Genomic DNA, 57,671 nt, shown 5'->3' with positions numbered 1-57,671 from the left:
GCCGTAGAGGCAGAGGATTTTGCCCAGGTCGTGAATCAGCCCAGTCAGAATGAACCAGCGCGGATGGCCGTCGCGGCGGATGGCCTCGGCGGTCTGCAGCAGGTGCTCAATTTGCGGCACGTCGGTATCGGGGTCGCTGTCGTCGATCAGCGTATTGAGGAAGTCAATCGCTTCCCAGATGCCCATCTGCCGCTTGCGGAGCGGTAAGTATTCGCCGCGTTTGGCGCGGCCGAAATCGACGGTCTGCTGGGTGTGGTTCAGCCGGTAGAATTCCTTGACGCTCGCCCGGGCTTCCGACTTGTAATCACGGAATTGTGTTTCCTTTTTGTCCGGATCGGTGGCCACGAAATGCCGTGTCGGGGCGTCTTCAGCCGGCTCTGGGTAACGCCGCTTGAGGTCGTCTTCCCATTCATCCAAATTGGCCAAAGGCGCGGCGTCGGCTTGTTTCGTCTGCGACATGAGAAATCCTCATTCGACCGGCGGTAGTCGGGGCGTGAAATGCGCTCGTACTTATGTTAGCTGTTCCGATCCCAGGTACAATATCGACCGCGGCCCAGCGAATTCCTGAGTGGGTGCGTCGCTGTGCGTTTACGGCTCAGAATGGACTGGCGGATCGACGATGGGAGCCACGATGTCGTTCGGGATGCTGTTGATCGCCGTACTCGCGGGAGCACTCCTCTTGGGTGGCGTCGCCGCGATGATCATCGTCGCGGCCGGTTCCAAAAAGCCGCGGGACTAGATTTCCAAGGAGTGCCCATCGTATGTTCGGAATCTCGCCCATCGAATTGCTCATCATCGGCGGCCTTGTGCTCACGCCGATCGTGGCCTTGGTCGTACTTTTCGCGGCGATTTCAACGAACAAGCGGAAGCGCGACTGACTAGCCAGGCCAAGAGAAAAGGCGCACTCGATTCCCGTCCGGGTCGTGTACCAACAGTTCTTGGTAGCCCTCCGAATTGCGGAGAATGCGGGCGCCGGCCGGGGCGACGACTCGCAGGGCTTCGTCGAGATCATCGCACTCGAGCGCCAGGCTCCAGCGGGCCGAAGTTTCATCCGGCGCGTCGCGGCCAATCAACGCCAGGCGCGCGTTGCCGGCTTCCAGCAGGGCGTATTGTTCTTCCGGAATGCGAATCAGCGCCCGCATGCCGAGCCTCTTGCGATACCAGGCAAGCATCTCCTCCCAACGGACGGTTCGCAGCTCGACGGCGTAAAGTTCCGATTTCATCGCGCGATGCTCCTGGCTTGATCTAAGAATTCAATCGTCGTCCGTGTGAAACTGCAACGCTGCGTTCGCGATTGGCGACAAGCACGCTTCCAGCAATTCGCCGCCCTGCGTCAATTCTAACCCGATTTGCACCGCCCAGAGCGGCGCGTCTCCCAGGCGATCGGTCGCCAACTTGACCAGGTCTTTGCGCGTGCAAACCAACCCGGTGAGTTGCTCCTGTCGCACCCATTGCGCCAGACTCTCGACGTCGTCGCGGGCATAGGCGTGATGGTCCGGAAAAGTTCGCCAGGCGGCGAGCTGGCAATCGCAGTCTTCTAGCGTGCGGCGAAATCCTTCCGGGTTGCCGATTCCGCAGAAAGCGCCCCATCGCCCGGTTGTGAGCGCCATGAGGGGAGCGGACTCGCCGAGTGAATTGAGCAACGCGGCCGGACGATGCTTCGCTTCGAGCCAAATGGGTTGCGGAGCATGACGCTGCACCGTCGCGCGGATTTGGTCGCGCGTCGCGGCATCCACTAGATCGGCCCGCGACAGTGCGATAGCCTGAGCGCGGGCAAGTCCGGTGAGCGATTCGCGCAACAACCCGCGCGGCAACACGTGGCCGTAGCCGAACGGTTCTAGGGCGTCGATCAGGACGAGATCGAAGTCGCGGGCCAATCGCCGATGTTGAAAGCCGTCGTCGAGCAGAATGAGTTGGCTCGTGAATTCCTCGATTGCCATCAACGCGCCGGCGACGCGATCCGGCTGCTGCACGTGGGGCACGTCGGGCAGCATTTGCTCGAGTTCAATGCCTTCATCGTTCAAATGACCATGCTGCGCGCCATAGCCGCGGCTGACGATCGCTACGCGGATCGCCCGCTCGCGAAACCAGCGAGCGAGCCAGGCCACCATTGGCGTCTTGCCGGTGCCGCCGGTGGTGATATTGCCGACGCTCACCACGGGAACCGGCACGTGTAGTGTCGGCTTCCAACCGCGATCGAAGGCGGCATTTCGCAATCGCGTTGCCAAAGAGTAAGGCGTCTCGGCCAGCCGCAAGCCCGCGCGCGTCACCGCCGCGCCTACTCCAGCGCGCCGCCCACTGACCAACTCATGAAAATCACGGGCGTCCAAGGGTAGTACAAGAAGGGGGTGCGGTGACTAGATCCGTGGACTCCGTGGCAGGGTGTGAAAGGTGAAAGAGGTCCTTATCCCTGCGCAAACGAATATCCCGGTTCGCCGTCGAAGTTGCAGAGGTGTTCGGTCTTGCAGAAGTCGACGCCGGCATTCGCGGCGCGATCGAGCAGCAACACGATCTGGGCGTGGGCGACGACGCCGCGGTCCGGCGCCAGGTAACGGCAGCACCAGTGGTCGGTGCAAAAGGTTTCGGAAAAGCCTTCTGGCCAGATCTTCACGCCCCGATTGGAAACCATCGTCAGTTCCAGGCCTTCGCCGCTGAGCGACTTCATCTTCGCAGGCAGTTCGGTACGATCGGCGTTCGGCCAATCGATGAAGAGGTCGACGCCCATCAGGTCCTTCTTCGGACCAGTGCTGGGATCGAACTTCGGCGTGGCGACCTGAATCGGTGCGCCGGCCACGTACTGCACAGGGCGAAGTTGCTGCGGCTGCTGACCGAGCCGCTTCACGACTTCCGCGGCGAATTCCTTGGTGCCGACCTTTTGCTTGCTGTATGCCTCGGTGAACACGTCGTAAGTGTGCATGCCGTCTTCCAGCGTGCGGAGCCAGGCGTTGTGAACGCGCTCGGCGATGTCGGTTTGGCCGATATGCACCAACATCATCACCGCGCCCAGCAACAGGCCGGATGGGTTCGCGAGATTCTGCCCGGCGCGGCGCGGGGCGCTGCCATGAATGGCCTCGAACATGGCGACGTGCTCGCCGATGTTGGACGAGCCAGCCAAACCGACTGAGCCGGCGATTTGCGCGGCCACGTCGGAGAGGATGTCGCCATAGAGATTCGGCATCACCACCACGTCGAAGACCTCGGGCGTGTCGGCCAATTTCGCGGCGCCGATATCGACGATCCAGTGTTCATTCTGAATGCTCGGATATTCCTTCGCGACTTCTTCGAACACTTTATGAAACAGTCCGTCGGACAGTTTCATGATGTTATCTTTGCTGAAGCAGGTAACCTTCTTGCGGTTGTTCACCCGGGCGTATTCGAACGCGTAGCGACAGATGCGCTCACAGCCGGGGTGCGAAATCAGCTTCAAGCTTTGCATCACCTGAGCGGTCTGGCGATGCTCGATGCCGCCGTAGGTGTCTTCCTCGTTCTCGCGAACGATCACGACGTCCATCACCGGGTGCTTGGTCTCAACGAACGGAAAGTATGACACGCACGGCCGGACATTTGCGTACAAACCGAGCGACTTGCGCACCGTGACATTGAGACTCTTGAAGCCGCCGCCCTGAGGCGTCGTGATCGGCGCCTTGAGGAATACCTTCGTGCGCCGGAGCGATTCCCAGCTTTCCGGGGCAATTCCGGAGCTGATGCCGCGGTGATAAACCTTCTCGCCAATCTCGATTTCCTCGATCGCCAGCCGGGCGTCCGCCTCACGCAGGATGGTCAGCGTCGCGTCCATAATCTCCGGGCCAATGCCATCGCCACGCGCCACCGTAATCGATTGAGTGCCAGACACTTGCGCAAGCTCCTCGGGAGAGAAAACACCGGCCGCGCCCGGCCAACTGGGACGAGCGAAAGAGACGACTCCGCATTATTGTCCACCCGGTATCGGTGTCAATCGGCGGAACGGGGCAGAGCATCTGGAGCGTGCGGCGCAACGAACGAAAAAAGCCCAGGGAAGGCTGCAATAGTCGTCTGCCGACGGACAGACTTGTGCAGCCTTCCCTGGGCTTAGCGGCGAGATACGACGTTGCGAGATGGCTCCGCGCGCTTTAGCCGCCGAAGATGCCGAGGATGGCGTCGGCCATGGCGCTGTTCACGCCCATCTCGCTGTTCCAGGCCCACATGTTGCGGGTGATGTCGATCATCATCATGCCGCACAAGCAGAGGAACAACACGCAGAACGACAGGCTGACGATCTGCAGCCCGGAGTAACCCGCTTCGCGCATCACAGGGGCCGCGGCTTGCGCCGAGCCAGCGGAGGCCATGCCGAATGACTCGGTCGGCATGGCGCCGACTGGGGTCAAGCCGCCCGAGGTATCTTCTTCGAGCATGCCGCCGTCGGTGAAGTCGGCGGAATCGGAATCGATGACGATCACCTGCGAGCCGCTGGCGTCGTCGTCGTCGCCGCCGTCCGCCGAGGGAGTAAGCAAGAACTCGTCGTCCGCGACGAGCTTCGCGCTGGAACCTTCGTCGAGGGTCAGGTCGTCGCCAGCGAGATCGAAGTCCTTGCCCGAGGAACCGGTCTTCAAATCCAGCGGGCCGTCCAACGACAGCCCGCTATCGGCAGGGCTGGCCAGAGAGATGCCGCTATCGCCCGGGCTGAGCGTGATGTCACTCGCGCCGGGGCCATGCAGAACGAGATCGTCTTCGTCGTCGTCCATGGCGGAAAGATTGATACCCGAGTCCGCGCCTCCCTTCGCAGGCGGCGAGAGATTCAGGGCGCTTCCCAGGTCGAGTCCCAGGTCCGAAGCGCCGCCTAACAGCAAATCGCTGCCTGGTTTCGCGGGCATGGGCTTGGTGAGTTGGAGGTCACTGTCCTGCGCGAAGATCGAGATGTCGCTCCCTTCTTGCGCGGCGCGACCGCCCGCGGGACCGATCACCGTGGCCGAGGTGCCCGGCCCGGATTCGCCGAGTTCCACCTCGCTCAGCAGGACGATGTCGTCGCCGTCGTCGTCCGCGGCCAGGTCGATCGGCAGGTCGGTCAGGTCGCCCGAGTCCTCTGTGTTCCCTTTGGCGGGAAAGAGCTTCGCCTTGGCGCGCTCGATCTCTTCCGGCTTGTATTTGAACGAGGCGCCGTCGCGGAGACCGTTCACCTCATACTTCTGCGTCAGTTGACGGAGGTGCTCGGCGCTGATCCCGAGTTGGGAAGCAGCTTCGTCCATCGACAAGAACTTACCGGCCATGCTCGTTCCTCTCGTGGTGCGATGCCCGAGAGCGAGACGTGGCTGGCGACGATGCCTGCCCCCGGTCTAACGCCCTTGGACTTGAATCCGCACCTCGCGCGCTTTCGGCGCAACGCTGTTGTAGTCCTCTAATTGCAGATCCCACTGCAGGTTCCGCACGCTCATCAGCGTGACTAGCCCACTTTTGAGATCCGTGTGATATACGGCCATCGCCCGCGTGGCGGGATCGACGACCGTGAACATCTGCAGGCCGTCCTGCGGTGGCGAAGCAATGGTCACCAACCCAGGGGAAGCTGACGCCGTAACCGGCGACGTTGCGGCAGTCGGAACGCCTCCGACGGCCGGAACCCCCAAGCATGAACCCGCCAACCACCCCAACACGACCATGGTCGCCACGACAACCACACGCATAAGTCACCTGGAACTTACGAGTTGCGGAAGCACGCGGCCTAAGAACCTTATTCTAAGGCCGGCAACTTCCATTTCAAGAAAAAACGCCTGCGGACCCTGTCCGGCCGGCGGCGCCAGGGAGCGTAGTGAAACTGCCCGCCGGCGGCAATGCGATTTCGCCCTGCGGATCGTGAACCAGCGTCTGCTAACGACTGTCCAGAGCGGCACTTACGCCACGCCCCGCAGTCCGTGGGCCGGTCGGTGGCATTTCCCTTTCCGCCTGCTAGGATGTTCCCCCATGAGCCAACATTGGATCGCCGATCGCACGCAATTGTTCGATAGTTCGGGCATCCGCAAGGTTTTCGACCTGGCGGCCAAGATGACCGACCCGATCAACCTCTCGATCGGGCAGCCCGATTTCGACGTTCCTGAGCCGATCAAATCGGCCGCCAAGCGGTCGATCGACGCCGGCAAGAATGGGTACGCCCCCACGCAGGGGATGGCCCCGCTGCGGGAAAAGCTCCAAGGGCAGGTCGACGCCAAGTACGGCCACGCCGACCGGAAGCTGCTGGTCACCAGCGGCACCAGCGGAGCGCTAACGTTGCTGATGTACGCCGCGGTCAATCCCGGCGACGAGGTGATTCTGTTCGACCCGTACTTCGTCAGCTACGAGCCGCTGGTGAAACTAGTGGGCGGGCGCTGCGTGATCGTCGATTCGCATCCCAATTTCCAGATCGACGTGAACAAGGTTCGCGAGGCGATCACGCCACGGACCAAGTTGATTCTGTTCAACAGCCCCGCGAATCCGACGGGCGTCGTGGCCACGGAACAAGTCACGAGCGACCTCGCCGCATTGGCCGCCGAAAAAAATGTGCTCCTGGTGAGCGACGAGATTTACAGCCGCTTCGCCTTTGACGGCGAGTTCGTCTCGCCTGCCAAGTACAACCCCGCAACGTTGGTGATCGACGGGTTCAGCAAGACCTACGGCATGACCGGCTGGCGGGTCGGCTATGTGCATGGCCCGAGCGCGCTTGTGGATGGCATGACCAAGCTCCAGCAATACACGTTCGTCTGCGCGCCGCAGCCGTTTCAATGGGCCGGAGTCGAGGCCCTGGACTTCGAGATGCAGCCGTACATCGACGCCTATCGCAAAAAGCGCGACTACGTCGTCGAGCAACTTTCCCGCGACTACGAACTGGCCACGCCCGGCGGGGCGTTTTATGCTTACCCCAAAGCCCCGCGCGGCAGCGGGTCGTCGTTCGTCGAGGAAGCGATCGCCAACCAACTGCTGGTGATCCCCGGCAAGATTTTCAGCCAACACGACACGCACTTCCGGCTGTCGTACGCGGCCAGCGACGCTACGATTGAACGCGGGATGGAAGTGCTCAGGAAACTCGCCAAACGAAGTACCTAGCGAAACCACAGTCTCCTTTCGCGGAGCGAAAGGAGACTGTCCTACTTTACTCCCACTCTCCTTTACTCCTCCCAACTCCTCCCTCATGTCCACCAACGGCGCGCTCAACAGAAAACTTCGCATGGCTTTGGTCGGTGGCGGCCAAGGCGCTTTTATTGGTCGGGTGCATTGCACCGCGGCGGTGTTGGATAATCGCGCGGCGCTCGTCGCCGGCGCCTTGTCCAGTAATCCCGAGAAGGCCAAGGCCTCGGCGGCCGATTACGACATCGCGCCTGACCGGGCGTATGGCTCGTATCAGGAACTGCTGGAAAAGGAAAAGGCGCTGCCGGCCGACAAGCGGATTGATTTCGTCTCGGTCGCCACGCCGAATCACACGCACTTCGAGATCGCCAAGGCCGCCGTGCAGGCCGGCTTCAACGTGATGTGCGACAAGCCGATGACGTTCGACCTCGCGCAGGCCGAGGAGTTGGCCAAGATCGTCGACGGTTCCGGCGTGGTGTTCGCCGTGACGCACAACTACACCGGCAATCCGCTGGTGCGGCAGGCCCGCGACATGATCCTCAACGGCGAGTTGGGGGAGATCAATGCCTTTCGTTCCAACTACATCCAAGGCTGGCTGCGCACGCGGTTGGAAGCGTCCGACCAGAAGCAGGCGGCCTGGCGGACCGATCCCTCGAAGAGTGGCGCGGCCGGCTGCTTCGGCGATATCGCCACGCACGCCTACAACCTGGCGCGATTCATGACCGGCCTGCTGCCAGGCGACGTGAGCTGCCATTTGAAAACCTTCGAGCAAGGACGCAAGCTCGACGACTACGGCCACGCGGTGATTCGCATGGAAAACGGCGCACTCGGCACGGTGACCGCCTCGCAGATCACGCATGGTCGCGAAAACGACGTCACCATCGAGATCGACGGCACCAAGGGTTCGCTCTTCTGGGCGCAGGAAAATCCGAACCAAATGTTCTTCCGCCGCAACGGCCAGCCACATGCGATTTACACCCGCGACCCCAACGCGCCGTTCATTGCCGACATCACCAAAGCGTCCTGCCGCATCCCGAGCGGGCATCCCGAGGGCTATCTCGAAGCCTTCGGCAACGTTTACCGCGCGGCTTACGACGCGATGGTCGAGCGCGCCAGCGGCAAGCCGTTCGAGAAGACGAACACGCTCTATCCCAACGTGAACGACGGCGTCGAAGGGATGTACTTCATCCAGCAATGCGTCGAGAGCAGCAAGCAAGGCGGGGCTTGGTTGCCGCTGAAACATCCGCGAGCGCGGCGGTAGTGGCGGCCTCCGCGTGAGGAATTGTCGATCTCGCTAAGCCCAGGGAAGGCCACCGAAGTTATCGGGGATAGCTGAATCTCCGAGGGCCTTCCCTGGGCTTGTGCTTGCGAGCGCTCTTGGACTTTCTCGTCGTGTAGCGCTACACGACTCCCAGCATCTGCAGGTTCAAGAACAAGACCAGCGCGCCGAAAGCCACGGCTACCACGCCTCCGAGTAGACAGAGAATGCGCGCGCCTGGAGTACCGATTGCGTCGACCAGATGGCGGGTGACGCGTCCATCTTTCAAGCCGTGCGGATTGAGCATCGACGCGTAGAGGAGGTGCAAACCCGTGACGAGCAGCCCGACAGCTGCGGCGAAACGGCTGCGGCGAAACGGTCGGCGGTTTTCCTGCGGCGGAGTGTATTGGGTAGCAACGTACTCTACTTCCTGATCAACTGGCGAAGTTGCTTCGGGCCCGGTGATTCGGTGTGAACCCAGTTGCGGTGGCCTCGCTGGAAACCTTGGCTGACCAGGAATGTGCGAAGGGGGCGGAGTATGCGCTTGCCCGCCTCCCTGTGCCCCCTCCATTCGCCGGCGACGTTCCTCATCTTCTTTCCGACGTCGCTCGTCGCGCGCCTCGCGGTCCGCCTGCCTGCGCTCTTGGGCCTCCCTTGCCAAGCGTGCGCCGATGCTTTCACCGCTGACAACGCCGGTGTCTCGCGGCCGGTCTTCTGGTTCGTCAGGCCAAGGCGCTTGCAGAGTGATCGTCGAAGGCTGTTCTTTATTGTCCGACGATTCATCCAATGGCTCATCCGGCAAATCGCTGGCCGGCGCTTCAGTTGAGTTGCCTTGCACCGGCGGTGATGTGGAGACCGGTGCAGCCGGCGCGTAAGGCGAGGGCGATGCCGCGACGGGCTGCGCGGCGGCAGGTGGAATTGGCGCCGCTGCTATGACCGGCGCGGCAGGCCGACGATTGACGGCCACGACGACTAAGACCGACAGCAAACCTATCGCGAATAGGGAAAACCCGCCGATCACGACGGCCCATTCGGCACTATCCATCTCGGCATGTTGGCGCGAAGTCGCCATAGTCAGAGGCTCCTCAGCAAGTCGACGAACGCGACAGAAAAGTGAGCGCTATTTACTTCGACGCCTGCAGTTTAGCTAAGCGTTTTTCGCGTGACAATAGATGGCGAATCCGCGAGTCGGTTTGCCAGCGGAGAATGTTTAGATCGCACTCAGCCCAGGAAAATCAACCCAGTCGCTGATGAGGGATTTCGCCTTGGGGGTTTTCACCTATGGGCGTCGACGCATCGCCCATGGCCAGAACGATCCGCGATCAACAAAAACAGCCGGCGTCTTCCTGGCAAGGAGGACGCCGTCTGTGGGAGTTCGTCGGGGGCGCAAAGCGCGGGGGATTTACTAGCAGCCGTGCTTCTCGAGCTTTTCGCGCAAAGTATCGGCCGTAAACGGCTTGACCAGGTAATCGGACACGCCGGCTTCGATGGCTTGCATGACGCGGGCTTTTTCCGCTTCGGTCGTGACCATGATGATCGGCACCTTGGCGTCCATGGCGCGGATCGCCTGGACGACCTCCAGGCCGCTCTTGCCCGGCATATTCCAGTCGGTCAGCACGAGATCGAATTCGCCCGGCTTAAACATGGCGACCGCCTCATTGCCGTCAGCTGCTTCCGTAGCGCCCGGGCAGCCCACGGCGAGCAGCGATCGAATGATGATCTTGCGCATGGTGCTGGAGTCGTCGGCAACCAGTACTCGCATCGGTGCTTCCTATGAAACGGTGTCAGAATCGGACACGGCGAGCTTCGGTCGTCTCGCCCGGAAAGGTTTGTCGGACTGGGGCAACTCTAGGTTCCGCCATCCAGATGTCAAACGGCGACGGCGAGACGTTTCTGGTCGCCTGAGCGGAGTTCTCTAAACACCGGCCTCGGAAGTAGACGATCTGTGCGCCCCGTTACATCTGCGAATCGCCTGGTCCCGGTTTGACCGGTCGTAATTCCAGACCTAAATGTTGCGGTACGTTCGATGCGCGTCACCGAAGTTCGCGTTTGCGAAATCACGGCCTGGACGCGCGGCGGGGCTGACCCGCTCCCAGCAGACCTGTTGGGCCGAACGCCAGCCGGATCGCCGCCCCATCGCCACGGCCAGGGAGAATTAATCGTCGTGACTACCGCAATTCGAGAAACGCCCACGTCCACCTCACGGCGGACCGAGCCGACCGGCAGTATGCAACTGGTCAGCTTCCGGTTGGCGCAAGAGGAATACGGCATCGAGATCACGCGCGTGCAGGAGATCATCCTGATGGGCGAGATCACGCGCGTGCCGCAAACGCCAGCCTACATCAAAGGCTTGATCAACCTACGCAGCACGGTCATTCCGATCGTCGACTTGCGTCTGCGGTTCGCCTTGCCGCAAGAGCCGTTCACGGACGAAACGCGGATCATGGTCGTGAACGTCGGCGGCAAGACGGTGGGCATCATCGTCGACGGCGTCAGCGAAGTGCTGCGGATTTCGCAGGAACAAGTTTCGCCGCCGCCCCCCACGGTCTCCGGGCTCGGCCGCGAATACCTGACCGGTCTGGTCAAGCTGGAAAATCGGCTGCTGATTTTGCTCGATATCGAGAAGCTGCTGTCGCAAGAACAAGCGCCGGAGGACAACGTCGCGCCGGCCAACTAACGCGAGCCGCCGCCCCCGCGCCGCACTCCATTCATTTATTTCGATCACCACGCCGCCCCATGGGCGTCGTTCACCAGCCAGGGAGCACGAAGAGAAATGACCGCGACACAGAATTCGACGCAGACCGTGAATTACGACGATGTCAACAGCTTGCGCTCGGCGCTGTCGGTGAAGTCGGCAATGACCGACAATTCGCCGATCAACACGATTCTGGCGGATCGCGACCTGAAGATCGTGTACATGAACGAGGCCAGTGAGCGGACGCTGAAAACGATCGAGCACCTGTTGCCGGTGCGGGCCAATGCGGTCGTCGGACAGAGCATCGACATCTTCCACAAGAACCCCTCGTACCAGCGCAAACTGCTGGCGAACGACAAGAACCTGCCGCACCGCGCGACGATCGAGTTGGGCGAGGAAAAGCTCGACCTGCTGGTGAGCGCGATCTACGACGAGAAGGGCGAGTACCTCGGTCCGATGGTCACCTGGGAGGTGATTACCGAGAAACTGAAGTTGGAAGCTAGTAACCGCGACTACGCCGGCGTTTCGAACGCCGTGAGCAAGTCGATGGCCATGATCGAGTTCAAGATGGACGGCACGATCATCACCGCGAACGAGAATTTTCTGGCGGCGATGGGCTATTCCCTTGACGAAATCAAGGGGCAGCACCACAGCATGTTCGCCGAGGCCGAACATGCTCGCAGCTCGGAGTACAAGGCGTTCTGGGCGAAGCTGAACCGCGGCGAATTCGACGACGGACAGTATAAGCGGCTAGCCAAGGGAGGCCGCGAGATCTGGATTCAGGCCTCGTACAACCCCATCCTCGACCAGAACGGCAAGCCGGTGAAAGTGGTGAAATACGCCACGGACATCACGGCCGAACGCCTGAAGAATGCCGACACCGCCGGGCAATTGGAAGCCATCAACAAGGTGATGGCGGTGATCGAATTCAAGATGGACGGCACCATCGTTAATGCGAACGAGAACTTCCTGAAGACCCTCGGATACCGCCTGGACGAGATCAAGGGTCAGCACCACAGCATGTTCGCCGAGGCCGAATTCGCCCGCAGCACGGAGTACCGCGGATTCTGGGCGAAGTTGAATCGCGGCGAGTTCGATGAAGGACAATACAAGCGGATCGGCAAGGGAGGCAAGGAAGTCTGGATTCAGGCCTCGTACAACCCGATCATGGACCTCAACGGCAGGCCCTTCAAGGTCGTCAAATACGCGACGGACGTGACGCAACAGGTCACGATGCAGAAGGACCTGCGCCGCCTGGTCGAACAGGTCATCGAGAGCGCCGGCCAATTCACGGAAGGCTCGCGCTTGATCGCCGAGAGCTCGCAGACCCTCGCCCAAGGCGCGCAGACGCAAAGCTCGTCCGTCGAGGAAATGAGCGCCGCGGTCGAACAGCTCGCCCGCAGCATCAACGCCGTGAAGGACAACTCGGGCGAAGCCGACAAGGTTGCCACCGAAACGAGCCAATTGGCTGAAGACGGCGGCGCCGCGGTGCAGAAGTCGGTCCAGGCGATGGAGCTGATCAAGACCAGCAGCGAACAGATCAGCGAGATCATTCAAGTGATCTCGGAAATCGCCAGCCAGACCAACTTGCTGGCCTTGAACGCGGCGATCGAAGCCGCCCGCGCCGGCGAGCACGGCCTGGGCTTCGCGGTCGTCGCCGACGAAGTCCGCAAGCTGGCCGAGCGGTCGAGCGAAGCGGCCAAGGAGATCTCTTCGCTGATCAAGGAATCGACCAAGCGCGTCGAGGAAGGGGCCTCGTTGAGCGCTCAAACGGGCGTTGCTTTGACGAAGATCATCCAAGGGGTCGACAAGACCGCGAAGAAGATCTCCGAGATCGCAACCGCGACCGTCGAGCAAGCGACCAACGCCAAGGAAGTCGCGGCGGCGATCCAGCAGATCGGCCAAGTGACCGAGCAAGTTGCGGCCGGCAGCGAAGAGCTGGCATCGAGCAGCGAAGAGCTTGGCGCCCAGGCCACGAGCCTGCGGGAACTGGTGTCGCAGGTCAAGTTCGACAACTAAGGCAGTTCGTCGGACGGTTTGGGAAAGATCTAGCTGAACCGCCCGGCGGCTCGGCGCATTCACTCGTCCGCGGCGCTCGCTTCGAATTGGAACGCGAGCGCCGCGGGACGTGGCGCAAGTTGAGGAGCAACGCATGCCGCCAGTCGCTGCGGAACAGATCTCGGACGCCGAGATGACGCGCTTTGTCGACCTGATCTACAAGGTCACGGGCATTCGTATTTCGACGCAGAAGAAAACGCTGCTATCGAATCGGATCCGACGCCGCCTCAAGCAGACGGGCGTCGAGACGTTCGAAGCGTACTACCTCAAACTCAAGCGGTTGCCGCCCAGCGATTTGGAGTGGGATCGCTTTCTGGAAGAGGTCACCACGCACGAAACGTTTCTCTTCCGCGATCAAGCGCAATGGGACTGGCTCCAAAGGGAGTTCCTGCCCGGCGTCGCGGCGCGCGAGCGCGATACCAAGGCGCCGAAAACGCTGCGCATCTGGTCGGCGGCGTGCTCGACGGGCGATGAGGCCATGACGGTCGCGACCTGCATCGCTTCGACGTTGCCGAACTTGTCCGAATGGCGCGTGCAAATCGTCGGCACGGATATTGGCGTCGGCGCGCTGGAGCAGGCCAAAAAGGCCGTTTTCAACGAACGGGCGATGCACCTGGTGCCGGAGAATTGCAAGAAGAAGTACTTCACGCGCCAGCCGGACGGAACCTCGTGGCAGGCGAACCCCATCCTCACCGGCATGATCAACTTCCGGCAACATAACCTGCTTGAACCGCTCAATGAAGCGCCGTTCGACCTGGTGTTCTTGAAGAACGTGCTGATTTACTTCGACGACGTCTCAAAAAAGACCGCAGTCGGCCACGTTCGTAAGCTGATTCGGCCCGGCGGATTGCTGGTCGCCGGCGCCGCCGAAGGCGTGTCGGACTTGCTGCGTGAATTGCAGCGATTGCAACCGTGGTTGTATCAGAGCTCGGAAGGAAAAAGCGCTCGATGAGCGAATCCACCGCTGCGGATGCCGACAGCCTGCTGGACAGCATGCTCGCCGACTTTCTCGACGAGTCTTCGCAGCTCCTATTGCGCTTAAACGAAAATCTGCTGCGATTGGACGATTGGGTGCATGCGCTCGCCGACGGGGCGCCGGCGTCGTGCGATGAACAGTTGATGAACGAGCTATTTCGGGCGGCGCACAGCTTGAAGGGCTTGTCGGCGATGCTCGGCCTCGCCGACATTAACGCACTCACCCACAAAATCGAAAACGTCTTCGACGCGGCTCGTCGCGACGAGCTGCGCTTCGAGCCGCACACGGTCGAGCTCGTGTTCCAATCCGTAGACCGGCTATCCGCGATGGTGGAATACTTGAAAGATCCGACGCCAACGCCGCCGGACTACAGCGCCGTCGCGGCCGAAATCCAAGACGTCCTGGAACGCTGCGGACGTTCGCTCGCGGCCGGCGACCAGGCCGACGTCGAGAAACACTTCGCCGCCGAGCTACCGGCCCCGCCGGCACCCGAGAAAGCGCCGCGAGTCGTGGCGCCGCGCGGCGACTTGTTCGCCGATATCCGCGACGAAACCGATGTGCCGGCGAAGTACCTGGGCATCTTCATCGACGAAACGGAGATGTCCCTCGACACGTTCGTCGAGCTGTTGATCCGGGACGACGGCCGGACCGACCGTTCCGGCACTGAATCGCTGATGATCATCAGCCACCGGATCAAGGGATCGGCCGCCAGCATCGGGTTGAACCGCGCCGCGAAACTCTCGCATTGCATGGAAGATCTGTTGCAGGAGCGACTGGAACGAAACGCCGATTTGACGTCGCAAATGTCCGACGTCTTGCTGCGCTGCGGCGACGCGTTGCGTCGATACATCGACGGTCTGAAGATCGGCGCTCCGGACACGGCCCGCTTTAGCGAGGCCTACCAGTCGCTCTTGGCCCTGCAACTCGAAACTCCAGCCCCGACAATCAGCGTGGCCGCTCCTTCGCCCGTCAAGACCGTCCGGATGTCGGAAGACGAACGTGCCGAACTTCGTCGCGCTGGACTAGGCGCCGGCGACGGCGTGATCGGGCGCGTGCGTTTCCAAGCGGACTTCCCGCTGGTCGGATTGAAAGCGCGGCTGGTTTATGAACGACTCGTACAACTGGGCGAGATCTTCTACAGCGAGCCCAGCTCCGAAGCATTGGATTCGCTGGAGCAGATCGAGTACCTGAAATTCGGCGTGGCCACCGCGCAGGATGCGGCGAACGTCGCTGCTCGGCTGAAGATCGTCGGCGTGGCCGAGGTCGAGGCGGAACCGTTAACGGCCGCGCAGCTGCAGGCAGCGCCGGCAGCGCAAGTCGAAACGCCGCGCGAGCGAGCCGCCACGGCCGACGAAGCGAAAACACAAGAGAACCGTCCGGTCGAGACTCTGCGCGTCGATATCGAACGACTTGATCAATTGATGAATCTGGCCGGTCAACTCGTCATCAATAAAGCACGCTTCGCCCGGATCGGAGAAGGCCTCAAACAAACGACCGGCAATAAACGATTGCGCAATCGGTTGGACGAAGTGTTCGGCCAATTGCAGCGGCTCGAGGGAGCTATGGACCGAGACGACGATCGGTCGGCGCCCGTCAATCTGCCGGTGTTGCAGACGCAGGTGCGTTCGATCCAACGCGACCTCGGCGTCTTGCGCGACGAGTTGGAGCGGCTGGCCTCGGCGCGATCCTCCATCAACGACCTGTTCGAGGCAGTGCATCAATTAGATCGCGTCGCCGAAGGCATTCAGCGCACGGTGATGGACACGCGCATGGTGCCGATCGGACCGCTATTCACGCGCTTCCGGCGGGTAATCCGCGACATCACGCGGGCCAATGGAAAAGATGTTCGTTTGGAAATCCTGGGGGAGAAGACTGAACTCGATAAGCGGATGATCGACGAGTTGGGCGACCCGCTGATTCACATGGTGCGGAACTCCGCCGACCACGGCATCGAGCAACCCGAGGCGCGCGTCGCGGCCGGCAAGCCCGCGCAAGGCGTGATTACGCTGAACGCGTTTCATCGCGGCAACCGCATCGTGATTCAGGTCACCGACGACGGTAAGGGGCTCGACCCGGAACGGATCCGACAAAAAGCCCTGGATCGAGGCTTGATTACGCCAGCCGACGCCGAGCGGATGACGCCGCAACAGATCTACAACCTGATCTGGGAGCCCGGCTTCAGCACCGCGGAACAAGTCACGGAGATTTCCGGCCGCGGCATGGGCATGGATATCGTCAAGAGCAAGATCGAAGAGCTGAACGGCGCCGTAGACGTCGACAGTGTGCCCGGGCAGGGCGTGACGCTGACCATCAAGCTCCCGCTGACGATGGCCATTTTGCCGAGCTTGATGGCCGAAGTCGATGGCGGGATCTTCGCGCTGCCGATCGAATCAGTGGTAGAGATCGTGCGCATCAGCGCGGATAAAGTGAATACCGTACACGGCGTGCCCACATCGACGGTCCGCGGGCGCGTGGTTTCCATCGTCAGGCTCGATGAATTGTTCGAGTGGAATGGCTCAGACGACTTAGCGCCGGCCGATCCGCAAGCGGATATCACGATGGTGATCCTAGGCAGCGAAGGTCGCGAGCTAGGCTTGACGGTCGATCATCTGCTGGGCGAGGAAGACATCGTCATCAAATCGCTCGCAGAGAATTATCGGCACGTCATGGGTATCGCCGGGGCCAGCATCCTCGGCGACGGTCGCGTGGCATTGATTTTAGACATCGCGGCACTGGTCGAAGCGGCTCAGCGTCGTGGCGTGTCCGAGGAAATATCAGCATGACCAGGAAACCAGATTCCATGCTTCCCGAATTGGTGATTCTCCACGAGTTGTTCGGCGCGGCGACGCACGAGGCTTCGGCCGCGATGTGCCGCTGGACGAACGGCTTGATTACGCTCAGCCTCGACGAGGTCCGCGAGATTCCGCTCGAGAACGTGTGCCAGGAACTCGATTGGGCGCACGAGCTCGTGACGATGGTCGTGCTGAGCCTGGCCGGCGAAATCGGCGGCGAGATGATCCTCACGTTCGACGATCAGAACGGTCGCCGCCTGGCCGCCGCGTTGCTAGGCCGGGAGCCAAGCGTCGACGGGGAATGGACGGCGCTGGAAAAATCTGCCTTGACCGAGACGGGCAACATCCTCGGCTGTGCTTACATGAATGCGTTGACGCGGCTCGTCGACGTGGAACTGGTCCCCTCGCCGCCGTATTTCGTGCAGGACTACGGCGCGAGCGTGCTGGAACAAGCGTTGGTCGGACAGGCCATGACCTGCGATCAAGCCGTGATCTGCCGCACGGCATTTCATCGGGCCGACGAAGAGCTGAATTGGAATGTCTTCTTCCTGCCCACGCTGGCGTTGAGAAAGCGCATGGAAAACGCGCTGCACTCCGCCACGTAGTCCACCATCACACTAGAGCACCAACGCCGGAGCATCAGGGAATGACCGTCGCGGAAGCAACCAAGACCAGCGCCACGCCGTTTGTCGGCATGGGTCAGCTGTTGACGGCGCAACCGCCGGTCCGGCTCGCCTCGGTGCTAGGCTCGTGCGTTGCCGTCTGCCTGTATCATCCACGGCTGCGCGTCGCGGGCATGGCCCACGTTGTTCTGCCGGAATCGACCGGGCACCAAGGCGGACCCGGCAAGTTCGCTGATACGGCCGTGCCGGCGCTGTTGGCGGCACTGGAAAAACTCACCGGACTGAAGGCTGGTTACCAAGCCAAGCTGGCAGGCGGCGCCAGCATGTTCGCGGCCAGCGGACCGCTCCAGATCGGCATTGCCAATGCGGCGGCCGTCAAGGCGGCGCTCGCCAAAGCGCATGTTCGCGTTGTGTCCGAGCACTTGGGCGGCAGCCAGGGGCGCCGCGTCGAGTTCGATCCGGCCACCGGCGCATTAAGCATTGAAGTTCAAGGCCAACCAGCGGTTGTTTTGTAACGAGAACCACGAACCAGAATGACGCGACCCCGTTCGCGCGAGTTAAGGAACTTTCCGTCATGCCAGTCCGATTGCTTGTTGTCGACGACGCAATGATCATCCGTGAGCTGATTAAAGAGGCCGCCACCGAGGCAGGCTTCGAAGTCGTCGGCGAAGCCGCGAACGGCCGCGACGCCGTGGAACGCTACGGCGAACTGCGGCCGGATGTCGTCACGCTTGATCTCGTGATGCCGCAGTTTAACGGACTGTACGCGCTGGAAGGCATTCTGGCGATTGACTCAGGTGCGCGCGTGATCGTCGTCAGCGCGCTGGAACAAACTACGATCTTGAAAGAAGCCTTCCGCAAGGGCGCGTCGGACTTTATTACGAAGCCCTTCGATAAAAAGCTGCTGGTCGCCACGATTGAGAACGTGGCGGCGACGTCCGTCTAGAGTTTGAAGTGTTCAGTGTTCAGTTTTCAGTGAGGAGATGAAAAACTGTGCTTACGATCCAGCGCTGTAGTCACATACTGAACACTAAAAACTGAAAACTTCACACTCCCTATGCCCCTTGCCACTTTGCGACGCGCCGCCGGTTACCTGGACTTGGCTGCGAGCGCGTGCCGGCTGAGAGCAGGCGACGACGAGGTGGTCCAACGGCGCGTGCGCCGGCACCTCGCGGAGCGGATGGGAAAGCTGCGAGGGCTGCCGCAAAAGCTCGGCCAGATGTTGAGTTTCTCGGATCGCGACGAGCACGTCGCCGATCAATATGCGGCGCTCCAAGAAACGGCCGAGGCTCTGCCCTGGGAAGTGATTGAGCCGCTACTTGTCCGCGCGTGGGGACGGCCCGTCGCGGAAGTGATGTCCTCGATCGATCCATGCGGCCAGGCGGCCTCGCTCGGCCAGGTGCATCGCGGCGTCACGCGCAATGGCGTGGAGGTGGCCGTCAAAGTGCAGTACCCGGGCGTGCGCGACGCCGTGGAAACCGACCTCCGCATGCTCGGCTGGCTCAGTATGCCGCTGGGCAATCTGCGCCGCGGCTTCGACATGCGGCGCTATCGCGACGTGATCACGCAGGATCTCGACCGAGAATTGGACTACGCCGCCGAGGCCGAGCACCAGCGCCGCTTCCGCGATTGGGCCGCGCGCGAACCGTTTCTGGTCGTGCCCCGCGTGCTGACGGACTTTTCCCACGAGCAAGTGCTCGTCACCGAATGGGAAGATGGCGATCACTGGGACGTGGTCGTGGCGGAGTGGAGCGCCGAGCAGCGCCGCGACCTCGCCCAGCAGATGGTCCGCACATTCCTGCACGGACTGTTCATGCGCCGACAGGTTCACGCAGACTTGCATCCTGGGAATCTGCGTTTCCGGATGACGGACTCCGGTCCGAAACTCGTCCTGTACGATTTCGGCTGCGTCTACGAACCGTCGCGCGAGACGGTGCTGGCGCTGTTGCGACTGATCCGCGCCACGGAACAACATTGCGAACCGCCGTTGCCGTTGTTCGTGAAGCTGGGCTTTCGCCCTGAATACTTGGCGCCGCTGGCGGACAAACTGCCGGCGCTTTGCCAGGTGCTGCTCGAACCGTTCGTGGCCGATCATAACTTTGACCTCGCGCACTGGCGGCTTGATGAGCGCATGCGGGACGTCCTCGGTGATGACCGTTGGAATTTCCGCATCGCCGGTCCGGCCGAGATGATTTTCCTGATGCGGGCATTTCACGGACTGCTTTACTACCTGCGCGGTTTGGGCGCTCCGGTGAATTGGCGGCGCATGCTGTGGCCGTGCATGCACGGTCTCTCCGGTGAAATGGCGTCGCTGGCCATGCCGATGCCGACCCAGTCGTATCGCGACTTCCGCAGTCTCGCGCAGTGGCTGAAGATTCGCGTCAGTGAATCAGGTCATACGAAAGTCGAACTGACCGCCAACGCCACAGGCATCGACGACCTGGAACAGTTGCTCGATCCCGAATTGATGGTGAAGATTCGCGAACGCCACATCGAACTGGAACAAATCGTCCGCGACATCCGCCGCCGCGGCTACACGCCTGGCCCGGTGTTTCAGATGGACGAGGGCTCAAAGCACATCGCGGTGTGGCTGGAATAGCGGGTCTGCCATTTTGAACCGCGGAGGCGCTGAGACGCCGAGGGCTTATTGAGCCGCGTTCGCCTTATTCGTCGGCGACGGTGACAATCACGCGGGCGTAGCGCGTTAACGCGGGTTCGCCATCGTCAGTGACCGTCAGGACGCATTGGATGGCTGCGCCAGCCGGCGCGTCTGGGACGGTAAACGTCGCGCGTGATTTGTCTGCATCGCGGAGGTCGATGGCGACGTGGCCGGAACTCGCTTCGGCATAGTGCATCCACGCGAAGTGAAGCTGATCGCCGTCGAGATCTGTTGAAGGCGAGCCATCGAGGATGATTTCTTCCCCGGCCTTCGCGGTGCGGTGCAGTTCGCCGTCGATGCTGACCTTCGGCGGATGATTCGCCTGATCGCGCGGATTCACGCACCAATCGAGGCGTGCCCGAAAATCATTCTGCAAATGCTCCGCCCAGCGCGCAAGCGAATTCTCCCGATGCGTCGTGCCGCGCCACGCGTCGCTCTGATTCGCCCAAAAATATTGACGTCCCTGGGCTTCGTCTTGAAGCCCGTAGCGGCCGGCCCAACTGCCCCAGTCCGGGTGGTTGGGGTCGTTCATGCCGGTGGGGACGAGGTACATGAACGACATCGAATCCCCTTCCTTCTGTGGATGGGTCGTGTTCGTCGGATAGAGCGCGCCGAGCGGGCCATGCCCCGTGCGGACGTCCCGCTCGATGTCGAAACCGCCAGCGGTGGCCGTGATGGCGGAGAAGCGATGATACCACCGCCGGCGATCAATCTCGGGACGAAAGGTATCGACCCAAAACGGAAACGCCGGCGCGATGTCGTACGTGTGCGCGCCGAATTCATCGGACGAACTAAGCCGGATCCGACTTTTGAAGCGCGCATAACCGTCGGGGCCGCGCTCCGCGAACACGCGATCCAACGCGCGCCGTAGGCAACTCAGCGCGGCGCCGTCATCGGTGCCCCAATTGCAAAACCAGAGCGGCCGCGGATCATCGCGATCGACCGCGTCGATCAGCAACTGCACGCCATCGTCCACATCGTTGTGACCGGGAACAGTATGCGCTTGGAGGAACGCCTCGGTGGGAAATCGGGCATCGTGCTGAACCAGGTTCGGATAGCACTCGCCATACGCGTCAATCTGCCGGCGCACGATGCCGAGGCCGGTCCGCACCGTGTTCAGATTTTCTCCGTCGCGTGCCAGCGGCCGATTGGCGATGATCCCCGCGATATCCCACTCGCTCGCATACAAGAGAAACCGCACGAGCGACTGCTCATCATCCGGATCGCCCCCCGCGTCCGTCTCGATCATCACGCGCATCCGCGGCTCGTGTTCCTCCGCGAAAAGCCCGCAAGTAAAGCACGGTCCATGAAGGAGCGAAACGGCCAGACTAGCAACCGCGAAAGACGCGAAGCAACGCGAAAAAGCTGAGCGCCGGAGCATGGTTCAATCGCGGGGCAGATAGTTATGAATTGGATGGCAGTTCGTCGGCATGTCCTTTTCGTGCCTTTTCGCGTCTTTCGCGGTTGCCTCGCTACTTCTTCTCAACCGCAGTCCCGCGCAGTTGGATGTTGTCCCAGATGCCCATGTCGTCGAAGGTGCCGAGGCCGATTTGGCCCCAAGTGAAGGTTTTGTTCTCGGCAGTCATGACCGGCGTTTCCATGTCGTCAAAATAAATCGCGATCGCGCCGTCGCTCACGGTCCGTACGATCTTCACGTGGTGCCAGGCGTCGTCCCAGGGAGTGCCGTCGGTGGTCTTGGTGGAAATCTTCGTGCGCGGCGCGTCGTCGACGATGAAAATCTGATTGGCGTGATCGTCCATCTGCTTGCCGAAATGGACGTAATAGAAGTTCGCCGAATCCTGGTAACCGAAGAACATACACATGCTGCGGTGCCCGTAGTCCTTGACCGTGCTGCGGACATCGGCTTCCAACACGAAATCGCCGACGATCACGTCTTTCAACAGCGCGATGTTGAGCGGACTGCGATGCGGCGGCTTGTAGTCGCTCTGCTTGGTGTTGCCGTACCCCTGCCCGTCCTTGCCGGGCAGCACTTCCCAGGCCTGGGCATCGGTGGCCTGCCAGCGTTCGGCGCCTTGCTCGAAGTCCTCGTGCGACACTTCAGGCAACTCGGCCGCGACGGTCGCATTGACCGACATTCCGAAGACCAGTCCGCAAAGCATGAAAGCGCGCATGTTGTTCGACTCACAATCAGGAAGTGGGCGGTGGCGACGCGGTCGTCCAGAAAGTATGGTAGCCGCGATTGCGCAAGCGTGCCATCGCGGGCACCTGGGCGAGAATCAAGCCCACGGCAAACATGTCTCCGCAGGCAAACAGCGCATTCCAAACGGAACACCAGGCGAAAGCGATCAACAGCCACGGCGGCAGGGGAATCAAAGCGGCCAAGACCAGTGGCAGAATTGAGATCACCAGAAATGGCAGCAAGAGCACGACCAGAAAGCGCGTGCGGGTGATCTCTCCCAAATAGTGCGCGTAAAACATCATTCGACTGGGCCAGACGCCCATCATTTTATCGTCCGGATGTCCGCCGGCCGGAAAGGCCCCATAGTGCAATAGCTCATGGAAGGCAATCATCGCCGGAAACGACAGCACGATGAACACGATCGCAACAATGGCGTGATTGCCACTGAGTGTGACGGACATGGACAAACCCAGCGATTGCCACGCCAAACCGACAAGCAGGCCCAGCACGATGGCAATCGGCGCAGCGTAGACTTGCATCATCGCCGGGCCAGGCTCGCGCAGGGCATGCCAGGTCTCGTCCGGCGCGAAATCGCCCTCGGGCAACGATCCGACGTGCAACCGCATTTCATATCCCCGGATAATGCTTTACGCCGATTCGTGCGAGCCTCGCGACAGCTACTCAATCACCTTATTGAGCGGATACTCGACAATCCCGCGAGCCCCCGCCGCTTTCAAGCGCGGGATGATGTTACGCACCACTGCTTCGTCGATCACCGTCATCACGTCGACCCAATCGTCGTCCGAGAGACTGCTGATCGTCGGTTTTTGCAACGCCGGCAGGATCGCCAGGACTTCCTGCAAGCTTGCGCGCGGGACGTTCGCCATCATTCCGACTTTGCCTTCCGCCGCCATCGCGCCGCGCAACATCAGCGCGATATCGTCGATCTTCTGCCGTTTGAACGGATCGAGGTATGCCTCGCGATTGGCGATCAAACGCGGCGTGCTCACGAGTACTTCGGCCACGATCCGCAGATTATTGGCCCGCAACGAGCTGCCGGTTTCGGTGACTTCCACGATGGCGTCGGCCAAGCGCGGCGGCTTGACCTCCGTGGCGCCCCAGCTGAATTCCACTTTCGCCTGCACGCCATGCTTGGCGAGAAACCGCGTCGTCAGGCCGACTGCTTCGGTGGCGATGCGCTTGCCTTGCAGTTGGGCAACCGACTGCACCGGGGAATCCTCCGGCACGCAGAGTACCCAACGCACGGGACGGCGGCTGACCTTCGAGAACACAAGTTCCGCCACTTCTTGTACATCAGCATTGTTCTCCACGATCCAATCGTGACCTGTCAGACCGGCGTCGAGCGCGCCGTCTTGAACGTAACGCGCCATTTCCTGCGCGCGGATCAGCGTGCATTCGATTTCGTCGTCGTCGATCGACGGATAGTAGCTGCGCGAACTGAACGTGATTTTGTAGCCCGCGCGCCGAAACAACTCCGCCGTCGCCTCTTGCAGGCTGCCGGCGGGAATGCCCAGTTTCAAACAGTTTGCCATCGCGTTACTTCTTTCCATAAACCTGGGCGGGGTCGAACACGCGCTCGCCGACGACTTGCAGACCTTCCGGCGTGACCTGCCGGAAGAAACAGCTTTGGTAGCCTTCGTGGCAGGCCGCGCCGCCGAGCTGTTCGACTTTCAAGAGTATCGTGTCCGCGTCGCAATCGACGAATACGCCGCGCACCAGTTGCACGTGGCCGCTTTCCTCCCCCTTGCGCCAGAGCTTGTTGCGGCTGCGGCTGAAGTAGACGGCGCGGCCGGTCGCCAGCGTCTCGGCGTAGCTCTCGGGGTTCATGTAGGCCATCATCAGCACCTCGCCCGTGGCGGCGTCCTGGGCGATGGCCGGCAACATGCCTTGGCCCTTCTCAAAATCGGGGATCGTGCGGGGGGCCGGGTGCGACACCGCTACTCCTTGGATTTGCCGGGAAAATCACCTGCCGCGGGCTTGAACCGCGACGAGGCCGGCCGGGCATCAGCAAGCACTTGCGCAAGCCGAAATCGATGCCACGGCGACCAAACTGCCCAGAATAACCCGACTATCGGGCATTGGCCAGAGCCGCGGCAAACTAGGTGATTCGGGCCCATTCGTTACTTTCGATCCGCCGTGGTAATTCGCGGCGACATTTCAGTTTGTTCCGGCGTTAGTCGATTTTACTGGCGAAGGTGTCGGAGCGCGCGCCGAGGGCGGCGCTCCCCCGCTCGGTCCGTGCGGGCCCCCTCTCTTCCGGAACGCGAAAGGAACCTCACTTGCCTCGATCGCTGTCCCTCATCCTGCCGGTCTATAACGCTCAGGAATCGCTCCCGGCCATGCTGGCGGAGCTGCTGGATTTGTTGCCGGAACTGACCAACCGGTTTGAAGTGCAGTTGATCGACGACGGGTCGCTCGACGCCACGATGGAAATCGCCAGCGACCTGGTCGCGAACTATCCGCAAGTCCGCTTGTTGGCCCACCCGGCCAGGCTCGGCACGCGGATCGCCATGGAAACCGGCCTCCGGCACTCCACCGGCGAATGGGTGCTGTATCGCGACGCGGACTGCGTACTGGATTTACAGGGCATCGCCAAAATGTGGCGGCAGACCGGCGAGTTCGATTGCCTGCTCGGACGCCGCGCCGCCGGCACGCCGCTGGGCTGGATTCCCCGCATGCCGTCGCGACAAGACGCCATCGCGCCGGAACACGACGGCATGATCATGGCGAAACGCGCCGTATTCGGCCAGTGGATGCTCTCCCCGTCGCAACAGACGTTCGAGACGCACCTGGTGCGGCGTGGAATCGCCTGGAAAGCGCTCGACCTGCGCGTCCGTCCGGCGAATCCGGCGGCCGAGGCGATTCGGTCCCTGGCGGCGCAACGCACGTTGCGCAAAGGCGAACTGGTCGGCGCCGGCACGCACGCTGGCTCCCCGATGCGGCATGAGCACGAACCGAATTACTTGCGTAAGATCGCGGACTTCGCGCTCGGCGAGTAACTGTCAGAACGCCTTGGCGTTCACGCCGATGGTCTCTCGTTCCGCGAAAGGCGTCTCCTTTCGCGGAGCGAGAAGTGACCATTACGGCGACTTCGCCCGACTCGTTTGCCGCGTCACGTGCCACCAGCCATCGCGGAACTCTAGGGACGAGTCGGCTGGCGGCGCGAACCAGGCGGCGAATTCTGTTTCCGCAGCGCCTGCCCGCTGCGATTTCCAGAGCCGGGCGAGCATCGTCGCACTATTCGCGACGCACATGGCGCCGATGAAGGCGCAGGAAATGAAATGGCTCGTGGCGGGAAGCAACCAGATTGTTGCCGCGACGCAGGTGATCAGGTTCAAGGTCACTGGCGGCTCCGCGGCTTTTTGCACGACCCAGGCGGCGAGACGCAACGGACTTCGCGGCATTAGCGGCTGCATCGTGGGGCGCGAGCCACTGCCGCCACGGACGACCAGTTCGCCGCGCACGCGCTTGAGCCGTTGAATGAAGGCTTTATATCGGGCGTCGTGCAGGAGGCCGTTCAAGAGGGCGGCGACGCCCCAGAGCAAGCCGGCGGCGAGCCAAAGTTCATGGTTAGTGACACGTGATGCACCATAGCCGAGCCCGAGCGGTACAAGTAGGTTGAGCGTGTGGTGCATCAAGTAATCGAGTTGCACGCCATCCAGCGAGGCCACGCCATGCCAACGAGCAAGCTGGCCGTCGACGTGATCGAGCAGATACCACAGTTGCAACGTGATGGCGCCGCAGAGCCACGCGACCGGCGACCCGATGCCGAACTGCGCCGCGGCGGCGAGGCCCACTCCCCAGGCCAGCAGCGTAACCGCATGGGCCGAGACTCCGTAGGGCGCGATCAGCCAGGTGATGCGCAGCGCGCTCGGTCTCGCGACGCGTCGCGCCATCCAACTGCCAATCAACCGATGATCCGGCTTTTGACAGCGGCGTTCGAGTTCAGCGAGCGTCGGGCGCATCAGGCGGCCAGCTCCCGCGCGACGCGCGAGCGCCGGCGATCGCGGCGTCGTTGCGAGGCCCAAGTCCAGCCGCACATCGCGGCGAATCCCCAGCCGCCGAGCAGCCCGAGGCAAGTCAAAAAGCGTTCGCCGGAATCATCGTTCCACTCGCCGCCGAAGCTCCAGCGGGCAAGTGCCGGCAAGGCGAGCAACAACAGCGCGCCCGATAAATGCAGCACGTAGCGGCGCCGCTCGTCGCCGTTCAATTCCGGCCAAATGGAAGTGCCCGCCAGCGCCACGAGATAGCCGAGCGATGCGAGCGAGGTGACCGCGGCGACGCCGACGAGTCCGCTGCCTTGGCCGATGGCAATTCTCAGCAAGACGGCCGTGCAAGCCGCCGCGGCGCCAAGGATCGTAAGCGAGCGGCCTTGGCGGTCGATGGTGGCCAGATAATTGGTCAGCGGGACAGCCAAACCGGCGGCCGCCACGCCGGGTGCGAGCCACGACAGTGCTGGCAGGCCTTCGGCGTAACTCGGCAGCAACCAGCTCAGCGCCGGCGTGGCCACGACGACGGCCAGCAAGCCGGCGCCGGCCAATGCCCAGGCGATGAATTGACTGTTCTGGGCGACGAGTTGAGCGACGGCGCGGCGATCGTTGGTGCCGCCCCAGAGCTCGGCATAGCGCGGCGCGCCGACCATGGCGAGTTGATTCGCGATGCCGTAAAGCTGGGTGCCGACCAGCAGTGCGACCGAGTAACAGCCCAGTTGATACGTGCCGTCCGACATGCAGGCCAGGATCATCAATTTGTCGAGCGAACGAAATAGCGAGGAGAGCACGCCGGTGAGGAGCATCGGCAAACCGATCGCCGTGAGCCGACGGACGTCGTCGTAGTCCCAGTGCCAGCGAAGAGACGTCGGCGCATTCCATTGCAAATAGCCGATCGCCGCGATCAATACGCAACCGGCGCTGACATACAGTCCCGGCAAGCCCCAGCGCCAGGTAGCCAAGCCGCCCACGGCCAGCGTGAGCAGGGCCTCGATCACGGCCAATTGCGAAGTGATCGCGAATTGCTGTCGCGCGCGTTGAATCGTGACCAGAAAAGTTTCGTAACGCTGCAACATCACCAACAGCGCCATCGCGACCAGGCCGCCGGCCCAGGGATTCGACCAGCCGCCGTGAAACTGATATTGCCACACGCTGGCGACGATCAACCCCGCGGCGAGCGCCAGGCTGGCCAGCGTGTTCGCGGTGAAGGCGGCGTGCAATCCGGCTTCCGCCTGCGATTCATCTCCGCGTCCGCGCGCCACGGCCAGCTCCCGCGCAGCGCCTTTGCTGACGCCGAGATTCAAATAGTTGCCGTAGCTCAAGAACAATTTGAGCCCCTGCCAGACGCCCATCTGGAGTGGCGAAATCAACGAGCGGAACAGCAAGCTTGTTACGACGCCGATCGCCTGGCAAAACAGCGTCGAGCCGCTGACCAGCATGGAGTCTGCGACCAGTTGGCTCCAACCGGCCAACGGGGCGATATCGCGCGCGGCGGCGGCTTCTTTCCGCGCAAGCGCGTGTTGGCGATCGAAACGAACGAAGCGCGAAGCGCCGAGTCGTCGGGGCGAGCCACGACCCGAGTCTTCGACAATCCGCCGCGCGGGGCGCGCGACTTTGCGTCTTACGTGCGGAGGCATAGCGACTCCTCGGATGGAATATCCGCTAGCGGCGTGTGATGGGCGACGTCGATTGCGCGCTCCACGAAATTGGCGAGCAGCGCGACCGCGGAACATTCGGAGGGAAAGGCGTTCTGACGCGATTTGATCTGCGTCTTCAGCGCAATGCGGAGCAACGGGCGCAGTTCGTCGGCGGTAACAGCAGATCCAACCAGGCCCCAACGCCTGGCCGGCAGGATGTCGGCACAGCCTTGGGGCAAGAGTTGCACGACCGGCCAGCCTAATCTCGCAGCCTCCACGCCGGCGCTTGAGGCGCAGCTTACTACCGCGTGGGATTGGCTCAGGTAATCGGTCCAGCGGCCGCGACGCACGAGTTGCAACGGCAGGTCGGGGAATTCCCGCAACAACTCCGGCCAGGGCTCCGTGCCTTGCTGCCGAGGGTGTAGCTTGACGATCACGCGTAAGCCCGGCGCCGTCGCGCAGGCGGTGAGCGCGGCGCGGAGCATGGCTTGGTGCGTGTCGCGCGTGAGATGAAATGCAACGCCGTCCGGGCGATCGTCGCGGGCTGGCAGATTGGCTAGGATTAGCACCGTGCGAGCGGTCTTGTGTGACGGTCGTGATGTGCCGGAAAGTCGCATGCGCGAGCGATTGAGCGGTAACGAACCGGTGATTACCACTTTTTCCTCGGGCATTCCCCAGTCGAGGAATTGGGCGCGGGAAGCTTCATCCCAGGCCGCCATCCAGTCGGCGGCAAGCGGCGCGAAGCCGAACTGCAGGCAAGGTGCGCCATGTTGCGCAACAATGCTCGGCACGCCATGGCGATGCGCGGTCCAGACCGCGGCCCGAGTGAACGGCGTGGCGTCTTCGCTCAGCACCAAGGCGTCCGGACGCCAGGTCGTGAAATGCCGATCCATCGCCCAGAGCCAACGCGACCAGCGCGGTCCGCAGGCGGCATGCGCGGCGTTCAGCCAACGGGTCAACTGGCGGCCGAGGTTAATGTCGTCGACCGTGAACATGTCGAGCGGACGCGCGGTGTCGAAGCGGTTTTCGCAACCGCGAAAACCTTCGCACATCAACTGGCGCAGTTGCGGCTGGCGAAGTCGAAGCTTGATGATCGGCTCATCACAGAGGCCGGCAGCCTCGCCACCACTTCGTTGCCAAGCGTCTGCTACCGGTGCGAGGAGGTCCAAATCGCCGCAAAGGAGTAGGCGGCGGCGTTTGCTGGGTGATGGATCGCTCGTCGCGCGCTCGGCGGACCCGGCCAGCCAGTTCGCTAGGCGCCTGCGCCAATGAATGGACGAAGATGCTGGCGTTGCGCAAACGGCTTCGGGTCCTGATTGAAGCACGCGTCCTTGGACGCGGTGCCGCTTGCACAACTCAACGAACAGTTCTACGAAATCGTCATCGCCTTGGCTGGCGTGCAGTTCCCAACACTCGGAAGCGATGGGCCGGCGCACTTCGCGGCAATAGGCGATCCAGCGGAGGAGCTTAACGAGAAAATAGCGGAGTCGGAGTCCGCCGAGATGCGCTAACAAGCCGGTCGGCAAGCAGACGTGGCGAAAACCGGCGCTGTCGGGCCCTTCCGCGAGCAGGCCTGCGATGCGCACCGCTTCGCCGTCGATCCAGGCATGGCGCGCGTCGATGGTTTCATCGAGCGAGTCGTGACGCGCGCGGCGCGATCGGCCTGACCAGCTTCCCTCCAGCAACAGCGCAGCGTTATCGTCGTTCCAATTGTGCGGTACGTTTTCCTGGCGCGCGAAGACCTGCATGGCCCGTCCCCGCAGTTAACTGGCGCACGACAGCGACTTGGCCGGGCGCACATAAGCCAGAAGTTCTCGGAAATGGCGCAGCTGGATCTCCGCCTGGCAACCGGGCGCGTGATTGAACGCGATCGACGCGACGCCGACCGCCCGCGCGCCGGCGAGTTCCACGGGATCGTGCCCGACGAACGCAGTCGATTGCGGGGAGAGCCCGAGTTGCTCCAACGCGGTGACATAGCAGCGCGGGTCGGGCTTAGTGCATCCCAAGTCGCGCGAGGAGACAATCGCCGCGAAGCGACCGCCCAGGCCGAGACGATGAAGGTACGTTTCCAGCCCTGCGGCCGGTGTTTCCGAATCGCTGACGATCGCTAGCGGCACGCCCAGCATGGCGAGCCGTTCGATCGTGGGGCGCACGCCTGCGAGGGGCCGGGCTTCGCTCTCCAGTTCGCGTTTGCGGATGCGGCTGGCGGCCACGATCTCGTCGATCAGCGGCGAGGCCACGGACAATGACGTCAGGAAGTCGACAAACGCGGTGGCATAGTCGCCGATTCCGCGATGCACGAGGTCGAGGTATTGATCGTCCCAGATGGTGAACAAGGCGTCGTAACTGTGCGTGACACCCATCTTGGTCAACAGCCGCCACAGCCAACGTCGCCAGAGCGTGGCGTCGTAGAGTACGTCGCCCATGTCGAACAGTAAGCCGTCGAACGTGGGGGACGCAACGGGCGGCGCGGCGGCCGCCACCGCTGGTGATTCCGGCATGGTTTCTGCCCTCCCTGGCATCGGTAGCACTCGCCGAACATCCGTCGGCGCGGCCCAATCTAGCGGCATTCGAGCGGCGGCGGAACGCCAATCTCGGTGCGTCGGCAAGGCTAAGCAACGGGGCAGGTTGCGCTGCATCCATCCGCAGCGACGCTAAGCCCAGGGAAGGCCCTCGAAGTCATTGCTATCGCCCACGATTTGGGAGGCCTTCCCTGGGCTTGTTCGCAATCAGCGGCGGCGCACCACGCCTTCGCGGCCCGAAGATTCCGTCCCCGACAACGAAAAATCGCCCCTGGCCGCGAATTTTGCGACCAGGGGCGACGAAGGGGACCGAGCCGATTTCTGTGGGCTGAAAAATCTCTCCAGGATGCTCGTCTTAATAGGCGTATTGCACACCGGCGAATCCGCCGTGCAACAACAGGTGTCCGTTGCTGTCGATGTCGTTGATCGCCGGGTAATCCACCAGGAAGGCCGGGATCTGTTCGTCGGAGAGGGCCAGGCCGCTGACCGCCACCAGGCGGTAGCCGCCGAACACGCTCCAACGCTGCGTCAACTGCCAATTCACTCCCAGGTCCAATTCCGCGAGCACCGATACGTCACGCTTGCTCGATTCGAACGGGAAGCCGCCCACCGGGCCGCCGACCGGCGCCGCCACACCGTTGAAGCCGTCGCCGCTGGCGAGCGAAACGCGCTGCTGGATGTCGTTCCCATAGATGCCGAACTTAGGCGTCGCGAAGAAGCTCAAGTCCTGCGTCAGATAATAGTTCAACCGCGTGCCGATCTGGAAGCCGACCAGATTGTTCTCAGCTCGGATGCCCAGGTGAGCCTCGTCGGCGCCGCCGTTGGCGCCGAAGGTGCTGCCGTTGATCACCGAGCTAAACACCAGGTTCTCGTCGAAGCGGAAGTAACGCACGCCCATCAACAACTGAGCGCTGAATGCGCGATTGTAGGCGGCCGGCAACAGGTCGTAATAATAATTCACCTCGACGTTATAGATCTCATCGTGCCGCGTGATGCGGTGCGTTTGCGCGTCGTCGAAGTAGAACGTCGCCGGGTTTGGGCCGATCGTGACGTCGCCCAGGTCAATCGGCGTCGCCAACGTATTAGCGCCCGTGCGACCGACCTGGTTCTCACCTTCGAGCGGATCGAGCATCCAGAAGCTGCCTTCGATCGCATGCTGCGAGCAGCAGCCGAAGCGATGCCCAATCGTGGCGAAGAAGCCGCCGTTCCAATCGGTGTCCGGCGAATGCATCATCTGGTTGAACGGCACGTTGTTTTCGTACGTCGTCCAGAAGTCGTTCGAGCCGTCACGATTCATGTACAGTCCGCCCGCGGCGACATACCACCGTGGCGTGCAAGGCGTGCAGCAATCGCCGCAGCCACTGTAGTCGTCGTTGCTCAGGGCTTCGTCGTACATGCTGCCGGTGTCGACGGGGGCTTCGGGAATCGGCGGGACCATATCGGCCGGGCTCGGTTCCTCGATTTGGGCGCTCGTGGGATACGCCTGGCCGCGCCACGGGTTCACGTAGCTCGGCGATGATTCAGGCACGGCCAACAGGCCTGGTGATCCATAACCTCGACCTTGTTGCGCGATCGCCGCGCTCGTCAGGGTCAACAGGCCGCCAACGGCCAAAACACAGCTGCGAAATCTCATGCTTACGGACTCCTTTCGGGGTACAGAAATGCGGCGCTGGCGCGGCGACCCCTCGTCACCGTCCGGCCCCGGCCTCTTCCGAGAGACCTACCCAGCGGGCTGCGGCGCTCCGGCCGTGCCCGATGTTGGAAATCCGTTTCCTGTCTAAATGGCGCTCCGTCCAGGAATCTCTGATCGACGCGCCGGCGGCGGCAATTCGCGGCATTCCTGGTGAGAGCGCGAGTTTTTTTCAAGTCGCGACGCGCGAAGCGCTGCGTCGAGAGCATTCGGCAACTCGATCAGACTCTACGCACAACGCATCGCAGTACGCCGCGGAATAGAAGTAGCCCGCGGCGCATGCGCCGCGCACGTTAGAGCCGGAAGCGTCAGCGCTCAAGTGGATGACGTTGGGCGCCTGGGGCTGGGGCGAATGTACGGAGCAACCAAGTCGAACGAGCTGGGGCATCATGGCGACTTGTTGATTCATTGATCAAAGCCCCAGTGGCTCGACCATGGAGGCCGCGAACTGGACTCCGCTGCCCCAGGCACCCACGTTTTTTTGAGGTCGAGCGATTGATCGTTAGGACAGCAAGCGCGCGTAGAGCTCGCCGTAGCGCGCGATCATGCATTCCACGCTGTACTCGCTGTTCATGCGCTCGCGCGCCGCTACGCCGATTCGATGACGCAGCGCCGCGTCTTCGAGCAGCTTCAGCGTGTATCTGGCAAAACCGGCGCGGTCGCCCACGCGCACGAGGAACCCGGTCGCGTCCTGTTGAACTAAATCGCGCGTGCCGGGAATATCGGTCGCCACGACGGGCACGCCGGACGCCATCGCTTCCATGACTACATTCGGCAAACCTTCGTAGCCGCTGGCCAGCCAGTACACGTCGAAGTGCGGTAACAAATCCGGGACGTCGTCGCGGTGTCCCAAGAAATGCACGCGGTCTTCGATGCGGACCTGCCGGCGGTAACGTTCCAGCCGGTCGCGCAACGGGCCGTCGCCCACGATTACCAGATGCACGTCGTCGCGGATAACCTTCAGCAAGTCCGCCGCCCAGATCAGGTCTTTCATCCGCTTCTGCGGCCACAGGCGTCCGACCGTGCCAATGAGTCGAGTGGCGTGGGGCAACCCTAGCGAATCGAGCAGCGCCTCCCGGGTGAGCCGGCTCGGCCGTGGCGGTTCGATGCCGTTGGGGATGACAACAAATTTGTCGACCGGCAAACCGTGCCGAATGTAGAAGTCGCTCACGCCGGAACTGTTCACGACGATGGCATCAGTGCGCGCGGCGAGGCGCCGGTCGATCGCGAACTGCCACCAGGTTTTCCAAGGATCGACGGAACGTTCGCTCGCCACGACATGCCGGACGCCGGCCGCCAGCGCCGCGGCGCGCCCAAAGCTATTGGCCGCGAACAGCCAGGTTTGTACCAGGTCTGGCTGCACGTCCTGGAGGTGCCGTTTAAGTCGCAGATAGGCGAACGGATCGGCCTTCCACCGCTTGCCGATCAGCGTCCATGGGATGCCGGCCCGATCCAGCTCCTCGCTCAGGGGGCCGGACCGCGTCAGAACGCAGACATGCACGTCGAACCGATCGCGAGGCAGCCCGCGCGCCAGCATCACGAGCTGTTTTTCAGCCCCCGAGCGGTCCAAGGAAGGAATTATGTGCAGAATGCGGTGTGGCACGGGGGCAGTGTAGAAGAATTGGTCGCCAAGAAGCCAGCAGCGCGCGGCGAGAAGTGTGGAAAATGCCAGCTTTATGCTTTATACGCCTTAATTCGCGCTAGCACCTTGAGCTAGCTGCGAGAGATTTCGCCTTTCACGCTGCTCGCCCCGCAGAATCGATAGAACGATGTAACGCTGCAAAGGCGGAAGTCTTTCACTCGCCCTATACAGCCCCCACCCCCCGACCGATAGAATACGTGGGGCAGTGCGACCACATCACCAGCACCGTTGAAATTCTCACTGAGAGAGGCGCACACGATGAGCATGGACGGCGTGTTGGCCGTAATTCTGGCCGGCGGTAAAGGTTCGCGACTGGAGCCCCTCACCCGAGATCGTGCCAAGCCGACCGTGCCGTTCGGCGGCGCGTACCGGATCATCGACTTCACGTTGTCGAACTGCCTCAACAGCGGTTTGCGCAAGATGCTGGTGCTCACGCAATACAAGGCGATGAGCCTCGACAGGCACATCAACCTCGGTTGGCACCGCTATTTCTGCCGGGAACTCGGCGAATTCGTCGATGTCGTACCGCCCCAACAGCGGATCGACGAACACTGGTACCAAGGCACCGCTGACGCGGTTTACCAGAACATCTACACGTTGGAGAAGGAACGGCCCGAGTACGTCGTCATCCTGGCCGGCGATCATATCTACAAGATGGACTACCACAAGCTCGTGGAAGCCCATAAGCGCAATCGGGCCGACCTCACCGTCGCGGCCCTGCGTGTCTCGAAGGACGACGCTCGTCACTTCGGCGTGATGCAGATTGACGAGCACGATCGCGTGATCGGCTTCGCGGAGAAACCGTCCGACCCGAAGACCATTCCCGGCGACGATCAGCACGTGTTGGCGTCGATGGGCGTGTATGTCTTCACGGCGCGGTTCTTGTTCGACCAGCTTTGCCTCGACGCCACGAAGCACGACAGCCAGCACGATTTCGGCCGGAACATCATCCCGTCGATCATCAGCGATCACCGCGTGTACGCGTTCCCGTTCCTGGACGAGAACCGGAAGCGCGACGCGTATTGGCGCGACGTGGGCACGCTGGACGCGTACTACGAAGCCAACATGGATCTGATCGAGGTCGATCCGCAGTTGAACCTGTACGACGACCATTGGCCGATCCGGACGTTCCTGCCGAACATCCCGCCGCCGAAGTTCGTGTTCGCCGAAGACGGCAGCGACGCCCGCCGCGGCGAGGCCCTCGATAGCATCGTCTGCTTGGGCTCAATTATCTCCGGCGGACACGTGCGAAGGTCGATCCTGGGTTCCAACACCCGGGTGAACAGCTTCGCCCACGTCGAAGAGTCGATCCTGTTCGACAACGTCGACATCGGCCGGCACGCGAAAGTCCGCCGCGCGATCATCGACAAGGGCGTCCACATTCCGCCCGGCATCGAAATCGGCTACGACCACGACCACGACCGCAGCCGCGGCTTTACGGTGACGGACAACGGCGTGGTAGTCATCGCCAAAGCCGACGGCGTGGAACACTTCGCGGAAGCGGAACTGGCGATGCACTAGCCGGCGCCGCTTACTGCAACTGCTTTCTGTAGCCGAGGTCTGCGACCTCGGCCGGATCGGGAATTGCGCGGCATGCACGCGAGCGCACTCGCCAATCCCAACGCGGCGAGGACAATGCCGCTCGGCTCCGGCACCGTTTGCGCCACCGATGTGCCGAAATAGTTGCGGACGTTGTTCAGGTCACGGATGTTAACAACACGGTTGCGATCCGTATCACCCGCGATGCCGAAGCAGAAAAGGTGCCAAGCAGAAAAGCCGCAGAAACCAATAATGCGGCGGATCGCCGCCAGCGATTTCTCGCGATAGACCGCAAGGCGGCGTAGGACGCTGACGCTCGGTTATGCTTCGCACTCGCAGTGCGCTCAATTCGTAATCGCGACCTTTCGAGTTCGAGCTGCCCGAAGCCGGCGACCAACGCGCACTTGTCAGAGCCATGCCAAGCTGTTGTCCCCACTCGCCTTTCGGCGGGACATTGTTTTGAACGCCCGACGGCTCCGAGCGTAATTTGCCGCTTGGATTCAAAACTACGCCCGACAGGGTTCGAACCTGTAACCTTCGGCTTCGGAGGCCGACGCTCTATCCAATTGAGCTACGGGCGCGTAACAGATGGGGAGAAGACCCGCATTGTTGCAGTTTTTGGGCGCAAATTCCACCGAGCGCCGTAGGAATCACAGCCGGCGCGCGACGACCGATGGGTCAAGGATGCGGACGACGACCGTTGTATTGGCGGAGCGCCAGCCGGGCGCCGCATTCGCACCTTAGCCGGGAACTCGATCCGCGGGACCGGTTCGCGATGCTGTCGAAAGTGAGTCCCTGACGGCAAGATCGCGTCGTAAGTGCTTTTCGGAGCCAGACCTGCCCAAAGCGGTCGGCAATTGGGCGGACTGATCGCCCTAAAGTCTCTTGACATTGGGACTTGGGTGTCCCTACTATAAAAAGTGGCGTGGCGCGCTGCCTCTCACGGCGCAGGTCCTTGCGCTCGTGGCACGCCTGATCCTAAACGCGTCACACGGAACCGAGGCAGAGGAGCGGAAAAATGGCGAATGCATGCGTGCTTCGATCGGCTCAGCGAAGCCTGGGGATCGGGATTTTGACGACCTTCGCGCTTTTGGCCGGTGACTCGGCATGGGGCCAGAAGGTCAAGTACGACCAGTTCAAGCGTCCGGCGGGATTTGATGTCGCCAAGCAAGCGGCCGTGGGCGCCGACCTGAACGCCGGCGCTGTGCCCAACGCCAAGGATTTGCAGAATTTTTACGTGGCGAAGTTCGCCGAGATGACGAATCCGGCGAAGGACAAAGACATTCACAAGACGCGGCTTGATATCAAGAAGCAATTGCAGACCTCGGGCAATGCGGCGGCGCCCGCGGCGCACGACGCGGCGAACGCCTTCCTGCTGCAACATTTGCCGCGACTGATTGTTGGTTTGAAGCCGAATCTGCATCCCACGGTCCGCTACAATCTCGCGTTGTTGCTGGCCGACTTGGATAGCGTCGAGCGCAAAGGACAATCCAACCCCGTCCCGCTGGCGGCCGCGCGTCCGGAATTGCTCAAACTGCTGGCGAACACCAAGGCGCACGACTCCGCGCGGCTCGCGGCGGTGAACGGGTTGTCGCGTCACGCCACGCTCGATAATAACGCGGCGGCTCGGGCGGAGATCGCTAACGGCGTGCTGGCGTATCTCGATGAGTTGGACAAGTCGCCGGAAGCGACCCGCAAGCGCAACGTGAAGTTCTGGTTTGAATCCCGGGCGATGGAAGCGCTGGGGGCCACGGAGACGCCGACGCCGGAAATCGTCGCGGCGCTCCAGGCCCGGCTCGTCGACGCAAATCGGCCCATCTGGCTCCGCAACCGCGCCGCCGTGTCGCTTGGCCAGCTCAAGTATGTAGCAGGAGCGCAAGTCGATCTGCCGGCATTGATCGCGGGTTATCAATCTCTCCTCGAAACGGCCGTCGACCAGGAAATCACGCGGCGCGAGTTGCGTGACGTGATTTTCTCCGTGAAGCGCGGCATTGCCGGACTTAGTGATCCAGCGCCGAACGCGTTGGTCACATTGATGGACGCGGCGCAAAAGAGCGAATCCACCCAGATGGTCAACGCCATGAGCAAGATGGCCGAGGCATGCGAAAGCTCGAAGATTGCGAGTGAAGCTCGAGTGGTGATCGCGATCAAGGAAATCATGAATAAGTGGAAGGCTGGCGAGTACAGCAGCGAACTTGACGCGGACGCCAGGGCGAACCTCTCCGAAGACGAATCGTCAGGCGAGCCGGCTGAAGGTGAGGAAGATCTCTACGAGTTTGGTTCCGGTCTCGAATAAGCCTCGGCCGAGTAGTTGGTTGTCCACTTTCCGGCAAAAGGATTTGCCCGCGTGGAGCAGGGTTTCTCATTTTCGCGAGCAGTCTCGTTGCTAGCGCGCCGCGCCCTCGTTGCGGCGCCGTTGCTGGGTTGCATCCTGGGCTGCGCGGAAGGCTGGCGGCTTCGCACCGAGGTGTTGCCACCGCAAGATCCGTCGCAGGCGTTGGCCGAAGCGACCGTGACCGACGCTCCGCGCGAGGCGTCGGCAGCAGCCGGCGATGATCCTTTGGCCCAGGACAGTTGGGCCCGCCGCGTCAGCACCGGCGATGCTCTTACCCCGAGCCGGCACTGGCGTCACGTGGCGCTCGAATCCGCCGACGGTACGTTACTCATCGACGAAGATTCGTTGCGTGAGAATCTCGACTCCAAGGACAAACTCACGGCAGCGAATGCGCGGCTGTTGCTAATGCGGAGCACGGATGCAGCGGGTCAAGATGAAGATGCGTCGCGGCAACTTCGCGAATTAATCGCTGACGCTCGGCTATCCGCCCCGTTGCGAGCGGCGGCCGTGGAGACGCTCGCGGAGTTGAACTCCGGCACGCCCCGCGACGCCTGGGTTGAACTGCTCGGCGGATCGGGCACCGGCGGGTTGGCATTTCGTGCGCAACCGGTCGAAGTTCGTGTTGAATTAGTGAGGCGCGGAGCGGCCGTCTTCGAGCCCGCAGCCAGTATGGCGTTCACGGAGGCGCTGTCGGATCCGGAGCCGGCCGTGCGCGTCGCCGCTGTGGAAGCCTGGGCGAAAGCGAAACCATCGGCAGCGCCGCCGCAACTTGTCGATCTGGCCAGCGATCTGGATCCCGGCGTGCGCGCTGCCACGGTTAGCACTCTCGCGGCCATGGAATCTCCGCTGGCGGCCGAGGCGGCCCGCGCGGGATTTCGGGATCCGCAACTCGAAGTGCGGCTCGCGGCGATCGCGGCGCTGGGGAAGATTAAGGACCCTTCGTCTGATGCATTCTTGCACGAGGCCGCGAGCTCGGAAGGGAATATGGTACGCGCCGCCGCCGTCGAGGCGTTGGCAGTGCGAGGCGACGAGGCTGCCGTATTCGCGGCGGCCAAGGACAATGATTCGATGGTCCGGACCGCGGCTGCCAGGGCGTTGCGGCATGTTAAGGCTCAGCACGGAGCGGCCATAGCGCGGACGCTGATCGCCGATCGTTCAATGTCCGTGCGCCGCGCGGCGATCCAAGCCGTGGGGACGTGGCCGTTGGCCGACGCCGGTCCGCTCCTTTTCGAGGGTCTGGACGACGGAGCGGTCGATACGCGGAAGGCGGCGCATGAATCGCTCAAAATAATTTGGCCGGCCGCCGCTGAATTCCGTTACAGCTCTGACGCCGCTACGCGCGCCGCGGCGTTGGCGGCGCTGCGCGAACAATGGCACACGTCGCAGGGAAGCAATTCGACCGCCAACGAAATCGTCCGCGAGGCCTCGCCACCCTTGTTGGAAACTCACGAGTTGGCCGAGGAACAGCTACGCGAATTGCTCGCCGCGCTCACCGACGCCACCGCAGACAACGACCCGGCCGCGCTGGCCGCGATGCAACGTGCGAACACGCACCTGGAATCGCAATTGCTCGACTGGACCGATCGTGAGAGCCAACCGATTCCTGAGAACGTGTACAGCGAAGTGCTGGCGTCGCGCAACGAGGCCATCGGTCAATTGGCGGATTGGGAATCGCTCTCCGCGCAGGAGCGGCGACTGCGCGTGAGCGCCGTCGCACAGCAGGCGAGTGACAAACCGCTGACGCCATTGGCGGCGAGGAGATTGATCGAACGGGTGCTGCTGGCCGACGACCCGTTGTTGTGGCAATCAGCGCTCGACGCTTGTCGCACTCAGGCCGATGCATCGACGCGACGCTTTGCCGCTGCGGCCCTCAGCCATCCGACGCCCGACGTCCGCCGCCGGGCCTGCGAGTTTTTCATCGAACAACCCGGCATCGATGCCGTGACGTGGCTGGCTCCCGCGTTGGAGGACGAAACCTCGTATGTCGCGGCAACAGCGGCACTGGCGATCGGTCGCTGCGGGGAGCCTCAAGACTTGGGGTCGCTCGCGGCCCTCTGCGGTCATCGCGATGCGGATTGTCGGCTGGCTGCCGCGGAGACCTTGGCTGCCTGGCAGGATGACCGCGGCGCCGCCGCGTTGGAACGTCTCGCGCTCGATCTGGATCCCGCGGTGCGGATCCGCGCCGCCGAGGCCATGGGCCGCATCGCGAGCGCGGAATTCGTGCCCATGTTAATTGCGATGCTCGACGACGACCTCGGCGTACGCCGTGCGGCTTTGGCGAGCTTGCCGTCGGTGGCCGGCGAAACTCCGATTGCCGCCGACGAGTTGCCCGCGCCGCCGCTGGCGGAACAAGTCACGCGCTGGAAAAGCTGGGCCGCCAAGCAAGGCGAATTGCGTCGCTAACTCGACACGAGGCACACGAGCGAGCGTTCGATCAATGTCAGTTTGCCGTCGCGCGGCAGGATTGGCCCGTCGTACTGCGGATAGACATCGCGGGGCGGTGCGGCGGAAGTATCCAGGAACGTGCGCCAGCGCATGTCGCGGGCCACGCGCGGGATCAGAAACTCGCGTGGCGAAAAGCCGGCGTGCAGGAGCAGCATCACGTGCCGTTGCGGCCAGCTGCAGCGTGAGACGTCTTCGCCGCCGGCGACCGGGGCCAGCAGGCAAATCAGGCTGCGGTCGTTGGCCGACCAGGAGACGGGCCCTCCCTGCGGGCTGAACCAGCTCACGTCGGAAATCATCCCGATTTGCTCGGGCCGGCCGTTCAAGAAGTGTGTGCGGCGCAGCGCCGGCTGGTCGGCGCGGAACCGCAGAATCGCCTGCACAAAGCGCAGCAAATCCGCGTGGCGCTCCACGAGCTGCCAATCGAACCAGGAGATTTCATTGTCCTGGCAATAGGCGTTGTTATTGCCTTGTTGCGTACGCCGACATTCATCGCCGGAAAGCAGCATCGGCACGCCCTGGCTCAATAGCAACGTGGCGAGCATATTGCGAATCTGCCGCGAGCGGATCTGCTCGATGTCTTCGCGCTTCGTCGGCCCTTCGACGCCGTGGTTGTGGCTGTTGTTGTTATTGTCGCCGTCGCGATTCTGTTCGCCGTTGGCCTCGTTGTGTTTTTCCGAATAGCTGACCAGGTCGCTGAGCGGAAAGCCGTCGTGAGAGGTGAGAAAGTTGATGCTATGATACGGACTGCGGCCGCCCGATTGATACAAATCACTGGAACCCGCCAACCGCGTGGCGATCGGGCCCAGCAAGAAGTCGTCACCGCGCCAAAAACGCCGTGCGTCGTCGCGGAAATGCCCGTTCCATTCAGCCCAGCGCAAGTTCGCGAACGAACCGACCTGATACGCGCCCGCGGCGTCCCAGGCTTCGGCAATGACTTTCGAGTCGGCCAGCAGCGGGTCCTCGGCGATCAACTCGACGACCGGCGTGTTGGGCATGATCTCGCCGCGCCGATCGCGGCTCAAGATCGAGGCCAGATCGAAGCGAAAACCGTCGACGTGATAATTGTGGACCCAGTGCCGCAGGCAATGGAAAATCATTTCCCGGACGACGGGATGATTCCCGTTGACGGTGTTGCCGCAACCGGAATAGTTGCGGTAGTTGCCGTCCGCGTCGAGCATGTAAAAGACGCGATTCTCCAGCCCTTTGAAGCTGAGCGTGGGCCCGCGCTCGTTCCCTTCGGCGGTGTGATTGAACACAACGTCGAGAATCACTTCGATGCCGGCTTGATGCAGCGCCTTGACCATTTCCTTGAACTCGCGGACTTGTCCGCCGGGTTCCGTGGACGCGGCGTAACCGCGATGCGGCGCAAAGAAACAGAGCGGGTCGTAACCCCAATAGTTCGAGAACCGCGTCTTTTCGCCTTGCCAGTTGGTCGTCGGGAATTCGTAGACCGGCATCAATTCGACGGCGGTCACGCCCAGTGATTTCAAGTACGGAATGCGCTCGATCAGTCCTAAATAAGTGCCGGGGTTTTGCACTCCGCTCGAGTCGTGCTTGGTGAAGCCGCGGACGTGCATCTCATAGATCACGGTCTCCGCGAGCGGTCGCCGCGGATGGCGATCATTTTCCCAATCGAAAGTGCCATCGACGACGACGCATTTCGGCGGCCGTGTAATACCGTCGGGCGCGGCCTGGAACTCGCCGGCCAAGGCGCCGGCGTAGGGATCGATCAGCCGCGCGTTGCCGTCGAAGCGATGACCTAAACGCGGCGCGTTCGGACCGCCGGCCTGAAAATGATAAAGCTGTCCCGCGCTCGTTCCCGGCACGAACAGGCTCCAGACGTCCCCCCAGCGGTCGACCTTGCGGTCGAACGATACTACATCATCCGGCTCCGTCGCGTCGACGGACCGGTACAGCAACAGCCGCATTTCCGTAGCGGAACGGCTATATACGGAAAACTGCACGCCGCCGTCGCGGATCGCGGCGCCGTAAGGAAAGGGATAGGAGAACTGTCCGGGACAGTAGGTCGATTCGACCGACATAATGGAACCAACCAGAACGTGGCCAGGACATCAGGGCTGTTGGATCATGCAAACCTACACCACGCTTTGCGCGCGGCCTGCGACACCCCAAGACTTTCGGACAGCGGCGGAGGGCAATTTTTTCTTGCGCCGCATGGGACGGGCCGTAATCGGCTTCGAATTGGGGTGGTGGCTGGCAGCCGAGGGTCTGGCCGAACCGCTCGGTATTGTAGAAGGTTTCGATGTATTTGAACACGCTCAAGAGCGTGGCTGCTGGCGTGTCGACCGTCGCGTGCTTGAGCGACCAGAAGAAGCGTTTCATCGGGGCGCCGTCGTAACAGTTGCCGATGCGACTCATCGAACAGGAGATGCCGAACATGCGCAGCGTCTGTTGATGCGCTTCGGCGGTGTACTGACACCCTCGGCCCGCCTAGGCCGGTTGCCAGCGCTGGGCTTCGTCGAGGGCGTGCCGAATCAGCACCAGCAGGGCGTTCGGATCGTACGGCTTGCGCACGAAGTATTGGCTGCCCGCTGCGCGGCAGCGGCGGATGATGTCCGGCCGTTCCATGCCGCTCAGGATGATGACCGGAATGTGACAGGTGTCCTGATTGTCGGCCAATTGGGCGCAGACCGCGAAGCCATCGATATCCGGCAAGCGGAGGTCCAACAGAATCAGGTCCGGACGTTCGCTGACGGCGAGCTGCCAACCGTCGCGCCCCGTGACCGCGGCACTGACTTCGTAGCCTTGGTTCCGCAGCCGATACGCCAGCGGTTCGGAAAGCGTCTCGTCGTCTTCAATAATCAGAATTCGTTGAGCGGCGTCGAGGAGTTCAAATTCCGCTTCCGATTGCGACTGATGATTCGGCTTTTGCATGGCGTCCGATTCCAAGCGAGACGAAGCCCGGTCGGTGACCGGATGCTAGGAAAAGCTACGACCGAATCGGCTCCTCGTCAAAGCGAAAACCGGCCGGTTTCGCGGAAAACAGAGCGAATCGCCTGCTAGACTTTGCCGCGTAGGACGGTCGCTCCGACGCTACGGGCGCAACGCTCCAGGCCCGCGATCGCTATTCGCCGCGGAGCGACGGCAGGAGCGGCGCTCGCTGGAGCGCGCGGATGGCAAGCAGACTCACCAAAGCGCCGACCAGGGCGACGGCGGCGAGCGTCGCGGCGAGACCCAGCCACGGCGGCGCAGCGCCGCCAGCCAGCCAATGTGGAAAAACGACGACGACCGCCGATGCCACGCCGACGATGAGTCCGCCGAGCAGCAGCGCCGCGTTTTCCATCAGCACGAGAGCCGCCAATCGACTTGGTAGGAAGCCGGCCGCACGCATCAAGGCCAGCTCTCCGCGTCGCTCGAGGATGTTGCGCAGTTGCACGGCCGCCAGGCCAAGAGTGCCCAACAGCAGGCCAAGTCCGCCGAGGCTTTGAAACGTCGAGAGATAAGTGTTCTGCACGGACATCAACGCCGCCAATCGATCTTCGGTGGGGACGACGTCGAAGCCGTAGTCTTCCAGCGCATGTTCAAGGTTTGCTGCGACGTCGGGGCTCTTACCGGACTGCAACGGGTGTCGCGCGATTCTCGAACTCGGGACGTTCAACAGGAACATCCGGTAGCCGGACGCATCCGGGAAATTCTGCGTGAACTGGGCTTCGCTGACGATCAACGCGCCTTGAAGCACGCTGTTTTTCAGTAAGCCGACGACCTGAAACGAAAGCGGCTCTCCGCCGCGATCGTCGTTCAGTTCATAGGTCGCGCCGACGCCGGACAAGTGGAGACTGAACAGGGCGGTAGCCTGGTCGATGATGACGGGAATCTTCCGTTTGCCCGAAGTGGTGCGCCCCACGTCCGTGTCGAGCAACGTCCAAGGATTCGCATGCTCCTCCGCAGTCGTTGCCGCTGTGCCCGCCCAGGCGAAGCCGCCGCGTTGAATGAATCGCGCTGGCATCCCCAGCACTCGGGGTTGCGAACTTTGATACAAGTTCAGGCAGCTCGCATCGTCGCCAGGCTGGACGCGGAGCGCGAAAATGGAAGCGTCGCTGAGCTGTTGTTGCAACGCGGCGCTGAAGCCCAGGTCCCCCTGCGCCGTGGCATCGCTCAAATCAGGGAAGATCGGCTGGTCGCTCTCGGCGATCCAGTTGAAGCCGCCTGCGCCGCCCGTGGGTTTGTCGAGCGCTTCGTCGGGATTTAAGCGAAACGCGCTCAGCGCCACGATTAAGAAACTTGCTGCCGCCACCAACCCGATCGTGAGGGTGCTGCGGCCCGGTTTGCGCGCCGCGTTGCGCCAGGCTAAGCGGTGCAACGTCCAAGCGTCTCCCGTGGAACTTGGTTCGCGACGCATCTCGCCGCGGGCGGCAGTGAGGAGCGCGGCGAGCATTATTGCACCGCCCCCGAAGAACGCGCCGGCCTGGGCGTCCCCGCTGAAGCGCGTCGCGGCGACGATCAAGCCGATTGCGAGCACCGCTAAGGCGATCGCGATGATGCGGCTCCATGCGCCGCTTGATCGTAGTGCGGTTTCACTGGCCGACATCTGCCCCGCCAGTAATTGACGCACAGAAGTCTTTCGCAGCGGCCGTAGCGCGAGCGCCACGACGAACAAGCTGATCAGCACGCCGGCTAGTCCGCCGATTGCGAGGCTTCGCGCATCAACGTGCAATCGCAAGAACGGCACGCCGATCGCGCCGAGCCACCAGCGCGGGCTGGTCAGGGCGGCGAGCATCAATTGGCAGTACAGAATGCCAAGGACAACGCCGATCAATCCGCCGACCATGGCCACGAGGGCCCCCTCGGCCCAAAACAGCCGGCGCACACGGCGCAATGGCCAGCCGCTGGCGATCAATACGCCGATTTCGCTGGCGCGCTGTTCCAAGCCCAATCGCACAAGAATCGCGATCAGCAATCCTGCGGCGGCGATGATGAACATGCTGAAGCCGAGAAAAAGCTGCTCGAATTGCGTCGTGCCGCTGGCGGCCTGGAGCGCCGTTGAACGAATTGGGCGCAGCTCCATGCCGAGAGCTTCAGGTTCGAGTTTCACGCGGGCCGCCAAACCATCTGCAGTGAGATCGCGATGATAGGGCATGCGAACCGCGGTGGCCTGACCGAAGCGGCTGCCCCAGAGCTTTTGTCCCGTCACATACGAAACGAAGGCCTTGGGCGTGGTGTGGTATTCGTTCCAATAATCGTCATCCTGCGGACGGATGCGCGATTGATCGTAAGGAAACGGCGCATCCCAATCGCGCATGTCCTTGTCGGTGATGCCTTCGACTTCCGGCGTCCACGCGGCGTCGCTGGCCGGTGTTGGAGGCGCGGCGAACTTCACTAACTCATTGCGACTGGCCGCTTCCGCCGGCGGCGTGAGGGCGACGATGGCCTTCAAGCGGAATTTCGCCGTGCGTTCTTTCGCTTCACCGTGCGTGGTCTCCGGCTCGAAGTACGCGACGCTCACTTCCGCGCCGATCGTGCCGTCGACGCCGAGATCCTTCGCGGCCCAATCGTTGAGCACGATTTCGTCACGCTCCAGCGGGCCAATTTCTTTGCCGTCGCGATCGAGCCAGGCGGGACCGAGGCGCTCCGTGGAATCGACGGCGGTGATCGTGGAATACGGAATCGCCTTGCCGTTCGCGTCGATCGAGTTCGCCAGGTACGTCAACACGGGGATCGCGCCATCGCGGTGCCAGGGCGCCAACGCCGCGCGCTCGATCGCCGGGTCGAGCAACATGCGCTTGCTGGTCAGTTGCCAGGCTTGCGTAACCACTTCGTCCCCGACGCGATATTGCACCGGCGCGAAGACGAGCCCCAGGTCCGCGAAGTTCACTTTCACGTGATCATTCAACGACTTGAGAACCGTCGCGCTATCCTGTTCGGCGGCATCGCCGCGCGAGGCGATGAACAGGGCGTTGATCTCGCCGGCCGCGGCCGGACGATTGGCGCCTTGCAACGATTGCAGATTCACGAAGGCGTTACGCGGCGCCTGTTGGCTGGGGAACATGGTGAAGCGGCCGGGGCCCTCGGCGGGAATGATGGCCTTCACCGTGAACTCGACACGACGGAGCGTATCGACTTTGCGCCCCAACGGGCTGTCGCTCGGAATGCGTTCGGCTTGCGGCAAGCGGAGGATGATTTGATGCCCCACAGCAGCGCCGAGTTCTTCGGCGACCGGCTGGTTCAAGACGATTTCGCCTGGGGCCAAGGTGAGCGCTTGCTTGGGCCAGCCCTGCGACCAGAAGGCATCGGTCACGCCCAGCACCTGGACCTGCGTGGCGAGCCGTTCCGTTTCCCGGCACTTAAGATTGCCCTGCAGCAGGATCGCGGGCGCGACGTCGTGTTCGATCGCTTCCGCGAACGACGCCAAATCGTCCGCCACGCGCTGGCGGAAGAACTGCGGCGAGACCATCGCGTAGTCAATGCGTCCCAGTCCATCGAGCGCCAAATCGCGCAGGCTGCCGCGCACGGAATCGCCAACCAACAGCGCGCCAGTCAACACCGCCGTCGCCGCCGCCACGCCCAACGCCACGGCCAAGTGCACCTTCAAGTGCTGCCACAAGCCAGCGCGGAGTAGCGAGAGAAATGTCATGGCGTGGGATAGAACGAGTTTGAAGTTTTCAGTTTTAAGTAGAACATGATGGCACGAGTCTTTACTGAAAACTGAACACTGAAAACTTCAAACTCCTCCTCCGTAGTGAATCCTCGGAGCAACCTATTGTAGTCGTTTGACGTAAAGCTGAATCGTGACATCGCCGATTTTGACTTCGATTGAATCGACGCCCGGGATCGGAGCGAAGCTCAGCGTGGTTCCGAGCGTTTCGCCGAGGATATACGCCTCGCTCGCCTGGAGCGCTGCACGCAGCTCGTCGATCGCGCCGCCGACGCCGATTTCGATGCGGTCGGTGTATTCGCAACTCACGTCTTTGCGTTGGCCTTGAACCGCGTGGACGAATTCCCGGGCGAGGCCTTCCGCCAAGAGCGCCGGCGTCAGTTCCGTGGACAACACGACGACGGCGAGCGCGCCTTGTGCGGCGGCCCAACCTTCTTTGGCTTGCAGGCGGACTTGCAACTCCTCGCGATCGAGCGAGACTTCGCCGTCCGCGAGTGCGATCGTCGCTACGCCGTTCGTTTCGAGTTGCTTCAAGAGCGCGTTGGGATCGGCTGCGGCCAAAGCTGACTTCAGCGCCGGCAGTCGCTTGCCGAGCTTCGGGCCGAGGCGTTTCAAGTCCGGCAGCACGGTGTAGGAAATGTATTGATCGGCATTAGGCGCGTAGTCGACGGCCTTGACGTTCAACTCATCACAGACCAGCGCGCCGTGTGCTTCCAACCAAGCCTGATGGGTGCGGTCGGCGAGGATCACTTCCACTTTACCGAGCGGTTGGCGGACCTTGAGTTTGGACGCCATCCGCGCGTTGCGGCCGAGGGAGACGATTTCGCGGACCAGCTTCATGCGTTCCGACAGCACCGCGTCGTGCGCCGACGCATTGCCGGTCGGATAATCGGCGAGGTGGACGCTTTCGATTGCGCGGTCGCCGAACGTGGAGACGACGAGGTTCTGCCACAACCCTTCCGCCAGGAACGGCGTAAATGGGGCGATCAGCTTGGTCGTCGTCACCAGGCATTCATACAGCGTCCAATACGCGTCGAGCTTGTCGGGCGTGTGCTCGCCGCTCCAGAAGCGATCCCGGCTGCGGCGGACGTACCAATTGCTGAGCGCGTCGACGAACTCGGTGATCACGCCGCACGCGCCGTAGTTGTCGTAGGCGTCCATTCGCTCGACGACTTGCGCTGCCGTGCGATGCAATTCGCCCATGATCCAGCGATCGAGCTCGCCGCGCTCGGCAAGTTTTCGGTAGCCTTTCGCCTTCGCCAAGACGTCGCTCGTCAGCTGACCGACGTCTCCGGCCAGCGCCGTCGCGGGATCGAACTGGTCGATGTTGGCGTAGATCGCAAAGAAACTGTAGCAGTTCCAAAGCCGCAGCAGGAACTCCGGGATGCTGTCCTTGATCGCTTGTTCGCTGTAACGAATCTGCGTCCACGGCGGCTGGTTGGCGAAGAAGTACCAGCGCAACGCGTCGGCCCCGTACTTGTCGAAGATCTCGTTCGGCTCGCGGTAATTCCGCTTACTCTTCGACATCTTCTTGCCGTCCTCGCCGAGCATCAGGCCGAGGACGATGCAGTTTCTGTAGGGGTGGGGATACTCAAACGTCGGCGTGAGCGCGCCACTGACAGGTTGTGTGCCACTGGCGGCTTGTCCGCCAGTGCGATGGGCGACGTCGACTCCAACACTGGCGGACGAGCCGCCATTGGCACCCACATCATTTTTCGCGCCTGAGTCGCCGAACAACAGCGTGCTGATCGCCAACTGGCTGTAAAACCAGCCGCGGGTTTGGTCGAGGGCCTCGCTGATGAAATCGGCCGGGAACTGTTGTTGGAACTGCTGCTGGCCTTGGTGCGGATAGCCCCACTGCGCAAACGGCATCGCGCCGGAGTCGTACCAGCAATCGATGACGTCGGGAACTCGTCGCATCCGCGCTCCCGGATGATGCGGCGATTCGTACGTGATCGCGTCGATGTAAGGTTTGTGAACCTTAAGGTCTTCGGGAAGATTTGGAAACTCGCGCTTGGCTGCTTCCCATCGATCCATTCCGCGAACGCCAGGCTTCGCAAGCAACTCATCATAGCTGCTAATAGCTTCCGGTCGCATAGTGGCTTCGCAGCGCCAAATTGGCAGCGGGGTGCCCCAATAGCGTTCGCGCGAGAGCGCCCAATCTACGTTCGTTTCCAAGAAATTGCCGAAGCGACCGTCGCGAATATGTTCCGGCAACCAGTTGATCTGGGCGTTATTCGCCAGCATCGCATCTTTGAACTGGCTCGTGCGAATGAACCAACTGCGACGCGGGTACTGAATGAGCGGGTCTTCCTCGGCCCGCCAGCAGAACGGGTACTCGTGAAGGTATTGCTCCTGGTGCAACAGCAGCCCGCGGCGCTTTAGTTCGCGCGAGATGTCCTTATCGCAGTCCTTCACCCAGCGGCCGGCGTAATCGGGCGCTTCGTCAGTGAATTTGCCGTCGGGTGCGACGGCGCAGATAAGCTCCGGTCCATCGCCTGGCTCGAAGCGCGCTTGCTCGGCGATCAGGACGTCGAAGTCTACTTCGCCAAACGCCGGCGCTTGATGCACGACGCCGGTACCGGAATCGGTCGTCACGAAGTCGGCGGCGACGACACGCCAGGCGAGTACTTCTTTTTTTCCGGACTTGAGAACGCCTTGCTTTGCGCTTTGCGACTTGTGGTAGTAGTCGAACGGTGGAATATAGCGTCTGCCGACGAGATCGCTCCCTTTAATTGAGGCGCGAGGTGCGAAAGGCGTCACTCCTTCCGGCTTTGATACTTTTGCAACAACGTCTGCCATTCGTTCAACGGCGACGACAAACTTTCGCTCCTGTCCTTCCACGTCGACGACAGCATATTCCAGTGCCGGATTCACCGCCGCAAATTGATTGCTCGGCAAGGTCCAAGGCGTAGTCGTCCACACGAGCAGATCTGTGTCGGACAGAGTTCCGTCCTCGTTGAGCAACGGAAACCGCACGTACACGCTCGGGTCCGCGACTTCGCGATATCCCTGCCCCACTTCTCCGGCCGAGAGGGCCGTGCCGCCTTGGGCCCACCACCAGACGATCTTGTAACCTTGATATAGCAGCCCGTCGTCGAACAGTTTTTTCAGCGACCACCAGACGCTTTCGATGTAGCTCTGGTGGTAGGTGACGTAGGCTTCGTCGAGGTTGACCCAGAAGCCGAGGCGTTTGGTGAGGCGTTCCCATTCCTGCATGTAGCGCCAGACGCTTTGCTGGCACTTGTGGATGAACGGCTCGATGCCGTACGCTTCGATCTCTTCCTTGGAGTGGATGCCCAGCTCTTTGCAGACTTCCACTTCGACCGGCAGCCCGTGCGTGTCCCAACCGGCTTTGCGCTCGCAGAGTTTGCCGCGCATCGTTTGGTAGCGCGGGAAGAGGTCCTTGATCGCCCGCGTCAGGCAATGCCCGGGATGCGGCATGCCGTTGGCGGTCGGCGGCCCCTCGAAGAACACGAACCGCTCAGCGCCGGCCCGCTGGACGAGCGATTTCTGATAGATCCCCTGTTCCTTCCAGAATTTGGCGACCCGGGCTTCAAGCTCCGGAAACTTAACGCTGCCGGAATCGGAGGGGAACATGGGGGAGTGATGAGTGATGAGTGATGAGTGATGAGTGATGAGTGGACTCGTCACGATTGTTCTAGGGGGAGCCAAGGGGAATGAATTGGCGATCGAGTTCTGGGCTCAGTGCCAAAACTCATCACTCATCACTCATCACTCCGCACTCATCACTTGGCCGCTGCGATCAACCGTCGAACCCATACTTCCGGGCCAACTCCTGATACTCCGTCGTGTCACGGAGGGCGTCGAGGTCGCCGTCCATGGTCAGGTAACGGAAGTCGCGGTAGCCGAGTTCCAGGGCGCGGCGGAGTTGTTGCAGGCCGTCGCGGGCCAGGCCGGCGAGGGCCAGGTTGCAAGCCAGGTTGTAATGGGCGACTTCGTCGTCCGGGGCGAGTCGCACCAGCCGGCGGTCGACTTCCAGGGAGCGCTCGTGCAGACCCTTGCGAGCCAACAGGCCGCCTTGGCAACGGAGGACGTCAAGGTAATTCGGGGAGCGTTCCAGGATGGCGTCGTAAAAGCGGATGTCGAAATCAAGCTGGTTCGACGGCGCGCGATCGCGCAAAGCCGTGCCGCTCGAATCCTCGTCGAAGTCCGCTGAAAACTTGCTGTCATCCGACATGGTTGGCTCTGCTCCGGGGTACTACTGGTAGGTAACCGCGAAATACGCGAAAGGACGCGAAAAGGGGAGGCGAAAGTTTTGGTTCACGGAATACGCGGAATGACACGGAAGGTGGAGCGGGAACACTTTGCTACCCAACTCCCTACTACCTCTTTTCCGTGTTCTTCCGCGTCTTCCGTGAACTACTCTCCCACCAACTCTTTCGTGTGTTTCGCGTGTTTAGCGGGCCTAAATCCTACGGTTCAACGTCGCCGCTGAAGTCGGCTTTCTTGTCATTGTCGTCTTTTCCGTCGATCAGGTGTTCGTCCTCGTCGAAGTCCATGAACTCGTTTTCGTCGAGGTCCTGCTCGAAGTCGTCATCAAAATCGTCGTCGAAGTCGTCTTCGTCGAACTCTTCATCGTCGACTTCGGGCGTCGTGACGATCTCGATCTCCGCGTCGTCGTCATCCTCTTCTTCCTCGTCATCATCCTCAGAGTCGTCGTCTTCCGCCACGGGGTCCACGACCAGCCCGGCGGGCGTGTTCCAGCAGGGGAGCTCCTCCGCTGGCGGAAAGGCTTTCAACTCAGTCGGAGCAGCTTCCAGGCTAACCTTCATGGACGATTCGACTCGTGGGGGCGGGCGACAAAAAACAATCCAAGATCAAATTGGTACGGGAGTTACGCCCGTTTGTCAATCGGGAGATCGGGGGGCGGACTGGATGTCGGACGTCGCTTATGATGGCTGGATGGACGAGAACCCTTATCAGTCGACACTTACCTCGTTCGAACCGCAAAATGATGGCGGTACAAAACGGGCGAGCGCCGTTTGTCCAAGGTGTCAGGGGCGCTTTTCGGTGAGCGAATTGACGAATGTTCCTAAATGGCTTCGCGTTTTTTACCTAGCGTTTGGGATAATTCTCCCACCGCGATCTGCGATGGAACGGTTGAAACAGGAAGTCACGGTCCAGTATTGTCGAGTTTGTTGCCGGTCCGTGGGCATGGCTCTGTTCTTTGTCGGGTTCGTCGTCTCGGTGACGACAATGGGCTTTCTCGTCGGACTTTACTTTCGTTAGTTCGCAATCGAGACACGGCCCCTTCTCGACCCCCCGGCGTTTCGCTCTTACAATGCCAAACTTTCCGTCCCGGGGCGAACCTGGGGGCGGTTCTGTTCGATCTAGTGTTCTGCGAGCCATTCGAGCCGGTACACTAGCCCGACGCGCCAGCGAGGGGGAGTTGACGTGGGAGCTGAGTGCCGGCCGTACTCAGCTACGACGTCCTCTCTCCCTCGCTGGCGCGTCGGGCTAGTGTAGTGGTCCGAGTGGCATGGCCAGCCGGAACTCATGTTTGGCAAAGGGGTTGCAACTTGCTTCGTACTCAGACTTGCGGCGAACTGCGGGCCGCGCATGTTGGTCAGGAAGTGACCCTTTGCGGGTGGGTCGATAGCTACCGCGACCACGGCGGCAGCCTGTTCGTCGACCTGCGCGACCGGTATGGCAAGGCGCAAGTGGTTTTCACCCCCGATGGCGGGGCGGAACTGCTCGCCGAGGCGCGGCAACTCCGCACGGAATTCGTGCTGGCCGTCACCGGAAAGGTCGCCAAGCGGCCCGAGGGAACGACCAATCCGAAGCTGGACACCGGCGAAATCGAACTGCGCTGCCGAAAACTGGAGATTTTGAACAAGAGCCTGGTGCCGCCCTTCCAGCCGGGGACGATGGATCTGCCCGGCGAGGACCTGCGGCTCAAGTACCGGTACCTCGACCTGCGCCGTCCGGACATGCAGCGGACGATTGTCCTGCGGCATCGGATGATCAAGGCGATGCGGGACTACTTCGATGAGCATCGCTTCATCGAAGTCGAAACGCCGATGCTGGGCCGCAGCACGCCGGAAGGGGCGCGGGATTACCTGGTCCCCAGCCGGGTCCACCCGGGCAAGTTCTACGCCCTGCCGCAGTCGCCACAGTTGTACAAACAAATCCTGATGATCGCCGGCTACGACCGCTATGTGCAGGTCGCCCGGTGCTTCCGCGACGAGGATTTACGGGCCGACCGGCAACCGGAGTTCACGCAACTCGACGTCGAGATGGCGTTCGTTGACTCGGACGACGTGATCGGCATCATCGACGGACTGGTCGCCAAGCTGGCGAAGGATATCTTGCGATTGGACGTCAAGCTGCCTCTAGCGCGGATGACGTATGACGACGCGATGGAGCGCTACGGGCACGACGCGCCAGACCTGCGTTTCGCCATGGAATTGGTCGACGTGACCGAATTGGCCAAGGAAGCTGATTTTCGCGTGTTCAAAGAAGCAGCCGCCAGCGGCAAACGCGTCCGCGGGCTGAACGCGAAGGGCGCCGCCGAAAAGTATTCGCGCAAGGGCATCGATGAGCTCACTGCGTTCGTGATGCAAGATCACGGCGCCGGCGGATTGGTCTGGTTCAAAGTCGAGGCCGACGGCACGCTCGCCTCGCCGACCGCGAAGAACTTTCAGCCGGACTTATTGAAGCGGATTGGCGATAAGCTGGGCGCTGCGCCGGGCGATTTCCTCTGCTTTGTCGCGGACACCTTCGAAACGACCTGCAAAGCGCTCTATGGACTGCGCAAGCGATTTGGCAAAGAACTCGGGTTGTACGCCCCCAACGCGATGCACTTCTCTTGGGTCGTCGAGTTCCCAATGTTCGCTCACGATGCGGAGGAGAATTGCTGGGCGGCGATGCATCATCCGTTCACCGCGCCCCGGCCGCAGGATCTGGAGATGCTCGAGAGCGACCCGGGTAAGTGCCGCGCGCAGGCCTACGACCTGGTGTGCAACGGTTGCGAGGCGGGCGGCGGTACGATTCGAATTCACGATCAGGGCGTGCAGCAACAGGTCTTCGATCTGCTGGGGCTGTCGCGCGAAACCGCGCGCGACCGGTTCGGCTTCTTGCTTGACGCCCTGCAATTCGGCGCTCCGCCGCACGGCGGGATTGCGCTCGGTATTGACCGTTGCGTGATGCTGTTCACCGGGTTGGAGAACATCCGCGATTGCATCGCTTTCCCGAAGACGCAAAAGGCGGCGGACTTGATGACCGAAGCCCCGGGGCAGGTCGATGCGCGGCAGCTCAAGGAGCTGTCGATCAAGATCAACACGTAACGCCTGTCGCAACGCTGCTCGGAACGAATGCGATGGTGCGCTCCCAAGCCCAGGGAAGGCCTCCGATGTCGTGGATGACAAATTCGACTTGGAGGGCCTTCCCTGGGCTTATCGGCGCGGCGGCGAATTGGTCCCGAGTGAAGTGGCCGACCCAAGTCGTCGAGTCGCAACAACACGCTTGCAACTGGGGCAGATTGTTGCCAAGCTGTTAGGCTCCACGTCTCGACCGCGCCCCGCCACCCCTCGAACCGATCGCTTCGGGAGGTTCCGTGACTGCTGCTCCGTCTTCACCGCCCGAGAATTCCTCGACGTTTACGCCCCCGCATCCGGGCTCGCCCCAGATGCCGCGGTGGGACGCCGCGGAGTTGATCGATGCGCCGTCGTTTACCTGGCGCAATTGGACGGCGCTGATCGGGCCGGGGTTGGTGATGGGGGCCGCGGCGATCGGCGGCGGCGAGTGGCTGCAAGGTCCTGTCGTAACGGCGCGCTATGGCGGCGGATTGCTGTGGCTCGCCACGCTGAGCATCGTCGGCCAGGTATTTTACAACCTGGAGATTAGCCGCTACACGCTCTACTCGGGCGAGCCGATCTTCACCGGCAAGTTCCGATTGTTGCCGGGGCCGATGTTCTGGCTTTGCTTGTATCTGGTGCTCGATTTCGGCGCGGTGTTTCCGTACTTGGCGTCGAACGCCGCCACTCCGGTGGCGATGATGATCCTCGACCGGGTGCCTGACCCGGATCACATCTCCGGCGACTTCTGGCTGATGCGCGGGTTGAGTTACGTGATCTTCCTACTCGGCATGTTGCCGCTGATCTTCGGCGGCAAGGTTTACAATTCCGTCAAAGCGGTGATGACCTTCAAACTCGTCACCGTCGTAGGTTTTCTGCTGTTCCTGGCGTTCATGTATTCCAAGGCGGCGACTTGGAAGGAGATCTGTTCCGGCTTCGTGAAGTTCGGCAATGTGCCGATTGAGCGCAGCGAGGATTTCAACGGAAACGGCGTGCTGGACCCGGGCGAGGACTGGGATAGCGACGGCCGACTGGACAGTGTCGAAAGCTGGGACGACAAAAATCGCAACGGACGGCCCGACGCCGGCGAATTCAACGACCAAGATCAAGACGGTCGGCGCGACGGCGACAATCTGGAGAATGTTTTCGTCTCGCTGTGGGAGGGACGAGGATTCCCCACGATCAACTTGGCGATTATCGCCGGGCTGAGCGCCATGGTCGCCGTGGCGGGTTCCGGAGGCTTGACCAATACGACCGTCAGCGTCTACACGCGTGATCAAGGCTGGGGCATGGGCCATCACGTGGGCGCCATCCCGACCATCTTTGGCAATCGACGGCTGGAACTGTCGCACACCGGAGTGGTGTTTGACGTCAACGAACAGACGCTCCCGCGTTGGCGGCGGTGGCAAAAACACATCTTGCGCGATCAACTCATCGTCTGGGGGCCCGCTTGCTTCGTCGGGCTGGCGCTTCCCAGTATGTTGAGCGTCCAGTTTTTGCCGCGCGGTACGACTGCGAACGATTGGAACGCCGCTGGCATGACGGCCGATGGCGTCGCCAACGCAGTCGGCTCCACCTGGGGGCCGCTGTTCTGGTTCTTGACGTTGTTCTGCGGGTTTCTCGTGCTCGCAGGAACCATTCCCGTCACCGCCGACGGGTTCTTACGGCGTTGGGTGGATGTGTTTTGGACCGGCAGCAAGCGGTTGCGAAGCTGGGATCCGGCGCACATCGGGCGTCTCTATTTCATGGTGCTCTGCTGCTATGTCGCGTTCGGCTTCCTCATGTTGTCCTTCACCAGTCCCAAGCAGCTCATTGAAATCACGGGGCTGTTCTACAACTATGCCCTCGGCTTCAGTTGCTGGCATACGATCGGCGTGAACACCATTCTGCTGCCCAAGGCGATTCGCCCGGGTTGGTTTATGCGCATCGCCATGTTCCTGGCCGGCGCATTCTTCCTCGCGATGGCGGTCCTCGCCACGGTTCAATTGTTGCGCAAATATGGGTTCATCTAGTTGTTCCCAGCAACAATGCGTGAGCCTCTTCTACCCGGCATGTCCCGATGAGACCGGCAATCCTGGCAACTTTGCCGATGCGGGCGGCACATCGTGCTTCGGCGTCATGGGACGGCCTGCCGGAATGCGCGCCTGGGGCAGCATTTCCGTCGGCAGACGTTCGCCCGGCAAAGTATTGTTTGCAGGCACGGTGTTTTGCACAGCCGCCGGTCGCAGGGCGCCCATGTTGATGCCGCGACGGCGCGTCATGGCGTAGTTGATCTGCCGCGGATGGCTACGCAATTGTTGTGCTTGCGTGTAGGCACGGCGCGGCCAGGGTCCTTCGCCCAAGGCGACGCCGTCGAACTCCAACAGCGTGCCCTTTTGGAAATGCGTGTTTTTGATCGCCAGCATGTAGTCGACCACCGAGCGATAGTAGGCAGTCGCCGCGTCGACTTCCGACGCCCGGGCTTGGACCACGACATCGAACGTCACGCGCCCCACGTCGAAGGCGTCGGTCACGGCTTGAACTTGCGTCCGCGCGGCCAACGTGCGGTCGAGATTTGTTTGCGTCAGCACAAAGGCACGATCCAATTCGCCGATGGCGTTGCTCAGCTCGTGTTGAATCTGCTGCTCTTGCTCGGCGAGGATCGCCCGCTCGCGAGACAGGTTCAACTGGGCGTTCCGCATGTTCGCCAAGGCTCGGCGGAAGCCGATCGGCACCGTCAACTGGGCGCCGAGTTGCCATTCCTGGTAGTCGCCGGCCAGCGTATTCTCCCACGCGCTGCCAAAGTCTCCCGTGCCTGGGGGACCGTTGCCCATGTAGTCGTCGCCGAGCCCCAGGAAGCGGTAAGTGCCGACCGCGTCCAAACGGGGCAGGAGGAAGTTTCGCGCGGCGATAATTTCCATCTCGCGGCGGCGAATCTGCACGCGCTGGCGGTGCAATTCGACGCGATAGATCATCGATTGCGGCAGAATGTCGTTCCAGTCGAACACGACCTTCGCCCGCACGGGCCGCTGCACCGGGCGAATCAAACGGCCGTCGTTGGCCGAGATGCCCATCAGCCGGCGCAGACGTCGCTCGTTCGAGTACACGCCGTTGCCATTCGTGCGCCCGCTTAGGGCGTCCTGAACTTGCGATTCGAATTGATAGTATTGAGCACGGGCCTGGGATTCATTCTCCAACTCGCCGCCGCGTTGACCGACGTCCATCAACGCTTTGATGCGCCGCCATGATTCGAGCGCTCCGTCGCGGGCCGTGCGCCGGGCGTCGAGTGTCGCGTAAGCGAAACCCAGCTCCCAGTAGGCGTCCTCGACCTGGCTGACCAGGTCGATCACGCGAGCTTCGAAGTCATCGGCGGCGATGTCCGTGTTTAATCGCGCGAGCACCACGCCGTTGCCGAAGAAAAAGCCCGGCGAGGCGTTTGGTCCAGCGATGCGATTCACTTCCAGGCCGGCGCCCTGCAATAACGGCTGACGGAATTCCGCTTCGACGTTGTTATCCCAGGCGCTCGTGAAGGCCTGGCCGAATGGCTGTCCGGAGTTGTTGTTGTCGTTGTAGGTCGAGTTGTTGCGCAGAGCCAACTGACCGCCAGCGGCCGTGAATTTGCTCAGTCCGGCTTGAAAGACTCCCAAATCTTGTGTGAACGACCGCGGCAG

The 57,671-nt window shown here is 62.0% G+C and carries 44 protein-coding genes and 1 tRNA gene (1 of these 45 running past the window's edge); 17 read left to right on the top strand and 28 right to left on the bottom strand.

From position 1 onward, the window contains the following. From SGJ19_00640 to SGJ19_00615, 6 genes are all read right to left on the bottom strand, one after another. Positions 1 to 459: the 5' portion of an inositol oxygenase family protein gene (locus tag SGJ19_00640; GenBank protein MDZ4778741.1), read on the bottom strand. It extends 447 nt beyond the left edge of the window; only the first 459 of its 906 coding nucleotides appear in the window; its start codon is at positions 457 to 459; the stop codon falls past the left edge of the window. Between the two features lie 419 nt (positions 460 to 878). Next, positions 879 to 1,223: a VOC family protein gene (locus SGJ19_00635; protein ID MDZ4778740.1), complete on the bottom strand. Its 345-nt coding sequence runs from the start codon at positions 1,221 to 1,223 to the stop codon at positions 879 to 881. Positions 1,224 to 1,253: 30 nt separating this feature from the next. Continuing rightward, the gene (gene lpxK / locus SGJ19_00630; GenBank protein ID MDZ4778739.1) at positions 1,254 to 2,330 is read right to left on the bottom strand and encodes a tetraacyldisaccharide 4'-kinase; all 1,077 of its coding nucleotides are present in this window, start codon (positions 2,328 to 2,330) and stop codon (positions 1,254 to 1,256) included. Positions 2,331 to 2,404: 74 nt separating this feature from the next. Then, positions 2,405 to 3,853 (bottom strand): NADP-dependent isocitrate dehydrogenase, encoded by a 1,449-nt coding sequence (locus SGJ19_00625; GenBank protein ID MDZ4778738.1) that lies wholly within the window; start codon positions 3,851 to 3,853, stop codon positions 2,405 to 2,407. A 256-nt stretch (positions 3,854 to 4,109) separates the two neighbouring features. After that, the gene (locus SGJ19_00620; protein MDZ4778737.1) at positions 4,110 to 5,243 is read right to left on the bottom strand and encodes a hypothetical protein; all 1,134 of its coding nucleotides are present in this window, start codon (positions 5,241 to 5,243) and stop codon (positions 4,110 to 4,112) included. 66 nt (positions 5,244 to 5,309) lie between these two features. After that, on the bottom strand, positions 5,310 to 5,654 hold the full coding sequence (locus SGJ19_00615) for a hypothetical protein (GenBank protein ID MDZ4778736.1): 345 nt from the start codon (positions 5,652 to 5,654) through the stop codon (positions 5,310 to 5,312). A gap of 277 nt (positions 5,655 to 5,931) precedes the next feature. Here SGJ19_00615 and SGJ19_00610 point away from each other — a divergent pair, with 277 nt between their 5' ends. Beyond that, entirely contained in the window at positions 5,932 to 7,047 is a 1,116-nt protein-coding gene (locus SGJ19_00610; GenBank protein ID MDZ4778735.1) for an aminotransferase class I/II-fold pyridoxal phosphate-dependent enzyme, read from the top strand. A gap of 85 nt (positions 7,048 to 7,132) precedes the next feature. Next, positions 7,133 to 8,329: a Gfo/Idh/MocA family oxidoreductase gene (locus tag SGJ19_00605; protein ID MDZ4778734.1), complete on the top strand. Its 1,197-nt coding sequence runs from the start codon at positions 7,133 to 7,135 to the stop codon at positions 8,327 to 8,329. A 139-nt stretch (positions 8,330 to 8,468) separates the two neighbouring features. Here the strand turns inward: SGJ19_00605 and SGJ19_00600 are convergent, their stop codons facing one another. Further along, positions 8,469 to 9,398 (bottom strand): hypothetical protein, encoded by a 930-nt coding sequence (locus SGJ19_00600; protein ID MDZ4778733.1) that lies wholly within the window; start codon positions 9,396 to 9,398, stop codon positions 8,469 to 8,471. A gap of 333 nt (positions 9,399 to 9,731) precedes the next feature. After that, on the bottom strand, positions 9,732 to 10,088 hold the full coding sequence (locus tag SGJ19_00595) for a response regulator (GenBank protein MDZ4778732.1): 357 nt from the start codon (positions 10,086 to 10,088) through the stop codon (positions 9,732 to 9,734). A gap of 264 nt (positions 10,089 to 10,352) precedes the next feature. Between SGJ19_00595 and SGJ19_00590 the strand changes: the two genes are divergently transcribed. The 8 genes from SGJ19_00590 (at position 10,353) to SGJ19_00555 (ending at position 20,069) form a co-directional block, all read left to right on the top strand. Continuing rightward, on the top strand, positions 10,353 to 11,003 hold the full coding sequence (locus SGJ19_00590; GenBank protein MDZ4778731.1) for a chemotaxis protein CheW: 651 nt from the start codon (positions 10,353 to 10,355) through the stop codon (positions 11,001 to 11,003). A 96-nt stretch (positions 11,004 to 11,099) separates the two neighbouring features. Further along, positions 11,100 to 13,040, top strand: coding sequence for a PAS domain-containing methyl-accepting chemotaxis protein (locus SGJ19_00585; protein ID MDZ4778730.1), 1,941 nt, complete (start codon positions 11,100 to 11,102; stop codon positions 13,038 to 13,040). A 133-nt stretch (positions 13,041 to 13,173) separates the two neighbouring features. Continuing rightward, positions 13,174 to 14,031, top strand: a complete 858-nt coding sequence (locus tag SGJ19_00580) for a protein-glutamate O-methyltransferase CheR (protein ID MDZ4778729.1) — start codon at positions 13,174 to 13,176, stop codon at positions 14,029 to 14,031. Next, positions 14,028 to 16,838 (top strand): chemotaxis protein CheA, encoded by a 2,811-nt coding sequence (locus SGJ19_00575; GenBank protein MDZ4778728.1) that lies wholly within the window; start codon positions 14,028 to 14,030, stop codon positions 16,836 to 16,838. The genes SGJ19_00580 and SGJ19_00575 overlap by 4 nt, the downstream gene beginning before the upstream one ends. Next, positions 16,835 to 17,452, top strand: a complete 618-nt coding sequence (locus tag SGJ19_00570) for a chemotaxis protein (GenBank protein MDZ4778727.1) — start codon at positions 16,835 to 16,837, stop codon at positions 17,450 to 17,452. Before SGJ19_00575 ends, SGJ19_00570 begins: the two co-directional genes overlap by 4 nt. A gap of 41 nt (positions 17,453 to 17,493) precedes the next feature. After that, a complete protein-coding gene (locus SGJ19_00565; protein ID MDZ4778726.1) occupies positions 17,494 to 17,985 on the top strand; it encodes a chemotaxis protein CheD in 492 nt (163 codons plus the stop codon). 59 nt (positions 17,986 to 18,044) lie between these two features. Further along, the gene (locus SGJ19_00560) at positions 18,045 to 18,416 is read left to right on the top strand and encodes a response regulator (GenBank protein MDZ4778725.1); all 372 of its coding nucleotides are present in this window, start codon (positions 18,045 to 18,047) and stop codon (positions 18,414 to 18,416) included. 111 nt (positions 18,417 to 18,527) lie between these two features. Then, positions 18,528 to 20,069 (top strand): AarF/ABC1/UbiB kinase family protein, encoded by a 1,542-nt coding sequence (locus tag SGJ19_00555; protein MDZ4778724.1) that lies wholly within the window; start codon positions 18,528 to 18,530, stop codon positions 20,067 to 20,069. 64 nt (positions 20,070 to 20,133) lie between these two features. Here SGJ19_00555 and SGJ19_00550 read toward each other — a convergent pair whose 3' ends face one another. The 5 genes from SGJ19_00550 to hisI form a co-directional block, all read right to left on the bottom strand. Next, complete coding sequence (locus SGJ19_00550) at positions 20,134 to 21,387, bottom strand: DUF1593 domain-containing protein (protein ID MDZ4778723.1); 1,254 nt, start codon at positions 21,385 to 21,387, stop codon at positions 20,134 to 20,136. Positions 21,388 to 21,601: 214 nt separating this feature from the next. Next, a complete protein-coding gene (locus SGJ19_00545) occupies positions 21,602 to 22,261 on the bottom strand; it encodes a hypothetical protein (GenBank protein ID MDZ4778722.1) in 660 nt (219 codons plus the stop codon). 16 nt (positions 22,262 to 22,277) lie between these two features. Further along, positions 22,278 to 22,895 carry a DUF3267 domain-containing protein gene (locus SGJ19_00540; GenBank protein MDZ4778721.1) on the bottom strand — a complete coding sequence of 206 codons (618 nt, stop codon included), beginning with the start codon at positions 22,893 to 22,895 and terminating at the stop codon, positions 22,278 to 22,280. 51 nt (positions 22,896 to 22,946) lie between these two features. Further along, the gene (gene hisG, locus SGJ19_00535; protein ID MDZ4778720.1) at positions 22,947 to 23,822 is read right to left on the bottom strand and encodes an ATP phosphoribosyltransferase; all 876 of its coding nucleotides are present in this window, start codon (positions 23,820 to 23,822) and stop codon (positions 22,947 to 22,949) included. A gap of 4 nt (positions 23,823 to 23,826) precedes the next feature. Continuing rightward, entirely contained in the window at positions 23,827 to 24,225 is a 399-nt protein-coding gene (gene hisI, locus SGJ19_00530) for a phosphoribosyl-AMP cyclohydrolase (GenBank protein ID MDZ4778719.1), read from the bottom strand. Between the two features lie 344 nt (positions 24,226 to 24,569). On the opposite strand from hisI, the gene SGJ19_00525 reads away from it, so the two are divergent. Beyond that, complete coding sequence (locus tag SGJ19_00525; protein MDZ4778718.1) at positions 24,570 to 25,289, top strand: glycosyltransferase family 2 protein; 720 nt, start codon at positions 24,570 to 24,572, stop codon at positions 25,287 to 25,289. Between the two features lie 81 nt (positions 25,290 to 25,370). Here SGJ19_00525 and SGJ19_00520 read toward each other — a convergent pair whose 3' ends face one another. The 6 genes from SGJ19_00520 to SGJ19_00495 all read right to left on the bottom strand — a co-directional run bounded on the left by SGJ19_00520 (position 25,371) and on the right by SGJ19_00495 (position 33,731). Beyond that, positions 25,371 to 26,255: a CDP-alcohol phosphatidyltransferase family protein gene (locus tag SGJ19_00520; protein ID MDZ4778717.1), complete on the bottom strand. Its 885-nt coding sequence runs from the start codon at positions 26,253 to 26,255 to the stop codon at positions 25,371 to 25,373. Continuing rightward, a complete protein-coding gene (locus SGJ19_00515) occupies positions 26,255 to 27,916 on the bottom strand; it encodes a lipopolysaccharide biosynthesis protein (protein MDZ4778716.1) in 1,662 nt (553 codons plus the stop codon). The genes SGJ19_00520 and SGJ19_00515 overlap by 1 nt, the downstream gene beginning before the upstream one ends. Further along, entirely contained in the window at positions 27,901 to 29,664 is a 1,764-nt protein-coding gene (locus SGJ19_00510; GenBank protein ID MDZ4778715.1) for a hypothetical protein, read from the bottom strand. The genes SGJ19_00515 and SGJ19_00510 overlap by 16 nt, the downstream gene beginning before the upstream one ends. Positions 29,665 to 29,679: 15 nt before the next feature. Beyond that, positions 29,680 to 30,417: an HAD family hydrolase gene (locus tag SGJ19_00505; protein MDZ4778714.1), complete on the bottom strand. Its 738-nt coding sequence runs from the start codon at positions 30,415 to 30,417 to the stop codon at positions 29,680 to 29,682. 376 nt (positions 30,418 to 30,793) lie between these two features. Next, a complete protein-coding gene (locus SGJ19_00500) occupies positions 30,794 to 32,071 on the bottom strand; it encodes a BBP7 family outer membrane beta-barrel protein (protein ID MDZ4778713.1) in 1,278 nt (425 codons plus the stop codon). Between the two features lie 559 nt (positions 32,072 to 32,630). Then, positions 32,631 to 33,731: a glycosyltransferase gene (locus tag SGJ19_00495; GenBank protein ID MDZ4778712.1), complete on the bottom strand. Its 1,101-nt coding sequence runs from the start codon at positions 33,729 to 33,731 to the stop codon at positions 32,631 to 32,633. Positions 33,732 to 34,034: 303 nt separating this feature from the next. Between SGJ19_00495 and glgC the strand changes: the two genes are divergently transcribed. Both glgC and SGJ19_00485 read left to right on the top strand, forming a co-directional pair. Beyond that, on the top strand, positions 34,035 to 35,291 hold the full coding sequence (gene glgC / locus SGJ19_00490; GenBank protein MDZ4778711.1) for a glucose-1-phosphate adenylyltransferase: 1,257 nt from the start codon (positions 34,035 to 34,037) through the stop codon (positions 35,289 to 35,291). A gap of 137 nt (positions 35,292 to 35,428) precedes the next feature. Continuing rightward, complete coding sequence (locus SGJ19_00485; protein ID MDZ4778710.1) at positions 35,429 to 35,614, top strand: hypothetical protein; 186 nt, start codon at positions 35,429 to 35,431, stop codon at positions 35,612 to 35,614. A 202-nt stretch (positions 35,615 to 35,816) separates the two neighbouring features. Here the strand turns inward: SGJ19_00485 and SGJ19_00480 are convergent. Next, positions 35,817 to 35,890 (bottom strand) — tRNA-Arg (locus SGJ19_00480). Between the two features lie 452 nt (positions 35,891 to 36,342). Here SGJ19_00480 and SGJ19_00475 point away from each other — a divergent pair. Together SGJ19_00475 and SGJ19_00470 are read left to right on the top strand one after the other, a co-directional pair. Next, the gene (locus tag SGJ19_00475) at positions 36,343 to 37,605 is read left to right on the top strand and encodes a hypothetical protein (GenBank protein MDZ4778709.1); all 1,263 of its coding nucleotides are present in this window, start codon (positions 36,343 to 36,345) and stop codon (positions 37,603 to 37,605) included. An 87-nt stretch (positions 37,606 to 37,692) separates the two neighbouring features. Continuing rightward, positions 37,693 to 40,047 (top strand): HEAT repeat domain-containing protein, encoded by a 2,355-nt coding sequence (locus SGJ19_00470; protein MDZ4778708.1) that lies wholly within the window; start codon positions 37,693 to 37,695, stop codon positions 40,045 to 40,047. Here the strand turns inward: SGJ19_00470 and glgX are convergent. From glgX to SGJ19_00435, 7 genes are all read right to left on the bottom strand, one after another. Next, positions 40,044 to 42,131 carry a glycogen debranching protein GlgX gene (gene glgX, locus SGJ19_00465; GenBank protein MDZ4778707.1) on the bottom strand — a complete coding sequence of 696 codons (2,088 nt, stop codon included), beginning with the start codon at positions 42,129 to 42,131 and terminating at the stop codon, positions 40,044 to 40,046. The two genes, SGJ19_00470 and glgX, sit on opposite strands and share 4 nt — an antisense overlap. After that, positions 42,034 to 42,489: a hypothetical protein gene (locus SGJ19_00460; protein MDZ4778706.1), complete on the bottom strand. Its 456-nt coding sequence runs from the start codon at positions 42,487 to 42,489 to the stop codon at positions 42,034 to 42,036. Before SGJ19_00460 ends, glgX begins: the two co-directional genes overlap by 98 nt. A 51-nt stretch (positions 42,490 to 42,540) precedes the next feature. Continuing rightward, positions 42,541 to 42,984, bottom strand: coding sequence for a response regulator (locus SGJ19_00455; GenBank protein ID MDZ4778705.1), 444 nt, complete (start codon positions 42,982 to 42,984; stop codon positions 42,541 to 42,543). Between the two features lie 190 nt (positions 42,985 to 43,174). Continuing rightward, a complete protein-coding gene (locus SGJ19_00450; GenBank protein ID MDZ4778704.1) occupies positions 43,175 to 46,681 on the bottom strand; it encodes an ABC transporter permease in 3,507 nt (1,168 codons plus the stop codon). Positions 46,682 to 46,804: 123 nt separating this feature from the next. Continuing rightward, positions 46,805 to 50,302: an isoleucine--tRNA ligase gene (gene ileS / locus SGJ19_00445; GenBank protein ID MDZ4778703.1), complete on the bottom strand. Its 3,498-nt coding sequence runs from the start codon at positions 50,300 to 50,302 to the stop codon at positions 46,805 to 46,807. Between the two features lie 166 nt (positions 50,303 to 50,468). Further along, positions 50,469 to 50,903, bottom strand: coding sequence for a hypothetical protein (locus tag SGJ19_00440; GenBank protein MDZ4778702.1), 435 nt, complete (start codon positions 50,901 to 50,903; stop codon positions 50,469 to 50,471). Between the two features lie 235 nt (positions 50,904 to 51,138). Then, on the bottom strand, positions 51,139 to 51,498 hold the full coding sequence (locus tag SGJ19_00435; GenBank protein MDZ4778701.1) for a hypothetical protein: 360 nt from the start codon (positions 51,496 to 51,498) through the stop codon (positions 51,139 to 51,141). Between the two features lie 747 nt (positions 51,499 to 52,245). Here SGJ19_00435 and aspS point away from each other — a divergent pair. Beyond that, the gene (gene aspS, locus SGJ19_00430; GenBank protein MDZ4778700.1) at positions 52,246 to 54,012 is read left to right on the top strand and encodes an aspartate--tRNA ligase; all 1,767 of its coding nucleotides are present in this window, start codon (positions 52,246 to 52,248) and stop codon (positions 54,010 to 54,012) included. Between the two features lie 269 nt (positions 54,013 to 54,281). Then, positions 54,282 to 56,033, top strand: a complete 1,752-nt coding sequence (locus SGJ19_00425) for an Nramp family divalent metal transporter (GenBank protein ID MDZ4778699.1) — start codon at positions 54,282 to 54,284, stop codon at positions 56,031 to 56,033. A gap of 30 nt (positions 56,034 to 56,063) precedes the next feature. Here the strand turns inward: SGJ19_00425 and SGJ19_00420 are convergent. Beyond that, a partial coding sequence (locus tag SGJ19_00420; protein MDZ4778698.1) for a TolC family protein occupies positions 56,064 to 57,671 on the bottom strand: 1,608 nt, incomplete at its 5' end.

It is taken from the genome of Planctomycetia bacterium (genome assembly GCA_034440135.1).
In the GTDB taxonomy this organism is placed as follows: Bacteria; Planctomycetota; Planctomycetia; order Pirellulales; family JALHLM01; genus JALHLM01.
This window is presented reverse-complemented; position numbering and strand designations above follow the sequence as displayed.

Bases quoted from the DNA above. Each gene is read 5' to 3' on its own strand.
- SGJ19_00460 (MDZ4778706.1), bottom strand. From the start codon at position 42,489: ATGTTCGGCATCTCCTGTTCGATGAGTCGCATCGGCAACTGTTACGAC.
- SGJ19_00635 (MDZ4778740.1), bottom strand. From the start codon at position 1,223: ATGAAATCGGAACTTTACGCCGTCGAGCTGCGAACCGTCCGTTGGGAG.
- SGJ19_00575 (MDZ4778728.1), top strand. From the start codon at position 14,028: ATGAGCGAATCCACCGCTGCGGATGCCGACAGCCTGCTGGACAGCATG.
- hisG (MDZ4778720.1), bottom strand. From the start codon at position 23,822: ATGGCAAACTGTTTGAAACTGGGCATTCCCGCCGGCAGCCTGCAAGAG.
- SGJ19_00500 (MDZ4778713.1), bottom strand. From the start codon at position 32,071: ATGAGATTTCGCAGCTGTGTTTTGGCCGTTGGCGGCCTGTTGACCCTG.
- SGJ19_00515 (MDZ4778716.1), bottom strand. From the start codon at position 27,916: ATGCCTCCGCACGTAAGACGCAAAGTCGCGCGCCCCGCGCGGCGGATT.
- glgX (MDZ4778707.1), bottom strand. From the start codon at position 42,131: ATGTCGGTCGAATCGACCTACTGTCCCGGACAGTTCTCCTATCCCTTT.
- SGJ19_00565 (MDZ4778726.1), top strand. From the start codon at position 17,494: ATGACCGTCGCGGAAGCAACCAAGACCAGCGCCACGCCGTTTGTCGGC.
- SGJ19_00600 (MDZ4778733.1), bottom strand. From the start codon at position 9,398: ATGGCGACTTCGCGCCAACATGCCGAGATGGATAGTGCCGAATGGGCC.
- SGJ19_00570 (MDZ4778727.1), top strand. From the start codon at position 16,835: ATGACCAGGAAACCAGATTCCATGCTTCCCGAATTGGTGATTCTCCAC.
- SGJ19_00560 (MDZ4778725.1), top strand. From the start codon at position 18,045: ATGCCAGTCCGATTGCTTGTTGTCGACGACGCAATGATCATCCGTGAG.
- ileS (MDZ4778703.1), bottom strand. From the start codon at position 50,302: ATGTTCCCCTCCGATTCCGGCAGCGTTAAGTTTCCGGAGCTTGAAGCC.
- SGJ19_00580 (MDZ4778729.1), top strand. From the start codon at position 13,174: ATGCCGCCAGTCGCTGCGGAACAGATCTCGGACGCCGAGATGACGCGC.
- SGJ19_00450 (MDZ4778704.1), bottom strand. From the start codon at position 46,681: ATGACATTTCTCTCGCTACTCCGCGCTGGCTTGTGGCAGCACTTGAAG.
- SGJ19_00510 (MDZ4778715.1), bottom strand. From the start codon at position 29,664: ATGCAGGTCTTCGCGCGCCAGGAAAACGTACCGCACAATTGGAACGAC.
- SGJ19_00620 (MDZ4778737.1), bottom strand. From the start codon at position 5,243: ATGGCCGGTAAGTTCTTGTCGATGGACGAAGCTGCTTCCCAACTCGGG.
- SGJ19_00585 (MDZ4778730.1), top strand. From the start codon at position 11,100: ATGACCGCGACACAGAATTCGACGCAGACCGTGAATTACGACGATGTC.
- SGJ19_00550 (MDZ4778723.1), bottom strand. From the start codon at position 21,387: ATGCGCGTGATGATCGAGACGGACGCGGGGGGCGATCCGGATGATGAG.
- glgC (MDZ4778711.1), top strand. From the start codon at position 34,035: ATGGACGGCGTGTTGGCCGTAATTCTGGCCGGCGGTAAAGGTTCGCGA.
- SGJ19_00590 (MDZ4778731.1), top strand. From the start codon at position 10,353: ATGCGCGTCACCGAAGTTCGCGTTTGCGAAATCACGGCCTGGACGCGC.
- SGJ19_00435 (MDZ4778701.1), bottom strand. From the start codon at position 51,498: ATGAAGGTTAGCCTGGAAGCTGCTCCGACTGAGTTGAAAGCCTTTCCG.
- SGJ19_00610 (MDZ4778735.1), top strand. From the start codon at position 5,932: ATGAGCCAACATTGGATCGCCGATCGCACGCAATTGTTCGATAGTTCG.
- SGJ19_00520 (MDZ4778717.1), bottom strand. From the start codon at position 26,255: ATGCGCCCGACGCTCGCTGAACTCGAACGCCGCTGTCAAAAGCCGGAT.
- SGJ19_00555 (MDZ4778724.1), top strand. From the start codon at position 18,528: ATGCCCCTTGCCACTTTGCGACGCGCCGCCGGTTACCTGGACTTGGCT.
- SGJ19_00505 (MDZ4778714.1), bottom strand. From the start codon at position 30,417: ATGCCGGAATCACCAGCGGTGGCGGCCGCCGCGCCGCCCGTTGCGTCC.
- SGJ19_00595 (MDZ4778732.1), bottom strand. From the start codon at position 10,088: ATGCGAGTACTGGTTGCCGACGACTCCAGCACCATGCGCAAGATCATC.
- SGJ19_00545 (MDZ4778722.1), bottom strand. From the start codon at position 22,261: ATGCGCGCTTTCATGCTTTGCGGACTGGTCTTCGGAATGTCGGTCAAT.
- SGJ19_00440 (MDZ4778702.1), bottom strand. From the start codon at position 50,903: ATGTCGGATGACAGCAAGTTTTCAGCGGACTTCGACGAGGATTCGAGC.
- SGJ19_00455 (MDZ4778705.1), bottom strand. From the start codon at position 42,984: ATGCAAAAGCCGAATCATCAGTCGCAATCGGAAGCGGAATTTGAACTC.
- SGJ19_00615 (MDZ4778736.1), bottom strand. From the start codon at position 5,654: ATGCGTGTGGTTGTCGTGGCGACCATGGTCGTGTTGGGGTGGTTGGCG.
- SGJ19_00605 (MDZ4778734.1), top strand. From the start codon at position 7,133: ATGTCCACCAACGGCGCGCTCAACAGAAAACTTCGCATGGCTTTGGTC.
- SGJ19_00540 (MDZ4778721.1), bottom strand. From the start codon at position 22,895: ATGCGGTTGCACGTCGGATCGTTGCCCGAGGGCGATTTCGCGCCGGAC.